Source organism: Allomuricauda sp. MMSF_3307, from assembly GCF_030733585.1.
GTDB lineage: Bacteria > Bacteroidota > Bacteroidia > Flavobacteriales > Flavobacteriaceae > Flagellimonas.
In genome coordinates, this window is the sequence record NZ_JASHIQ010000003.1 from 173,015 (window position 1) to 230,685 (window position 57,671).

44 protein-coding genes (2 of these 44 running past the window's edge) are annotated in these 57,671 nt (G+C 45.5%); 37 read left to right on the top strand and 7 right to left on the bottom strand.

Going from position 1 to position 57,671, the window contains the following annotated elements:
- A protein-coding gene (locus RBB12_RS09140) for an acyl-CoA dehydrogenase (protein ID WP_306013694.1) crosses the window boundary here: on the bottom strand, positions 1-1,794 show its 5' portion. The gene continues 465 nt to the left of window position 1, outside the view; the window shows 1,794 of its 2,259 coding nt (coding positions 1-1,794); its start codon is at positions 1,792-1,794; the stop codon falls past the left edge of the window.
- 124 nt (positions 1,795-1,918) lie between these two features.
- Between RBB12_RS09140 and ruvB the strand changes: the two genes are divergently transcribed.
- From ruvB to tsaB, 27 genes are all read left to right on the top strand, one after another.
- Entirely contained in the window at positions 1,919-2,941 is a 1,023-nt protein-coding gene (ruvB, locus tag RBB12_RS09145) for a Holliday junction branch migration DNA helicase RuvB (RefSeq protein ID WP_179383683.1), read from the top strand.
- 140 nt (positions 2,942-3,081) lie between these two features.
- Positions 3,082-4,152, top strand: a complete 1,071-nt coding sequence (locus tag RBB12_RS09150) for a c-type cytochrome (protein ID WP_306013693.1) — start codon at positions 3,082-3,084, stop codon at positions 4,150-4,152.
- Positions 4,153-4,193: 41 nt separating this feature from the next.
- Positions 4,194-5,114 carry a tRNA epoxyqueuosine(34) reductase QueG gene (queG, locus tag RBB12_RS09155; RefSeq protein ID WP_306013692.1) on the top strand — a complete coding sequence of 307 codons (921 nt, stop codon included), beginning with the start codon at positions 4,194-4,196 and terminating at the stop codon, positions 5,112-5,114.
- 126 nt (positions 5,115-5,240) lie between these two features.
- On the top strand, positions 5,241-6,566 hold the full coding sequence (locus RBB12_RS09160; RefSeq protein ID WP_409557902.1) for an MFS transporter: 1,326 nt from the start codon (positions 5,241-5,243) through the stop codon (positions 6,564-6,566).
- A 125-nt stretch (positions 6,567-6,691) separates the two neighbouring features.
- Positions 6,692-8,989, top strand: a complete 2,298-nt coding sequence (locus RBB12_RS09165) for an NADP-dependent malic enzyme (protein ID WP_306013816.1) — start codon at positions 6,692-6,694, stop codon at positions 8,987-8,989.
- Between the two features lie 21 nt (positions 8,990-9,010).
- On the top strand, positions 9,011-9,592 hold the full coding sequence (gene ruvA, locus RBB12_RS09170) for a Holliday junction branch migration protein RuvA (protein WP_293284255.1): 582 nt from the start codon (positions 9,011-9,013) through the stop codon (positions 9,590-9,592).
- A 5-nt stretch (positions 9,593-9,597) separates the two neighbouring features.
- Positions 9,598-16,701 (top strand): cell surface protein SprA, encoded by a 7,104-nt coding sequence (gene sprA / locus RBB12_RS09175; protein ID WP_306013691.1) that lies wholly within the window; start codon positions 9,598-9,600, stop codon positions 16,699-16,701.
- A 103-nt stretch (positions 16,702-16,804) separates the two neighbouring features.
- Positions 16,805-17,185, top strand: coding sequence for a glycine cleavage system protein GcvH (gene gcvH / locus RBB12_RS09180; protein WP_127142292.1), 381 nt, complete (start codon positions 16,805-16,807; stop codon positions 17,183-17,185).
- Complete coding sequence (locus RBB12_RS09185; protein ID WP_306013690.1) at positions 17,178-17,585, top strand: VanZ family protein; 408 nt, start codon at positions 17,178-17,180, stop codon at positions 17,583-17,585. Before gcvH ends, RBB12_RS09185 begins: the two co-directional genes overlap by 8 nt.
- A gap of 63 nt (positions 17,586-17,648) precedes the next feature.
- On the top strand, positions 17,649-18,353 hold the full coding sequence (locus tag RBB12_RS09190) for an energy transducer TonB (RefSeq protein ID WP_127142294.1): 705 nt from the start codon (positions 17,649-17,651) through the stop codon (positions 18,351-18,353).
- Positions 18,354-18,509: 156 nt separating this feature from the next.
- On the top strand, positions 18,510-19,412 hold the full coding sequence (gene cyoE, locus RBB12_RS09195; protein WP_293284260.1) for a heme o synthase: 903 nt from the start codon (positions 18,510-18,512) through the stop codon (positions 19,410-19,412).
- 2 nt (positions 19,413-19,414) lie between these two features.
- On the top strand, positions 19,415-19,996 hold the full coding sequence (locus tag RBB12_RS09200) for a heme-copper oxidase subunit III (RefSeq protein ID WP_306013689.1): 582 nt from the start codon (positions 19,415-19,417) through the stop codon (positions 19,994-19,996).
- 92 nt (positions 19,997-20,088) lie between these two features.
- Positions 20,089-21,066 (top strand): cytochrome c oxidase subunit 3, encoded by a 978-nt coding sequence (locus tag RBB12_RS09205; protein ID WP_306013687.1) that lies wholly within the window; start codon positions 20,089-20,091, stop codon positions 21,064-21,066.
- Positions 21,067-21,081: 15 nt separating this feature from the next.
- Positions 21,082-21,465, top strand: coding sequence for a cytochrome C oxidase subunit IV family protein (locus RBB12_RS09210; protein WP_179383691.1), 384 nt, complete (start codon positions 21,082-21,084; stop codon positions 21,463-21,465).
- A gap of 70 nt (positions 21,466-21,535) precedes the next feature.
- A complete protein-coding gene (locus RBB12_RS09215; protein ID WP_306013686.1) occupies positions 21,536-22,168 on the top strand; it encodes a hypothetical protein in 633 nt (210 codons plus the stop codon).
- Positions 22,149-22,892, top strand: coding sequence for an SCO family protein (locus tag RBB12_RS09220; protein ID WP_306013685.1), 744 nt, complete (start codon positions 22,149-22,151; stop codon positions 22,890-22,892). Before RBB12_RS09215 ends, RBB12_RS09220 begins: the two co-directional genes overlap by 20 nt.
- Positions 22,889-23,425 (top strand): DUF420 domain-containing protein, encoded by a 537-nt coding sequence (locus RBB12_RS09225; protein WP_306013684.1) that lies wholly within the window; start codon positions 22,889-22,891, stop codon positions 23,423-23,425. The genes RBB12_RS09220 and RBB12_RS09225 overlap by 4 nt, the downstream gene beginning before the upstream one ends.
- A 6-nt stretch (positions 23,426-23,431) precedes the next feature.
- Positions 23,432-23,644, top strand: a complete 213-nt coding sequence (locus RBB12_RS09230) for a hypothetical protein (RefSeq protein WP_306013683.1) — start codon at positions 23,432-23,434, stop codon at positions 23,642-23,644.
- Between the two features lie 103 nt (positions 23,645-23,747).
- On the top strand, positions 23,748-24,992 hold the full coding sequence (locus RBB12_RS09235) for an ABC transporter permease (RefSeq protein ID WP_293284270.1): 1,245 nt from the start codon (positions 23,748-23,750) through the stop codon (positions 24,990-24,992).
- Positions 24,993-25,002: 10 nt separating this feature from the next.
- Positions 25,003-26,259, top strand: coding sequence for an ABC transporter permease (locus RBB12_RS09240; protein ID WP_306013682.1), 1,257 nt, complete (start codon positions 25,003-25,005; stop codon positions 26,257-26,259).
- A gap of 33 nt (positions 26,260-26,292) precedes the next feature.
- Entirely contained in the window at positions 26,293-27,393 is a 1,101-nt protein-coding gene (locus RBB12_RS09245; RefSeq protein ID WP_306013681.1) for an efflux RND transporter periplasmic adaptor subunit, read from the top strand.
- A gap of 109 nt (positions 27,394-27,502) precedes the next feature.
- Positions 27,503-28,204, top strand: coding sequence for an ABC transporter ATP-binding protein (locus RBB12_RS09250; protein WP_179383699.1), 702 nt, complete (start codon positions 27,503-27,505; stop codon positions 28,202-28,204).
- Complete coding sequence (locus tag RBB12_RS09255; protein WP_306013680.1) at positions 28,197-29,426, top strand: ABC transporter permease; 1,230 nt, start codon at positions 28,197-28,199, stop codon at positions 29,424-29,426. The genes RBB12_RS09250 and RBB12_RS09255 overlap by 8 nt, the downstream gene beginning before the upstream one ends.
- A 59-nt stretch (positions 29,427-29,485) precedes the next feature.
- Complete coding sequence (locus RBB12_RS09260; RefSeq protein WP_257023949.1) at positions 29,486-30,685, top strand: ABC transporter permease; 1,200 nt, start codon at positions 29,486-29,488, stop codon at positions 30,683-30,685.
- A 39-nt stretch (positions 30,686-30,724) separates the two neighbouring features.
- On the top strand, positions 30,725-31,843 hold the full coding sequence (locus RBB12_RS09265; protein WP_179383702.1) for an efflux RND transporter periplasmic adaptor subunit: 1,119 nt from the start codon (positions 30,725-30,727) through the stop codon (positions 31,841-31,843).
- A 40-nt stretch (positions 31,844-31,883) separates the two neighbouring features.
- A complete protein-coding gene (locus tag RBB12_RS09270) occupies positions 31,884-33,224 on the top strand; it encodes a TolC family protein (RefSeq protein WP_306013815.1) in 1,341 nt (446 codons plus the stop codon).
- Between the two features lie 16 nt (positions 33,225-33,240).
- Entirely contained in the window at positions 33,241-33,918 is a 678-nt protein-coding gene (gene tsaB / locus RBB12_RS09275) for a tRNA (adenosine(37)-N6)-threonylcarbamoyltransferase complex dimerization subunit type 1 TsaB (protein ID WP_306013678.1), read from the top strand.
- On the opposite strand, the gene RBB12_RS09280 is transcribed toward tsaB, so the two are convergent.
- The 4 genes from RBB12_RS09280 to RBB12_RS09295 all read right to left on the bottom strand — a co-directional run bounded on the left by RBB12_RS09280 (position 33,915) and on the right by RBB12_RS09295 (position 38,165).
- Entirely contained in the window at positions 33,915-34,742 is an 828-nt protein-coding gene (locus RBB12_RS09280; RefSeq protein ID WP_306013677.1) for a mechanosensitive ion channel family protein, read from the bottom strand. The two genes, tsaB and RBB12_RS09280, sit on opposite strands and share 4 nt — an antisense overlap.
- A gap of 88 nt (positions 34,743-34,830) precedes the next feature.
- On the bottom strand, positions 34,831-36,930 hold the full coding sequence (locus RBB12_RS09285) for a thioredoxin domain-containing protein (RefSeq protein ID WP_306013676.1): 2,100 nt from the start codon (positions 36,928-36,930) through the stop codon (positions 34,831-34,833).
- 66 nt (positions 36,931-36,996) lie between these two features.
- Entirely contained in the window at positions 36,997-37,197 is a 201-nt protein-coding gene (locus RBB12_RS09290; protein ID WP_207029564.1) for a dodecin family protein, read from the bottom strand.
- A 71-nt stretch (positions 37,198-37,268) separates the two neighbouring features.
- Positions 37,269-38,165: a NifU family protein gene (locus tag RBB12_RS09295; RefSeq protein ID WP_306013675.1), complete on the bottom strand. Its 897-nt coding sequence runs from the start codon at positions 38,163-38,165 to the stop codon at positions 37,269-37,271.
- 124 nt (positions 38,166-38,289) lie between these two features.
- Here RBB12_RS09295 and RBB12_RS09300 point away from each other — a divergent pair, with 124 nt between their 5' ends.
- A complete protein-coding gene (locus RBB12_RS09300) occupies positions 38,290-39,285 on the top strand; it encodes a type IX secretion system membrane protein PorP/SprF (protein ID WP_179383707.1) in 996 nt (331 codons plus the stop codon).
- Positions 39,286-39,378: 93 nt separating this feature from the next.
- Here the strand turns inward: RBB12_RS09300 and RBB12_RS09305 are convergent, their stop codons facing one another.
- Positions 39,379-40,551, bottom strand: a complete 1,173-nt coding sequence (locus RBB12_RS09305; protein WP_306013674.1) for a vWA domain-containing protein — start codon at positions 40,549-40,551, stop codon at positions 39,379-39,381.
- Between the two features lie 197 nt (positions 40,552-40,748).
- Here RBB12_RS09305 and RBB12_RS09310 point away from each other — a divergent pair, with 197 nt between their 5' ends.
- The 7 genes from RBB12_RS09310 (at position 40,749) to RBB12_RS09340 (ending at position 53,786) form a co-directional block, all read left to right on the top strand.
- Complete coding sequence (locus tag RBB12_RS09310) at positions 40,749-42,965, top strand: histidine kinase (protein WP_306013672.1); 2,217 nt, start codon at positions 40,749-40,751, stop codon at positions 42,963-42,965.
- The gene (locus RBB12_RS09315) at positions 42,965-43,696 is read left to right on the top strand and encodes a LytR/AlgR family response regulator transcription factor (RefSeq protein WP_306013814.1); all 732 of its coding nucleotides are present in this window, start codon (positions 42,965-42,967) and stop codon (positions 43,694-43,696) included. Before RBB12_RS09310 ends, RBB12_RS09315 begins: the two co-directional genes overlap by 1 nt.
- 82 nt (positions 43,697-43,778) lie before the next feature.
- On the top strand, positions 43,779-44,294 hold the full coding sequence (locus RBB12_RS09320) for a gamma carbonic anhydrase family protein (protein WP_179383710.1): 516 nt from the start codon (positions 43,779-43,781) through the stop codon (positions 44,292-44,294).
- A 100-nt stretch (positions 44,295-44,394) separates the two neighbouring features.
- Positions 44,395-45,279 carry an ACP S-malonyltransferase gene (fabD, locus tag RBB12_RS09325; protein WP_306013671.1) on the top strand — a complete coding sequence of 295 codons (885 nt, stop codon included), beginning with the start codon at positions 44,395-44,397 and terminating at the stop codon, positions 45,277-45,279.
- A 144-nt stretch (positions 45,280-45,423) separates the two neighbouring features.
- Complete coding sequence (locus RBB12_RS09330) at positions 45,424-50,847, top strand: gliding motility-associated C-terminal domain-containing protein (RefSeq protein WP_306013670.1); 5,424 nt, start codon at positions 45,424-45,426, stop codon at positions 50,845-50,847.
- 1 nt (position 50,848) lies between these two features.
- Entirely contained in the window at positions 50,849-51,838 is a 990-nt protein-coding gene (locus tag RBB12_RS09335) for a type IX secretion system membrane protein PorP/SprF (RefSeq protein ID WP_293284296.1), read from the top strand.
- Position 51,839: 1 nt separating this feature from the next.
- Positions 51,840-53,786, top strand: coding sequence for an OmpA family protein (locus tag RBB12_RS09340; RefSeq protein WP_306013669.1), 1,947 nt, complete (start codon positions 51,840-51,842; stop codon positions 53,784-53,786).
- A 6-nt stretch (positions 53,787-53,792) separates the two neighbouring features.
- Here RBB12_RS09340 and RBB12_RS09345 read toward each other — a convergent pair whose 3' ends face one another.
- Positions 53,793-55,037, bottom strand: a complete 1,245-nt coding sequence (locus tag RBB12_RS09345) for an NRAMP family divalent metal transporter (protein ID WP_306013668.1) — start codon at positions 55,035-55,037, stop codon at positions 53,793-53,795.
- Between the two features lie 237 nt (positions 55,038-55,274).
- Between RBB12_RS09345 and RBB12_RS09350 the strand changes: the two genes are divergently transcribed.
- Both RBB12_RS09350 and RBB12_RS09355 read left to right on the top strand, forming a co-directional pair.
- Positions 55,275-56,999: a GMC oxidoreductase gene (locus tag RBB12_RS09350; RefSeq protein ID WP_293290142.1), complete on the top strand. Its 1,725-nt coding sequence runs from the start codon at positions 55,275-55,277 to the stop codon at positions 56,997-56,999.
- Positions 57,000-57,003: 4 nt separating this feature from the next.
- Positions 57,004-57,671: the 5' portion of a gluconate 2-dehydrogenase subunit 3 family protein gene (locus RBB12_RS09355; protein ID WP_306013667.1), read on the top strand. Its footprint extends 43 nt past the window's final position; only the first 668 of its 711 coding nucleotides appear in the window; the start codon lies at positions 57,004-57,006; the stop codon falls past the right edge of the window.

Genomic DNA, 57,671 nt, shown 5'->3' on the forward strand with positions numbered 1-57,671 from the left:
TTTATTGGAATAGAGCGGGTTGATGGCCGTTAACTTATCCGAAAGCTGGGTCTGTAACAGTTTAAGTACCGAAGCAAATCCTGCACTGTTGAATTCAGCACGAAAATCGGATAATATGCCTTTGGCAGCCAACTGAAGCAATACGGTGTTGTCCCCTTCAAAAGTGGTGAAGATATCCACATCCCCTTTTAAGTCCGCAATCCGATTTTCCAAAAGGTAGCCTTTTCCTCCGCAGGCTTCGCGACATTCCTGAATGGTTTCATTGGCAAACCAAGTGATAATGGACTTTAATCCTGCCACTTGTGTCTCGATGACCCGTTTGTCGGGTTGCGACTCATCACTGTAGCGCTCCATCATTTCATCCAAGGTAAAGTGGTACACATAGGCAGCAGCAATGGCAGGCGTGAGTCTGATCTGATGGGTGGGATAATCCATGATCAAATCTTCCTGCACTTTGACATTATCGTTGAACTGTCTGCGGTTCAATGCATGTTTTACGGCAATGGCAAGCGCCATTTTGCTACCTCCTAGGGCACCGCGAGCCACACAGATGCGTCCGCCGACCAAAGTGCCCAACATGGTAAAAAATCGTTTGTTCGGGTTCTTGATGGATGAAAAGTAGGAACCATCTTCCTGTATCTCCCCGTACTTGTCCAGCAGGTTTTTCCTTGGGACCTTCACATTGTTGAACCATATTTTCCCATTGTCCACCCCGTTCAAGCCCAGTTTGTAGCCGTTGTCCTCAATGGTCACACCTTCAAGCAACTCGTGTTTTTCATTTCGTAGCGGCACCAAGATGGCATGGACACCTTCATTTTTTCCATTGACGATCAATTGGGCAAAAACCGTGGCTATTTTGGAATGCAGTGCGTTGCCGATATATTCCTTGTTATCATTTTTGCCCGGGGTTTGTATGATGATGCTATCCGATTCTTTTTCGTAGGTGGCCGTAGTTTTAATGCCCCTTACATTGGAACCGTGACCGGTTTCTGTCATGGCGAAGCACCCCAAAAGTTTGGTGCTGCCCGCATCCGTCAAATAGTGGTCGTGGTGCTTCTTAGTTCCCAGTTTCTGGATACTTCCGCCAAACAACCCAAATTGCACACCGAACTTAACGGCCAAACTCCCATCCACAAACATCAAGTGCTCAAAAATGGCGGCATAGGCTGGCATGTTACCTGTTCCGCCGTAGGCATTGCGGTAGGCCATGGCCCCGTAGCCAGCTTCGCCCAATAACTGGACTTGGTGCAACACCCTTTTTCTGAAGTCGTCCTTATCCCTTATGATTTGCCACGTAAAATCAGGTTGGTCCAAAAAACGCCTAAATTCATCCACAACATCCGCATGGGTCCCTTTTAAAATACCATCCAACATATCGGGCTTGTACTCATCAGAAGTTTTTTCGTGCACCACCTCCACATCAAAAAGATGGTTGTAATGGTTGGGTTGTATCCCTAAATGAACCTCAATGTGCTTTAGTTGCTCGTTGATGTCCTTTGTGCCCACCAAACGTTGGCATAGTGAAGTCAGCGGGTAGGTGTCACTTTCAATAAGTTTTACTTCCGAATGGTCAATGGTAAGCTTCCAATGCTTAATTTCATTGTCCTTCGGTGGCTTATCTTTGATCAACCACTTTTTCAACTGTTGCTTTTCCTTAGCGCTAATGGAAGCATCGCGCTCAATGGCATTCTGGACCACGGATACTTCTGAAGCCGAAAGCAGGTCGTCCGACCAAATGACATAAAAAAATGGGATGTATTGCAGAATTCCTTTGGAATAGGTAGTAGTCAACATAGTTGTAGTTTGATAGATTTGTGCTTTTTCTAAGATAAGCCATAGAAACAAAAGAACCCACTGCCAGTGTATTTTTATCAGGATCGTTTCGGGTCGCTTTGTTTTCAATTATATTTGTTGAAGCATGAACGAGAATCTAGATCCATCCGCAGAAAACTTTTCGCCAGAAGAGCTCGATATTGAAAGAGCATTGCGTCCCGTCAGTTTTGATGATTTTACGGGACAGGCACAGGTATTGGAAAACCTAAAGGTTTTTGTGCAAGCGGCCAACTTAAGAGGAGAGGCTTTGGACCATACCCTATTTCATGGTCCCCCAGGGTTGGGAAAAACGACCTTGGCCCATATTTTGGCCAACGAGCTGGGCGTAAACATCAAAGTGACCTCGGGTCCGGTACTGGATAAACCAGGGGATTTGGCTGGATTGTTGACCAATCTGGATGAGCGTGATGTGCTTTTTATTGATGAAATCCACAGATTAAGTCCCATTGTGGAGGAGTACCTGTACTCGGCCATGGAGGATTATAAGATTGATATCATGATCGAAACGGGCCCAAATGCTCGTTCTGTGCAAATCAACCTCAGTCCTTTTACCTTGATCGGGGCGACGACCCGTTCGGGCTTGCTTACCGCACCGATGCGTGCCCGTTTTGGGATTCAGAGCCGTTTGGAATATTACAATACCGAACTGTTGTCTACCATCGTGGAGCGCAGTGCTGAAATATTAAAAGTGCCCATCACCACCGATGCGGCCATTGAAATTGCAGGCCGTAGCCGGGGAACCCCCAGAATATGTAACGCCCTTTTGCGAAGGGTGCGCGACTTTGCACAAATTAAAGGGAACGGCAATATTGACCTCGAAATATCGCAGTTTGGTCTCAAAGCGCTCAACGTGGATGCCCATGGTCTGGATGAAATGGACAACAAGATACTTACCACCATCATTGATAAATTCAAAGGCGGCCCCGTAGGAATCACCACATTGGCCACAGCAGTATCCGAAAGTGCCGAGACCTTGGAAGAGGTGTACGAACCTTTTTTGATTCAACAAGGGTTTATCATGCGTACGCCAAGGGGCAGGGAGGTCACCGAGCTTGCCTACAAACACTTGGGTAAGATGAAAGGTGGAACCCAAGGCGGATTGTTTTGACTTATCGCTTAACTTTTTTAAATCTTTTCGTAATTTTCTAGCTTGTTCGGTTTTACGGAGCGGTGCATTGGCATTCTCCAAAAGTCGTACAGTTCCCAAACCTTAGTCTGCATGCCTGCCAACATGATTTGGAACAAACCATGCGAAACGCCTCACATCCGGACCCGATGCATTCAGGTGCATTCAAGAGCACTACCAAGCAAATAAAGAAGTTGTGTTGGCAACTTGGCATTGGTATGTTTTTAATGCTAGGATTGGGATTTTCGATCGTGCTCCTTGGATTCGGGGGAATACTTGAAAGCAATAGATATGTAAAACATCCCGACGATGTCTATTACTTGGACTATAATGTTTACAATCTTTCCAATTCCGACAAAAATCAAAAAATCAAGGAAGGCTTTGAAATATTCAGGAATACCTCGTCCCATATTGGCCCCAAGCAGCTAGATTCCACCCAAAGATTTGCTGGGAACAATCTGGCATGTGCAAGTTGCCACTTAAATGGAGGTACAAAACCCTACGCCGCACCCTTGATAGGAGTGGTAAAAAGATTTCCACAATATCGAGGGCGCGAAAACACTATGGGAACCATCGAAGAACGCATCAATGGATGTTTGGAACGTAGCATGAACGGAAGGGTAATGCCCGAGGATAGTGATAAAATGACATCATTATTGGCCTATCTGGAATGGTTAGGCAGGGCGGTTCCAATCGATGGAAACATAAAGGGGCAAGGATTTTTAGCCATCGAAATACCCAATAGGGCGGTGGACTTGGACCATGGTGAAACTGTTTTTCAATACCATTGTGTGGAATGTCACGGTCTGGACGGGCAAGGACAGACCCAGGAGGATGGCAGTTATCTTTATCCTCCTTTATGGGGCAATGATTCGTACAACAACGGGGCGGGAATGACGAGAGTGATCACTGCGGCACAATTCATCAAAAGCAATATGCCCTACGGAACCACTTTTGACAATCCTGTACTTACTGATGAAGAGGCATATGATGTTGCCGGATATATCAATCAAAAATTGCGGCCAACAAAACCCAATCGGGAAGTGGATTTTCCTGATTTGACCAAAAAACCTGTTTCTACTCCCTATGGTCCCTATACCGATAGCTTTAGTGAAGAACAACATCAGTTAGGGCCGTTCCAACCCATCATGGACTTTTACAAGGAGGAATATAACATTGTCAAAACCAAATAATTTTGGTTCGGGCAGCGTAAAACTATTCCTATCTTCGTGGTGTGAGTATCCAAAAACATACCCAACTCATCAAAGCTGAGGCCAAGCGTCTCGGATTTTTGTCGTGCGGTATTTCCAAAGCAGGATTTTTGGAGGAGGAAGCCCCCCGTTTGGAAAAATGGCTCAACCAAAACATGCATGGCGAAATGCAGTATATGGAAAACCATTTTGATAAACGATTGGACCCCACCAAATTGGTCGAAGGTTCCAAATCCGTGATTTCCCTTTTGCTGAACTACTTTCCATCTGAACAGCAAAATCCGGATTCCTATAAGATTTCCAAGTATGCCTACGGAATGGATTATCACTATGTGATAAAGGATAAATTGAAAAGCCTTCTTCATTTCATTCAAGAAGAAATAGGAGAGGTGCACGGAAGGGCCTTTGTGGATTCGGCCCCGGTTTTGGACAAGGCATGGGCGGCAAAAAGCGGCCTGGGGTGGATCGGGAAAAACAGTAATCTCCTTACCCAGCAGGTAGGCTCCTTTTATTTTGTGGCCGAACTCATCGTAGATCTGGAATTGGAATACGATGCTCCCGTTACCGACCATTGCGGAACCTGCACGGCCTGTATCGATGCTTGCCCTACCGAAGCCATTGTGCAGCCGTATGTGGTGGATGGCAGCAAGTGTATCTCCTACCTGACCATTGAGCTCAAAAATGAAATTCCTTCCGAATTTGAGGGCAAATTGGACGACTGGATGTTCGGTTGCGATGTGTGCCAGGATGTGTGCCCTTGGAACCGTTTTTCCCAATCGCACCGTGAACCTTTGTTTGACCCCAATCCCGAATTGTTGTCCTTCACCAAAAAGGATTGGGAGGAAATTACGGAAGATGTTTTTAAAAAGGTGTTCCAGAAATCTGCAGTAAAGCGAACGAAGCTTTCTGGGCTTCGGCGAAACATCGACTTTCTCAAAGAATAACATTTTACGCCCAATCAAATTCAAAAACTAGGCTTTCTGAAAGATAAAAAATGCTATATTGAGCAATATTTTTGAAGGATTCACATTTTTTCAAAGGTGATATTGCAGACCAACTAAAGGGATAGTATGATCAAAATCAAGAAGCCCAAACTCAGTTTTTGGCAAATTTTCAATATGAATGTTGGGTTCCTTGGAATCCAGTACAGTTTCGGATTACAGCAAAGTGCCATCAACCCTATCTTTCTTTTTTTGGGTGCCAAAGAGGAATTGTTGCCCATTTTAAATATAGCCGGTCCAGTAACGGGTTTGATTGTACAGCCCATTATTGGTGCTATCTCGGATAAAACTTGGTCGCCAAAATGGGGAAGACGGAAACCGTTTTTCCTTATAGGTGCGATTATGGGCAGTTTATGTCTGTTCTTGTTTCCATTGAGTCCGGCCCTGTGGTTCGCCGTAGGATTATTATGGATTTTGGATGTGGGGAACAATATGGCCATGGAACCCTATCGAGCTTTTGTCGGTGATAAATTGCCGGAATCACAGTTCAGTATCGGATATCAAATGCAGAGCCTTTTTGTGGGTGCTGGTATTCTATTGGCCAATGCGTCCATCTTTTTGTTCCAAGATTGGTTTGGAGGCGGTCAAGAAGTGGAAGGTGCGGTGCCCAAATGGCTGTACTACTCATTCTTTATTGGTTCCTTCCTTTCCATAGCCACCATTTTATGGTCGGTCGCAAAAACACCGGAAATACCCCCTACCAATGAGGAGTTGGCAGATATCAACAAGCATAAGGCCCTGCCATTTGCAGAAAGATTTAAGGTGCCTTTTGTGGAAATAGCCCATGCAGTGAAGGATATGCCCAAGTTTATGTGGAAGCTCTCTGCTGTGTACCTGTTCCAATGGTACGCGTTATTTGTCTACTGGCAGTTTATTACTCCCTTGTTCAGGGTTTCCTTGGGATATGATACCTCGGAAGCAGCAGCACAGGCCGCCAAAATGAGTACCACCTATAACGTGGTCACCGCGGTGGTCGCATTGGTGTTGGTGCCATTGACGATGCGTTTTGGGGGCAAGAAAATTTACGCACTTAGTTTGTTTGGAACTGCAATCGCTCTTTTTGCCATACCCTACATCCAAGATCCGGTATATGTACTGTTCCCCATGGTGCTCTTCGGAATCGGTTGGGCGGCCATGATGGGCATACCGTACAGTATGGTCTCCAAAATTGTTCCACAAGAACGAAGGGGCGTTTATATGGGCATCTTAAATATGATGATCGTAATACCTATGGGGATACAGACCCTCTCTTTTGGGCCTATTTTTAAAAACTTGTTGGGAGCCAATTCGGTGAACGCCATGTTGTTCGCAGGAACCTGTTTTGTGATTGCCTCGGTTCTTGCCATGCGCCTCAACGTGAAAAAGGCGAAGGAAGAGTATCCGTTGGATGCTTGATTCGATGGATTGGTTTGACTTGGAACCAATTTCATAAATTTTTAGGGCCAGACTAAAATTGATATTGGGGATGTTCCTTTAAAACCATGGAATACCCTAACTTTACCTATTCATTTTTTGAATATATGAGCAAGGAAAAGCAAAGACGCGAAGCATTACTGTACCACGCAAAGCCACAACCCGGAAAAATAAAGATTGTACCCACCAAGCCCTATTCCACCCAGCGGGATTTGGCACTGGCCTATTCTCCAGGAGTGGCGGAGCCTTGTTTGGAAATTGAGAAGAACAAGGACGATGTTTACAAGTATACCGCCAAAGGAAACATTGTAGCGGTCATCTCCAACGGAACTGCGGTTTTGGGACTTGGCAACATAGGTCCAGAAGCATCTAAGCCAGTGATGGAGGGGAAAAGTTTGCTTTTCAAGATTTTCGCGGATATTGATGGTATCGACATCGAGTTGGACACCACCGATGTGGAGCAATTTATTCAAACTGTAAAGACCATTGCCCCCACCTTTGGTGGAATCAACCTAGAGGACATCAAGGCACCGGAGGCTTTTGAAATCGAACGCCGTTTGAAGGAGGAGTTGGATATTCCCGTAATGCACGATGACCAACATGGAACCGCAATTATTTCGGCGGCAGCCTTGCTGAATGCATTGGAAATAGCCGATAAAAAAATGGAGGACGTCAAGATTGTGGTGAGCGGTGCAGGAGCAGCAGCTGTTTCGTGTACCCGTTTGTACAAATCCTTCGGAGCTCGAGCGGAAAATATTGTGATGTTGGACAGCAAGGGCGTCATTCGAAAGGATAGGGAAAATCTTTCCTCGGAAAAAGAAGAATTTGCCACAGACCGAAAAATAGACACCTTGGAGGAGGCCATGAAGGATTCGGATGTGTTCATCGGGCTTTCCATTGCAGATATTGTCACTCCAGAAATGCTGAACTCCATGGCGGAGAACCCAATCGTTTTTGCCATGGCCAACCCGAACCCGGAAATCGAATACAACTTGGCGATGGATACCCGAGAGGATATCATTATGGCCACAGGGCGCTCCGATCATCCCAACCAAGTAAATAATGTTTTGGGCTTCCCCTTCATTTTTAGGGGAGCACTCGACGTGCGGGCGACCAAAATCAACGAAGAAATGAAGATGGCAGCGGTACGTGCCTTGGCCGATTTGACCCGAGAACCGGTGCCGGAACAGGTGAATATTGCGTATGACACCACCCGATTGACTTTTGGGAGAGACTATATCATTCCAAAGCCCTTTGACCCAAGGTTGATTACCCACGTGCCTCCTGCGGTGGCAAGGGCTGCCATGGAAAGCGGGGTGGCCCGACTTCCCATTCAGGATTGGGACCGATACGAAGAAGAATTGTACCAAAGATCGGGCAACGACAATAAGGTGGTCCGACTGCTCCACAACAGGGCCAAAGTCAATCCGAAACGTATAGTTTTTGCCGAAGCAGAGCTCTTGGATGTGATGAAGGCCGCACAGATCGTGCACGACGAGGGTATTGCGACCCCGATTCTATTGGGGCACAAGCCTACCATTGAAAAACTCAAGGACGAATTGGAGTTTGATGCCGAAGTTCCGATCATTGACCCACGTTCCGACGAATTCAGTGAAATGCGCACTAAGTACGCGTTAAAATTGTGGGAGCTCCGTAAACGAAAGGGGGAGACCAAATACAGCGCTAGGGTGAACATGGGTAAGCGCAACTATTTTGGCGCCATGATGCTCAAGGAAGGTGATGCTGACGGTATGATTTCCGGTTATTCCCGATCATATCCCAAGGTGCTGCGACCCGTTTTTGAAGTGCTGGGGAGGGCCAAGAATGTAAAAAATGCCAGTACGGTAAATATTATGATTACCGATAGGGGACCCCTGTTTTTGGCAGACACCTCCATCAACATAGACCCGAATGCAGAGGAGTTGGCCGAGATTGCCCAGATGACGGCCAATGTGGCCCAGACCTTTGGCTTTAATCCCGTAATGGCCCTGCTTTCCTACGCCAATTTTGGCTCATCGAGCCATCCCAACGCGCAAAAGGTGAAAGAAGCCGTTAGAATCCTGCATGAGCGAAATCCAGATTTAGTGGTCGATGGTGAAATCCAGACCGATTTCGCCCTTGATCCGGAGATGAGCAGCAAGAACTTTCCGTTCTCCAAAATATCCGGCAAAAAGGTCAATACCTTGGTATTTCCCAACTTGGAGTCTGCCAACATCACCTACAAGTTGTTGAAAGGCCTCAACAATGCCGATTCCATTGGTCCGATTATGGTGGGTTTGACCCGTGCAGCGCATATTTTGCAATTGGGTGCCAGTGTGGACGAAATGGTGAACATGGCTGCAGTTGCGGTAATAGATGCCCAAGAACGAGAAAAAAGAAGGAAAGCAAAAATGCAAGGAGAATAACCATAACCAAATAAACCGCCCATGATTACCCACTTAAGAGGGAAGCTCGTAGAGAAGAATCCAACATATGCCATTGTGGAATGCAATGGAGTGGGGTATTTTTTGCATATTTCGTTGCATACCTTCTCCCTGCTCAAGGATGAGGAAAGCATATTTATCTATACCGATTTACTGGTAAAGGAAGACTCGCATACCTTGTTCGGTTTTGCCGAAAGGGCAGAGCGCGATGTGTTCCGTTTATTGATCTCCGTTTCAGGTGTCGGAGCAAGTACGGCACGTACCATGTTGTCTTCCCTGTCCCCATCCGAAGTAAGGGATGCCATAGCCAATGGCGATGTGCCCACAATCCAGTCCATAAAAGGGATTGGAGCCAAAACGGCCCAGCGTGTCATCTTAGACCTTAAGGACAAGATTTTGAAGGTGTACGACATGGGCGAAGTTTCACAACAATCAAACAATACAAATAAAGAAGAAGCGTTATCTGCATTAGAGGTTCTAGGTTTTACCAGAAAGCAATCCGAAAAGGTGGTCGACAAGGTAGTTTCCCAAGATGCCTCGCTAAGCGTAGAGAACATTATTAAACTGGCGCTGAAAAATTTGTAACTAGTTTGAAAAAAGGGGCAAAACCAATACTTAAACCAACACGTTTTAAGTACATTTTCTTTGTTGTTTGTTTGCTGTCCATTTCCACTTTGCTGGGACAGGAAACCAATGAACAAGCTCAGGATTCCACAAAAACTGGAGTTGAGCTTGGCCGCCTTATTTTGGAGAATCCGGACAGCATCGTTGCCAAGTATACCTACGACCCCAAGACCAATACCTATGTGTACACGGAAAGTGTTGGCGATTTCAATGTAAATTACCCCGTAATCCTTACGCCAGAACAGTACTACGATTTGGTGGAAAAGGAGCAAATGAAAGCCTATTTTAAGCAAAAGGCCGATGCCTATTCAGGTAAAAAGGCGGGAAGTGATGAAGCACGTAAAAACTTGCTGCCCAATTTCTATGTCAACAATAACTTTTTTGAGACCATTTTTGGAGGAAACACCATTGAGGTGATTCCCCAAGGGTCCGTTGCCATGGACCTTGGAATTTTATGGCAAAAAAATGACAACCCGGCGCTTTCGCCCAGAAACAGGACCAACCTTTCTTTTGATTTTGATCAGCGCATCAGTCTGAGTTTGCTCGGTAAAGTAGGGGAGCGGCTTCAGGTGACCGCCAATTATGACACGGAGGCTACATTCGATTTTCAGAACTTGGTAAAACTGGATTACACACCGACCGAGGACGATATCCTACGCAAAATTGAAGTCGGTAACGTAAACATGCCGCTCAACAGTTCCCTGATCACTGGGGCTCAGAGTCTTTTTGGGGTTAAAACACAACTTCAATTTGGAAAAACTACGGTTACGGCCGTCTTTTCCGAACAGCGTTCCCAAAACAATACCGTGGTAGCACAGGGTGGTGGCACGGTCAACGAATTTGCCCTGACCGCTTTGGATTATGACGAGGACCGTCACTTTTTCTTGGCGCACTATTTTCGAGATAACTACGATAGGGCCTTGGAATTCTATCCCTTTATCCAGACCCAGGTGCAGATTACCCGCTTGGAGGTTTGGGTAACCAACCGAAACCAGCAGACACAGAATGTTAGAAATGTAGTGGCCATCCAAGATTTGGGAGAGGCTCTTTCCGATAATACCCGTATCGGTATCAACAACGGAGACCCAGCAGGCTTTTTTAATGGTTCGGCGGTAGCAACAGGGCTTCCACAGAATGCGGCCAACGCATATGATCCCAATCAAATCGGGAGCGGTGCCCTAACACCTGCCATACGGGATATCGCCACCGCAGCATCTGGTTTCAATGTTCCCGGGTACAGTGTAAACGAAGGATTTGATTATGCCATTCTGGAAAATGCCCGAAAACTGGAACCCGGACGGGATTATGAGTTCGATTCCCAATTGGGATATATCTCGCTTAGCCAAAGTTTGAGCAACGATGAGGTGTTGGGTGTAGCCTTTCAATACACCTTTGGTGGGCAGGTATTCCAAGTGGGGGAATTTGCCAATGGTGGGGTGGACGCCACCACCGTGCCGCCCAATTCCAATTTGATAGAAAACAATGCATTGGTATTGAAGTTGCTCAAAAGTAACATTACCAATGTTCAGGATCCCATTTGGGATTTGATGATGAAAAATATCTATTCCACGGGAGCCTATCAATTGAGCCAGGAAGATTTTAAACTCAATATCCTGTACTCCGATCCAACGCCAAGAAACTACATCACCCCTGTTGATGCCAACGCAGGTTGGCCATCCGGATTGGAAGACCAAATTTTGCTCAACGTTTTCAATTTGGACCGTTTGAACATTTACAACGATGTGCAGGCCGGCGGGGACGGATTTTTCGATTATGTGGAAGGTATTACCGTAGATTCCCAATCGGGACGGATTATTTTTACCAAGGTGGAACCGTTCGGGGAATACCTTTTTGAACGTTTGGGTGGTGGGGTCTACGATGTGGAAGAAGATCAAGGGTACAATCCGAACCAACGAAAATATGTGTTCCGTAATATGTATGCCAAGACCAAGGCGGCATCGTTACAGGATGCGGAAAAAAACCGATTTCAGATCAAGGGTCGGTACACCTCACAATCCAACAACGGAATTCCCATCGGGGCGTTCAACGTGCCGCAGGGTTCCGTTACGGTTACGGCGGGTGGGCGCCAACTGCAGGAAGGTATCGACTACACCGTGAACTATCAGGCAGGAACGGTTCAGCTTTTGGACCCTAGTTTGGAGGCTTCCAATACACCCATCAATATTTCGGTGGAGAACAACGCAGTGTTTGGTCAGCAGACCCGACGTTTTGCCGGGGTAAATGTGGAGCACAAGTTCAACGAGAACTTTGTTTTGGGCGGAACCCTTCTCAATTTGAACGAACGCCCGTTGACACAAAAATCAAACTATGGCATTGAGCCAGTCAACAATACCATTTTTGGGCTGAATGGTAATTTTAGTACGGAAATACCATTTCTGACCCGATTGGCCAATAAATTACCGAACATTGATACTGATGTGCCCTCCAATTTATCATTGAGGGGCGAAGTGGCTTTCTTGAGACCCAATTCACCAAAGAATGCCGATTTTAGAGGTGAGACCACCACGTATTTGGATGATTTTGAAGGAGCCCAAGCACTGATTGATATCCGTTCTTCCTTGGGATGGAGCTTGGCGAGCCCACCAGTGGAATTTATTAATGATAGAACTGGAATAGATGTAGGTTTTGAAAGGGCAAAAATGGCCTGGTACACCATCGACCCTATTTTTTACACGAACCAACGCCCCACCGGAATGTCCGATAACGATATTTCCTCAAATGCTACGCGTCGCGTATTTATTGATGAGGTCTTTACCGAGACAGATATTGCCCAAGGGCAGACCCAGGTGCAGAGTACTTTGGATATTGTATACTACCCTAATCAAAAAGGACCATACAACGCCAACCCAAGTTTTGAAACCGAAACCCCTGATGCAAAATGGGGTGGAATCATGCGGCCTTTGAGCAGTACCAATTTTGAGCAATCCAACGTGGAATTTGTCCAGTTTTGGGTATTGGATCCCTACATAGACGGGGAAACTACCGATGCCAACGTGGGTGAACTGGTGCTGAATTTGGGTAATATATCGGAGGACATCCTAAGGGACGGAAGGAAACAATACGAAAACGGTTTGCCCGCGAGCACGAACAATGAGATCCCTAGGGAAACCATATGGGGTCAAGTGCCCTCTACCCAATCCTTGGTGTATGCTTTTGATGCCGATGAGACCAACAGGGCCGCCCAAGATCTTGGTCTGGATGGGTTTGACGACGCTGCCGAGGCCACCATCTACAATGGCCCAGCAGAAGATCCTGCCTTGGATAACTATCGCTACTATTTGAATAGGGAAGGTAGCATCTTGGAGCGGTATTTGGATTTCAACAATACGGAAGGAAACTCGCCCGTTGCCGTAACCAATACCAATCGAGGTTCCACCACCTTGCCCGATGTGGAGGATATTGACCGCGATTTGACCATGAATACCGTAAACAGTTATTACGAGTATCGCATCCAGATAAAACCCAATACCACGGTTGATGATAAGTACGTGACCGATATCCGCGAAGGTTTGACCCCAACATTGCCCAATGGGACACAATTGAACCGCAGGTGGATCCAGTACAAAATCCCGCTGAGCGACTTCACCGATGCCGTAGGCGGAATCTCCGATTTTAGGTCCATCAGCTTCATGCGGATGTATCTTACCGGCTTTTCTGATGATGTAGTGCTGCGATTTGCGACCTTGGATTTGGTTCGAGGTGATTGGAGGACATTCACCCGATCTTTGCAACCCGATGTGGACAACGATCCTTCCGATGATGCAACGGTAACCGATGTGAACACGGTGAATATTGAGGAGAACTTTGGCAGGCAGCCCATACCCTACGTATTGCCTCCAGGTGTTATCCGGGAACAATTGAACAACAACAATACCATCATCCGACAGAACGAGCAATCTCTTTCCTTTGTGGTGGAGAATTTGGAGTCCCAGGATTCCCGTGGGGTGTTCAAAAATGTGAACATTGATGTCCGCCAATACGAGCGCTTAAAAATGTTCATGCACGCCGAAAAAATATTCAATACCGATTATTCCGATAGCGATACGCCTTTGGTCGGTTTCTTACGAATAGGTACCGATTTCACGGAAAACTTTTATCAGATAGAGCTTCCGCTTCAGTTTACGCCCTTTGGTTCCACATCGGCCGAGGAAATTTGGCCCGATGTCAATGAGATAGATGTCGCCCTCAGCGATTTGAACAAGGTGAAGTCAAAGGGGATATCCGATCAAACTTTGGATGACATCAATTATTATGAAATTGTGGATGGCGAAGCCGTTCTGGTTGATGAATTTGCGCCCCGTACCTTGGGAAGAATCAGGATCGGGATTCGAGGTAATCCGTCATTGGGAAGTATCCGGGGCATGATGGTAGGTGTCAAGAACATTGACGACCTTCCGGCCCGTGGCGAGGTCTGGTTTAACGAATTGCGTTTGGCCGGTCTTCAGAACAGCGGAGGTTGGGCCGCAACCGCTGCCTTGGACGCCAATATGGCTGATTTTGCCAACGTCACCGCAACTGGAAGTCGAAGCACTTCAGGTTTTGGCTCCATCGACCAAACCCCGATTGAACGTGCCTTGGAGGACGCCATTTCGTATGACGTAGTGACCAATGTAAACGTGGGCCAATTATTCCCCAAAAAGTGGAACCTGCAATTGCCCTTCAACTACGGGATTTCAGAAACCTTGATCACTCCGGAATTTGACCCGGTATACGACGATTTACGTTTGGATGACAGAATTGCGGCAGCCGCAACCGCCGAAGAGGCCGAAACCATCAAAGAGCAGGCGGAAGATTATACCAAGCGGACCAGCATCAACCTTATCGGGGTAAGAAAAAATAGGGGAGAGGAAGCCGAGGAGAATTTCTTCGATGTGGAGAACTTCACCTTTAATTATTCCTACAACGAGACCGACCATCGAGATTTTGAGGTGGCCGAACTTAGGGACCAAAACGTGACCACCGGGTTTGTGTACAACCATAACTTTAAACCCGCACCTGTGGCGCCCTTTGCCAAAAAGGACTCTGTGCTCACTGGCAAGTATTGGCAATGGCTCAAGGATTTGAACTTTAACGCCCTGCCCACAAGTTTGTCCGTAAACGCCAATTACAACCGTTCCTTTAATCAACAGCGATACAGGGATGTATTGGAGCCAGGGGTTGAAGCGTTGGAACTGCCCTTGTTGCAACAGCGTAATTATCTCTTCAATTGGCAATATGCCCTTAACTACAGTTTGACGAAATCCTTGCGGTTGAATTTAACCGCGTCCAACAATAACATCGTCCGGAACTATTTTAATGTGGATGACGACCCTGATTCTGGAATCGACCAAACCCTAAATCTTTGGGATGGATTTTTTGATGTAGGTGAACCCAACAGGCACGCCCAGCAGATGCAATTGAATTACGAACTACCCTTTAGCAAAATACCGTTCCTCAATTTCATCAACGCACAATATACCTACACCAGTAATTTTGACTGGCAGCGTGGTGGTGATGCGTTGCGTGAAGTGGCCAACGAGGACATCAATGTGGTGCAAAATGCAAGTACCCATAGCCTCACGGCCAATATGAGCATGCAGCGACTATACGATTTCTTGGGACTTAAAAAGCGAGACGGGAAGGTAACCGCTACGCAAGCTGCAGTGCGAAGGGACAAAGCAGGAAATCCCGCCAACGGTGAGGATGACAATGCTCCCAAAAAGACCAGTAAAAGCTTCAATACCTTGGTGGATGTGCTGACTATGGTAAAGCGGGTCAATGTGAATTACAGTGAAAACCGCGGAACCGTATTGCCCGGATACACCCAATCCATCGGATTTATTGGTACCACGAGGCCTACCTTGGGCTTTGTTTTCGGAAGTCAGGCCGATGTTCGGTTCGAGGCCGCGCGTAATGGATGGTTGACGGATTACCCCGAATATAGCCGCCAGTTTATGCAAAACACCAACAAGCAGCTCAATATTACGGCAACCGCACAGCCCACACAGGATTTGACCATCGATTTGAATGCGGATAGAAACTTTATGAGCTCCTTGCAGGAAAGTTACAGCCCTGGGGAATGGGCCAATGGACAAGATGGTCTGATCAACGAAATGGGCAACTTCAGTATTTCAACGGTCATGATCGGTACCGTATTCCGAAAGAGCGATGAGTTTGACTCTGAAACCTTTGAGCAATTCAAACAAAATAGAATAACCATAGCGAACCGATTGGTATCGGATAGGGGCGAAACACCTGGAACCTTGGATGAGGATGGTTTCCCCGAACGCTACGGCAAAACACAGCAGGATGTATTATTGCCTGCATTCTTTGCAGCCTATACGGGTCAGGACGTGAACCGGGTAAATATGGATGCCTTTCGTGAAATCCCGATTCCCAACTGGAATGTAAAGTACACCGGTTTGATGAAAAACCGTTGGTTCAAGAAGAAATTCAAGCGTTTTTCCTTGAGCCATGGGTATCGGGCCGCCTACAGTGTAAACTCCTTCCAGACCAATTTGGAACGACAGAATACCACGTTTGACCCTGAAAATGGGGACTTGCTTCCAAAGACGCTCATCAACAATGTGGTGCTGACCGATGAGTTCAGTCCTTTGATTCGAGTGGATTTTGAAATGCAGAATTCCTTTAGCTTTTTGGGAGAGATTCGCACCAGCCGAACCTTGTCCCTAAGTTTCGACAATAATCTTCTAACGGAAATCAACGGTGACGAATACACCGTGGGATTAGGGTATCGTTTCAAGGATGTGAAATTCGTGACCAATATTGGAGGTGAAAAGACAAGGCTCAAAGGCGACCTTAACTTGAAGGCGGACGTTTCGCTTCGCGATAACATTACCATCATCCGCAATTTGGATATCGATAACAACCAGATTACTTCCGGACAACGGTTGATGTCCGTAAAGTTCACCGCGGATTACGCCTTGAGCAAAAGTTTGAATGCCCTTTTCTTTTACGATCATGCTTTCTCGGAATTTGCCGTTTCCACCGCATTTCCGCAGACCACGATCAATGCAGGCTTTACCCTGCGGTACAACTTTGGCAACTAATTACCGGTAGAATCCATTTTTCTCGTATTTTGTCCACATGTTTGCTTGAAAAGCTTTCGGCAATCAGTTACATTTGCCCATCTACTAATTCAAAAATAGAGTAATGAACATACCATCAGAATTAAAGTACACCAAGGACCATGAGTGGGTCAAGATAGATGGAGATACCGCTACCGTAGGAATCACGGATTTTGCCCAAAGCGAATTGGGTGACATTGTTTATGTGGAAGTGGAGACTTTGGACGAAACCTTGGACAAAGAGGAAGTGTTTGGAACTGTGGAAGCTGTTAAAACTGTTTCCGATTTGTTTTTGCCCCTAAGTGGTGAAATCGTGGAGTTCAATGAGTCCTTGGAAGACGAACCAGAAAAGGTAAATACCGACCCTTATGGTGATGGATGGATGATCAAAATTAAAATAAGTGACCCTTCGGAGGTCGATGGTCTGATGAGTGCCGACGACTACAAGGAATTGATCGGTGCGTAAAACAATTGGATATACCTTATTATTTATAAGCTGGGTAGTGGTCATCACCATGCTCAGCTTATTTTCTTTCCCAGCCATGGACTTGGACCCTGGGAGTTTTAATGTTCCCTATGCCGATAAAATCACCCACTTTATATTCTACTTGGTGTTCGCCTTTGTAGGCTGCATGAGTGTAAGGGAAAGAACCATGGGAAACCTTGGTCTGGTCAAAACCATTAGGATTGTTTTGGTTTTGGCCATTATATATGGTATACTTATTGAGATCTTACAGTACACACTGACCACAGATCGTATGGCCGAGTTGGGCGATGTTTTTGCAAATACATTGGGAGCATTTGCAGGAATAGGACTAATTCGGTGGGTTTTTTCCAAGAAAAACCCGTTAAAATGGAAATTTTAATTGTTTATTTAACCAATTAATAATTAAATTAGCAAACACTAAATTTAGAAAAGGAGAAAAAGGATGGAACCAAAAAAGAACCCGAAAGCAGACGTAGGAAGAAACAGTACCCTGTACTTTGTTATAGGATTGGCTGCTGTTTTGGCATTGGTCTACGGAGCCATGGAGTGGAAAAAGTACGACAAGGCCAATAACTACGACATTTCGATGAATGTTGAAGATCAATTGGACGAAGAAGTGCCGATGACAGAGCAGATAAAGACTCCACCGCCACCACCGCCACCTGCTGCCCCCGAAGTTATCGAGGTTGTAGAGGATGAAGAAGAAGTGGAAGAGACCGTAATCGAGTCTACCGAAACAAGCCAAGAAGAAGAGGTTATAGAAATCGAAGAGGTTGAAGTGGAAGAAGTGGAAGAAGACATTTCCGTACCCTTCGCCGTAATTGAGGATGTGCCTGTTTTTCCAGGTTGTGAGAACGCCAAGGATAAAAAAGCATGTTTCCAAGAAATGATGCAGAACCACATTCGTAAGAACTTCCGCTACCCAGAAATCGCCCAAGAAATGGGAGTCCAAGGTAGGGTTAGTGTTATTTTTGTGATTCAAAAAGATGGAAGCATAGGTAACATTAGAATGCGTGGTCCAGATAAAAACTTGGAAGCCGAGGCAAGAAGAATCATTGAAAAATTGCCAAAGATGACCCCTGGAAAACAAAGAGGTCGTCCGGTTAAGGTACCATTCAGTATTCCAATTACCTTTAAGTTGCAATAAAACTTTATAAATTCCTGTTGAGACAGGAATGGAAAAAGCCCGAACAGTTTGCTGTTCGGGCTTTTTTTGTTCAATTGCTATAAGAATCATAAAACGTGAGCTTTGGTTGCAAAAGATAGGCTCTGGCGTTATCTTTGCCAGCCAATATAGTTGTGGATGAAGTCTGCCGTAGGTTCCGTAAAAAATAACACACTTTCCTTACTATTTTCCGATTTTAAGGAGATTACCAAGGCCAAGTTGGCCGTTAGCGTGGTGTTCTCTTCCATTGCAGGATATCTCTTGGGGGCCTATCAGATTGATTTGTTGTCTCTCTTATTGCTGATGTTCGGAGGATATTGCATGGTAGGTGCATCCAACGCCTATAACCAAATTATAGAGCGGGATTTGGATGCCCTTATGAAACGCACCCGAAATAGGCCCATACCCTCTGGCCGAATGTCGGTACGGACCGCGTTGGTGGTTGCCATTTTAATGACGGTTCTCGGCGTGCTGTCCCTTTTGGCACTTAGTCCCAAGACGGCCATGTTCGGTGCCATATCGCTCTTCTTGTATACCAGTGTGTACACGCCCTTAAAAACGAAATCGCCTCTTGCGGTTTTTGTGGGAGCCTTCCCCGGGGCTATACCCTTTATGTTGGGATGGGTGGCCGCCACGGACGATTTTGGCATAGAGCCCGGTACCTTGTTCATGATTCAATTTTTTTGGCAGTTTCCCCATTTCTGGGCATTGGGCTGGATGTTGGATGAGGACTACAAGCAAGCTGGATTTAAAATGTTGCCCACAGGGAACAAGGATAAAGGAACCGCATTGCAAATCATTCTATATACCATTTGGATGATCGTGATTTCCATTATCCCCGTTTTCGGATTCACAGGAAGATTGCATCTCTCCATACCTGCAGCCGTCATTGTGTTGCTATCTGGTTTGGTAATGTTGTTCTTCGCTTTCAAACTGTATGAAAACCGGGACAATGCCTCGGCAAGAAAGTTGATGTTGGCCAGTGTCACCTACATATCATTGATTCAAGTTGTATACGTAATTGATAAGTTTATAAGTTAATAATGGATTTAACCCAAGGAACAGCAAAGGAAAAGAACAGAAGGGCAAAGAAAATGATGCTCTGGTTCGGTATTGTGAGTTTGATCATGGGCTTCGCTGGTTGGACCAGTGCCTATATTGTCAGCAGCAAACGGGAGGATTGGGTAAGCGATTTGGATTTGCCAAGCGCCTTCTACATTAGTACGGCAATCATAGTTTTGAGCAGCATTACCTACTTGTTGGCGAAAAAAGCAGTTGCAAAGGACAATCAAAAAATGGGAGCGCTCTTTTTGGTTGCCACATTTGTGTTGGGCATTGCATTTATATCCCTACAGTTTGTCGGGTTTTCCCAGATGCTGGAAAATGGATATTATTTTACGGGTCCAACGAGCAATATTAAGATGTCCTACGTATTTTTGTTGGCAGCAGTGCATATTGCCCACGTAGTGGCAGGTCTCATATCACTTTCGGTGGTATTGGTGCAGCAACTCAGAAATAAGTATACCCCGGAAAATATGTTGGGATTGGAGCTTGGCGCCACCTTCTGGCATTTTTTGGATTTTATTTGGGTATATCTAATTCTATTTATGTATTTCGTGAAATAAAACTTGTTTGGAGCAGTTTTCACTCAAGTTTGTCTTTTACAATACATCAAAAAATGTAAATTTGTGAAAGTTTTAATAAAACGACCTTTTTTATGGATGCAACGGTAAGTACCGGTACAGAAGGCAGCGTTTGGGGAGGCGGAAATCAGCCCCTCGGTGCTAGCTATGGAAAAATGATGATGTGGTTCTTTATCATGTCGGATGCCTTGACCTTTTCTGGGTTTTTGGTAGCGTATGGTTTCTCTAGATTTAAGTTCATTGAACAGTGGCCCATAGCCGATGAAGTGTTCACCCACTTTCCGTTCTTGCATGGTGTAGAAGCACCCATGTACTACGTAGCCTTTATGACCTTTATTCTGATTATGTCTTCCGTAACCATGGTATTGGCCGTGGATGCAGGGCACAAGATGAAGCAAAAAAGTGTCATTCTGTATATGTTCCTGACCATCATTGGTGGTGCCATCTTCGTTGGTTCACAGGCTTGGGAATGGGCAACGTTTATCAAAGGGGATTACGGAGCGGTCGAGACCAACTCAGGAAGAATCCTTCAGTTTGTAAATGCCGAAACCGGTAAGAGAGCGGCTTTGGCGGATTTTGCAAAAACCTTACCAGAGGAAAGGGTAAAACATGAGGCCAGCGAGGGAATTTGGTATCAATCAGAGGGATATAGAACGTCCTACTCCTTAAACGAAGTTGTGGAAGGATTCAAGGCAACCCCCAATATTCTGATCCGCACCGAAATATTGAACGAAGAAGGCGAAAAAACAGTTTTGGATAGAAAACAATCCTTGGCGAAAATATTGGAAGCCAATCAAGTGGTGGAAGGTGCCAATTTGATCCATAACGAATACGGACACCGACTGTTTGCCGATTTCTTTTTCTTTATCACCGGATTCCACGGCTTCCACGTATTCTCAGGGGTTGTGATCAACATCATCATCTTTTTTAATGTGATTTTGGGAACCTACGAACGCAGAGGTCACTATGAGATGGTGGAAAAGGTTGGACTGTACTGGCACTTTGTGGATTTGGTATGGGTATTCGTATTTACATTCTTTTACTTGGTATAAAAACATTGATTATAAATGGCACACGAACATAAACTTGAGATTTTTAGAGGACTGGTAAAATTTAAGTCGAACACCCAAAAGATTTGGGGCGTACTTATCTTCCTTTCCATTGTGACCGCCATTGAGGTGGCATTGGGTATTGTTAAGCCAGCGTTTTTAACGGACAACTACTTCCTTGGGATGAAGTTGCTCAACTGGATTTTCATTATCCTCACTTTAGTGAAGGCCTATTACATCGCATGGGACTTTATGCACCTAAGGGACGAAAAAACTTCATTGAGAAGGGTAATTGTTTGGGTCCCTGTTTTCCTAATCTGTTATTTGATATTCATTTTGCTTTTCGAAGCGGATTATATCCATAACGTTTTTACAGAAGGATTCGTGACTTGGGACTTCTAAACAAGTATTTAACAAATTTAAAAGACGGTTTTCCAACCGTCTTTTTTTATTTTTGTAGGGCTGAAATACTATGAAAAAGAAAATAGTTTTAGGGATACTTTTTATACTCCCCGTGGTGGTTTATCTCTTTTTTGCTTCCGGAGTGAATAACTTTGGCCGCCTGCCCATTCTTACCGAAAATGTGATGGATGTTTCCCAAATGGACCCGACGCATCAAATGAAAGGCAGGATAACGGTTCTTGGTTTTTTTGGTACGGACATCGGAGCCATGCAAGGGAACGCCTTTAACCTGAACCAAAAAATTTACAAAAGATTTGGGGAGTTCATCGATTTTCAAATGGTTATGGTGGTGCCAAAAGGCAAACAGGAGCAAGTGGAAGAATTGAAGGCGGAATTGGGCAAACTCTCCAATGTGGATAAATGGTACTTCGCCTACGGTACAGAAGCGGAGATCAAGAGTCTTTTTAGCTCCTTGGACAGCAATATTGAATTGGACAACCAGTTGTCCACCCCCTATGTATTTATTATCGACAAAGACCTAAAGCTAAGGGGTAGAACGGATGATGAGGATGAAGGGACCAAATATGGGTTCGACACCTCGTCCGTTGCGGAACTGAATAACAAAATGGTCGACGATGTCAAGATTATCTTGGCAGAATATCGTTTGGCCTTAAAAAAGAACAATGCCGACAGGATCAAATAGTAAGAAGAAGTATACGTATATCTGGGTATCCGCCATCATATTGATTTTCGGGACCTTTGCGGTGTACGAAATCACAAAGCGGGTAAAAGGTGGTACAGTGGTCGAGAACGACCGTATGAGCGGTATTTCCAGGAACAAGGAAGTAGGTTTTGTGGTCAACCAAGGGGAAAAACGCAAGGTGCCCGATTTTGAGTTCTATAATCAAGATAGTGTCCTGATCAGTAATAAGGATTATCTGGGAAAAGTGTACGTAGTCGAGTTTTTCTTTACCACTTGCCCTACGATTTGCCCCATTATGACCAAAAACTTGGTAGAATTGCAGGAAACCTTCAAGGACAGTGAAGATTTTGGCGTAGCCTCATTTACCATCAACCCAAGATATGACACGCCCACCGTACTGACCGCGTATGCCAACAAATACGGAATCACGGATAAGGACTGGCATTTGATGACTGGTGATAAGGACAAAATATACGAATTGGCCCAGCAAGGATTCTACATTTTTGCAAACGAGGACCAAGAGGCCCCAGGAGGCTTTGAGCACTCTGGGATGTTCGCATTGGTTGACAAAAATGGGTATATTCGTTCGCGGGAAGATGAATTTGGTAACCCATTGATCTACTATCGTGGAACCATAACCGAGGAGCAAGGAGTCAACTCTGATGGAGAGACCCAGCAGATAAGCATTTTGAAAGAGGACATTAAAAAACTATTGGCAGAATGACCGATGAACTTACCCTAAAGGAAAAACGGTTCAACAAATGGATTACCGTTATCTCCATTGCAATCCCCCTGGTGGTTGCCCTATTGTTCGGATATAAAATTCCCGATGCAGAACCCTTGTCATTTCTTCCGCCGATCTACGCGGGCATAAATGGACTTACCGCCATTCTTTTAATTGTAGCGGTCATAGCCATAAAAAATGGTAAGAAAGGGACGCATCAAAAATTAATGACCACTTGCATAGTGCTTTCAGCCTTGTTTTTGGTAATGTACGTAGCCTATCACATGACATCGGAATCGACCGTTTTTGGTGGTGAGGGCCCGATCAAATACATCTACTATTTTATATTGATGACCCACATTGTGCTATCCATTGCCGTAATACCGTTGGTGCTCATCACCTATTCCAAAGTGTATTTGGATGATTTTGAAAGCCATAGGCAATGGGCAAAGTTTACATTTCCTATTTGGCTCTATGTGGCGGTAACCGGGGTTTTGGTCTATCTGATGATTTCACCTTATTATCCCTATTGATTTGTTATGAAAACACGATTCTTCCTTATCATTATCCTTCTATTGGCACTCCCTACGGTAGCGGATGCCCAGTGCGCTATGTGTCGCGCAGTGGTGGAAAGTGAGGCCGATGGCAGAACGGCCGAAGGTATCAACAATGGTATCGTGTATTTGATGGCTGTGCCCTACGTGCTGGTAGCCGGACTTTTCTATTTCATTTACCGAAAAATGCGGGCCTAACCCGCTCTATTCCCATAAATTTCGACCCGAACTGTAACATTTTGCGACTTTGATTGTCTTATAGATATACGCTTAGGCGTTCATCAATCAAAATCACTGACCTATGTTCGACTTGGAGCGGTGGCAAGAAATATTTGACACCATACGAAAGAACAAACTCCGTACCTTTTTGACCGGTCTCTCCGTAGCCTCCGGTATCTTTATTTTGGTCATTCTTCTGGGATTTGGGCAAGGCATGCGCAATGGTATCGAAAACGAATTCAAACAAGATGCCTCTACCAGCGTGTGGGTATGGCCTGGAGTGACTTCAAAGGAATACAAAGGACTCAATCCCGGAAGACGCATTCAGCTGGTCAACGAAAATTACGATAAGGCCAGTGCCATGTTCAACGATGATATTGAGTACAGCTCTGGAAGGATATTTGTTCGGGGCGTCAGCGTGAACTACGGAAAGGAAGCCTTGATTTATGGCGTCCAAGGTGTAGGGTCCGACTTTCAATTTATTGATAATGCCCAAATGGCCGAGGGAAGGTTTATTAATTACCAAGATGAAATTTCCAATGGAAAAGTGGCCGTCATCGGGAACAAAATAAAGAAAGATGTTTTTGGCAACGTCGAAACGCCCATCGGGGAGTTTATCGATATCTCTGGCATTCCTTTTAAAATTGTTGGCGTCTTTAAAGAAATGCGCGAGCGGGAAGAAGAAAATATATTCATACCCATTTCTACGGCGCAACGCACTTTTAATGGTGGCAACAGAATCAACAATATGTCCTTTACCTTGCCTCCGGTAGATAATTTTGATGCTGCGGTGGCCCAAGCAGTAAATTTTAAGGATGATTTGAAACAATACCTACAGCAGACCCATACGGTGGCTCCAGACGATACAGGTGCCATTGAGGTATGGAGCGCCATGGAAGAGGCCAAACGTTACTACGGCCTTACCAATAACATAAAACTGTTTTTCTGGTTCGTGGGCGTATGCACCATTATCGCTGGGGTGGTTGGGGTAAGCAATATTATGATGATCGTAGTGAAGGAGCGTACCCGCGAGATAGGAATTCGAAAAGCCTTGGGTGCCAAGCCATGGTCAATCATTGCCATGATTCTGCATGAGGCTATTTTTGTGACCGCAATTTCGGGCTTTGGTGGACTAATCTTCAGCATGGCATTGTTGGAACTTGTAGGTCCCCATATTGAAGTGGACTACATCATGAACCCTTCTGTAAATTTCAATGTGGCCTTTTCTACCGTAATTGTGCTCATCGTGGCTGGAACCTTGGCCGGTTTTGTGCCCGCGTACCGCGCTGCAAAAGTTAAAGTAATCGAATCCTTGAGGGACGAATAACCTAATCGATATGTTCAATAAAGATAGATGGCGTGAAATTATAGAGGTGCTCACCACCAATGTGTGGCGTACCATTTTTACGGCCTTTGGTGTTTGCTGGGGCATCTTTATCCTTATCGTACTGTTGGCGGCCGGCAAGGGTTTGGAAAATGGTATCAAACAGGATTTTGGGAACATTGCCACCAACACCATGTTTATGTGGACCCGTGCCACCACCAAGGGCCACGAGGGCTTGCCCAAGGGGCGACGTTTTGAGTTTAAGATAGGCGATGTGCAGGCATTGCGGGACAATGTGCCCAACCTTAGGTTTATCTCCCCACGGAATCAATTAGGTGGGTTTGGCGGCAACAATAATGTGGTGCGCGGCACCCGAACTGGAGCTTTCAATGTGTATGGCGATTATCCGGAAATTATCAATCAGGATCCCATGACAGTTACCTCGGGCCGGTTCTTGAATTATAACGACATCAAGGAAAAAAGAAAAGTGGCCATTATAGGTCAGGGGGTAAAGAACGACCTCTATGATAAGGACGAGGAGGCATTGGGCACCTACATCAAGATACAGGGAGTCAACTTTATGGTCATCGGTACTTATAAAAAGAACACCAGTGATGGGGGCGAAGAGGGGCAAAAGGAGATTTTCGTGCCTTTTACCTCTTTTTCTCAGGCATTCAACCGCGGAGAGGATGTAGGTTGGATGGCGATTACGGCGAACGATGGTAGCTCCATCTCCCAACTAAAGGATAAGATTGTGGATGTTATGAAAAAACGCCACAAAGTCCATCCGGAAGATACCCGAGCCGTAGGCTACTTTGATCTGTACGAACAATACAATCGTGTGGAGAGCCTCTTCGGGGCATTAAAAGGAGTCGCCTACATTGTGGGGATTATGGTGCTGCTGTCCGGAATTATTGGGGTAAGCAATATAATGCTCATCGTGGTAAAGGAGCGTACCAAGGAAATTGGTATCCGAAGGGCTTTGGGGGAACAGCCATGGTCCATTAAAAAGCAAATTTTGATGGAGTCCATTTTCCTGACCCTGATCTCGGGGATGGTAGGGATTATTTTTGGCTCGTTGGTCATTTTCGTAATCAACTCACTATTGGATAGCGTAGGGCCCGTGGATATGTTCATGAATCCAAGTGTAAGCGTGGGCGTGGTAACGGGTGCTCTCACCATCTTGATGGTGTCCGGGCTTCTGGCCGGGTTCATTCCTGCACAGAGCGCCATAAAGGTGCGGCCTATTGAAGCATTGCGAACAGAATAAAAAGTAAGAATCAATCAATTAACAATACGTAAAATGAAAAAATCGGTAACCATTGTCATCTTGTTGCTCATCGTAATAGTGTTCGGTGGCTCCATGTACTATCTCTATCAGAAAAATGCGGAAGACCCTGTGGTGTACGAAACCGAAACACCGTCCAAACAGACCATTGTGAAAAAGGCCGTGGCCACGGGAAGCATCCTTCCTTTGGAAGAGGTATTGATCAAACCTAATATTTCGGGTGTGATCGAGGAAATCTATGTGGAAGGTGGCGATTACGTCAAATCTGGTGATCTGTTGGCAAAAATCAAGGTAGTGCCCAATCTTTCTGCACTCAATGATGCCAAGAACGCCATTAACGAGGCCAAAATAAATTTGGACGATCAAAAACGGAACTACGAGCGCCAATCCAATCTATTTGGCAAGGGCGTTATCCCAAAAGCGGACCTGGAAAGGGCAGAAGTGTCCTACGACCAGGCCAAACAAGCCTATGCAGCGGCCAATCAACGATTTGATATTGTAAAGACGGGTACCACCAGCGGTTTGAGCAATTCCGCCAATACCTTGATACGTGCCACGGTAAGCGGGATGGTTTTGGAAGTGCCCGTGGAAGTGGGCAATCAAGTCATCGAAAGCAATACCTTTAATGAGGGTACCACGATTGCAGCCATAGCCGATGTTGACAAAATGATCTTCGAAGGAAAGGTAGACGAATCGGAGGTGGGGAAAATCAAAGAAGACCTTCCCTTGGAAATTACGGTAGGTGCCATTGAAAACCGAGTGTTCAATGCCGTGCTCGACTACATTGCTCCAAAAGGCAAGGAGGAAAATGGGGCCATTCAGTTTGAGATCAAAGGAACCCTCAGAAAGAATGATACCGTTTTTATTCGCGCTGGACTAAGTGCAAACGCTTCCATTATTTTAGCAAGGGCCGACAGTGTCTTGGCCGTAAAGGAGGCCTTGGTGCAATTTGATGATGAGACCAAAAAACCGTATGTTGAGGTGGAAACAGCCGACCAGCAATTTGAAAGGAAAGAGGTGGAGCTTGGCGTGAGCGATGGCATATTCGTAGAGGTCAAGTCAGGTTTGGGAGCCAGTGACAAGGTCAAGGTATGGAACGCATTGGCCAAGGAATAGGCTTTAAAAACCACCCTTTCGAAAAAAAAAGTAAAAAATCTTGTAACATTTTAACAACTTTAATGTCTTACTTGCAGAGGTAAACGTAAGATAGCTAACATCATCAATCATGATAGAAATCAAAGATCTTCATAAATCCTATAAAATGGGAAGCAATTCCCTTCATGTTTTAAAGGGAATCAATTTTAAAGTAGAGGAAGGCGAACTTGTGGCCATTATGGGATCTTCGGGATCGGGTAAATCCACTTTGTTGAACATTTTGGGAATGTTGGACGGAGCCGACTCAGGGGAGTACACCTTGGATGGCGTGCCCATCAAAAATTTGAGCGAGACCAAGGCAGCCCAATACCGAAACAAATTCTTGGGATTCATATTCCAGTCGTTTAATCTAATCAACTATAAGAGCGCTTTGGAGAACGTTGCCCTTCCGTTGTATTACCAAAAGGTACCTAGAAGAGAACGACAAGAAAAAGCTATGCAATATTTGGAGCGCGTAGGACTAAAACCATGGGCAGGACATTTGCCCAGTGAGCTTTCCGGAGGTCAAAAACAAAGGGTGGCCATTGCCCGTGCCATGGCTGCTGAACCCAAAGTCCTTTTGGCGGATGAGCCCACCGGTGCTTTGGACAGTAAAACGTCTTACGAAGTAATGGACCTTATCCAAAAAATTAACGACGACGGAAACACCATTTTGGTGGTAACCCACGAAGAAGACATTGCCCACATGTGCAAACGTATTGTGCACCTAAAGGATGGGGTAATTGTGGAAGATAAAAAAGTAGAACAAGTAAGAGCGGAACAGTATGTTTGATCGCGACGTTTGGCAGGAAATTTTCAACACGCTGAAGACCAATAAGCTGAGAACCTTTTTGACGGGTTTTTCAGTGGGGTGGGCCATCTTTATTCTGGTGATGCTGTTGGCCTCGGTAAATGGGATGCAGAATGGTTTTGTAGGGCAGTTCAATGATGATGCCACCAACTCCATCTTTGTTCGCCCTGGAACCACATCCAAGGCATATGGCGGTTTTGAAGCCGGCAGACGTATCCAGCTCAAGAACGATGATTTGGAGTACATCAAACAGAGTTTCCCGAACGATATAGAATACATCAGTGCGAGGTACTATGCCAATGCGACGGCAAGGTATAAAGCCGAAACAGGGTCCTACTCCGTACAGGCAGTTCATCCCGATCACCAAGCCATAGAAAAAACCTTGGTAATGGCAGGTAGGTATATCAATGAGGCCGATATTGTGAATAAGGCCAAGGTGGCTGTTATCGGAAGAAAAGTAGCTGAAGACCTCTTTAAGGACGAAGACCCTCTGGGGAAATTTGTGGAGTTCAATGGATTGCCGTTCAGGGTGATTGGAATCTTTACGGATGATGGGGACGACAACGCCGAGAGAATGATTTATGCGCCCGTAAGTACGTACCAACGGATTTACAGTAACACCAACGACATCAATGCCATTGCCCTAACGTACAATCCTAATTACGACCTTTCGGAAGCCTTGGAGTTTTCGGAAAGATTGGAAATCCTAATGAAACGCAGGTATAAGATTTCACCCGAAGACCAAGCTGGACTCTATGTTTGGAACTATGCCGAGGCTTTTGACAATATCAGCAGTTTTACCGCGGTGCTCAAAGCTATTGGTATTGGTGTCGGATTTTTGATCTTGGTTGCTGGAATCGTAGGTATCGGTAACATTATGGTATTTACCATCAAGGAACGAACCAAGGAAATCGGGGTGCGAAAAGCATTGGGTGCCAGACCGCGCCAAATTATCAATTTGGTGTTGTTGGAATCTGTTTTCATCACAGCCATCTCTGGTTTTGTGGGATTGGCTTTTGCGTGGATGATTCTGGCTGCGGTAGGACCTGCAATCCAGACACCAGCCTTCAGCAATCCTTCCGTAAGCCTTTCCGTGGTGGTCACTGCGACCATCATATTGATCATTGCAGGAGTATTGGCTGGCTTGTTGCCGGCTATGAAGGCCGCAAACGTTAAACCCATTGTTGCACTAAGTGATAAATAGTTATGTGGTTATTTGATAAAGACTTGTGGATAGAAATTTTTCATACCCTGGGCAAGAACATGTTCAGGACCTTTTTGACCATGTTGGGGGTTATCTTCGCTATGATCATCTTGGTGCTGTTGTTGGGTTCTGCCAACGGGATGAGCAACGGGTTCAACAAACTTTTTGCCGGTACAGCTTCAAATAGCTTGTTTGTTTGGGGTCAATCCACCTCCGAACCCTATAAGGGCTTTGAGCGTGGAAGAAGAATCCGATACAAGTTGGAGGATGCGGATATCCTGAAAAGACAGATTCCTGAAATCGAAGTCCTTGCCCCACGTATTGAGTTGGCTAGCCATAGAGGTACCGTAAGCGTATACAGAAATGGACAGACAAGTGGTTCCTCGGTATATGGCGATTATCCTGAAATTGATAACATTACCAAAAAGAAGTTGGTGGAAGGCCGGTTTTTGAACCAGACTGATATTGAAGATTCCAAAAAAGTCTGTGTCATTGGGGAAGAAACCTATAAGCTCCTTTTTGAAAAAGGCGAAAAAGCGATTGGCGAGGAAATCCGTATCAATGGGGTATATTTTAGCGTAGTGGGAATCTATAAACCCAACAACAATATTAATATTGATGGTGAGAACGCGGTGTTCATCCCGTTCAGCACTTTTCAAAAGGCCTTTAATTCAGGCGATCGTATGGGATGGATGGCCATTGCCGTTGAAGAGAATACACCTGTGCCGTTCGTGGAGGCCCAAATCAAAAGCATTTTAAAGGCCAAGTACGATATACACCCGGATGACGAACGTGCCATAGGCAGCTTCGATATGTCCGAAATATTTAACAATATTACCGGGTTTACCATGGTGCTCAAAGGATTCTCCTTTTTTGTAGGGATCTTTACCCTACTCGCGGGTGTCATCGCCATCAGTAATATCCTTTTGATCACGGTAAAGGAACGTACCCAGGAAATAGGTGTGCGTAGGGCACTTGGGGCAACCCCAGTCATTGTGAAGCGTCAGATTGTGGTAGAGGCCATCGTGTTGACCGCATTTGCTGGCTTGGTCGGTTTTGCCATCGCAGTAGGGGTATTGTCGGCGTTGGACGCCATGTTTGGCAGCGGGGATGATTTCCCGTTCGTGAAACCCATGATCAGTGTGCCGCAGTTCATCGTATCATTTATTTTAATGGTAGGTCTGAGCGTGCTCATTGGCCTATTGCCTGCCAACCGTGCAGTAAAAATTAAACCCATAGACGCATTAAGGGAAGAATAATCATCAATACAATTAAATAACGAAATCAAATAAGCAAGAATGAACAAGTATGTAAAGTACGGATTAATAGGGGTAGTGGTCATAGGTATTTTGGCCGCTGTAGTCTACTTTTTAAAGCAGAACAGTACTCCTGTAGAGCTGTATAAAACCGAAACAGCAGAAAAGAAGGATATTGTAAATAAAGTCATCGTAACCGGTAAAGTGATTCCCGAGGACGAGATCAACATCAAACCCCAAATTTCCGGAATCATTGATAAAATAATGTTGGAAGAAGGTGCCCAAGTAAAATCGGGCGACCTGATTGCCGTGATCAAGGTGGTTCCCAACGAACAATCCTTGAACCAAGCTGCCGGAAGGGTGCGTAATGCCGAGTTGGCACTAAACAATGCCAAATTGGAATATGACCGGAACAAGACTCTTTTTGACAAGGGTGTTATTTCCAATCAAGATTACAACAACTTAAAGCTTACTTACGAGCAAGCCCTGCAGGAGTTGAAAAATGCACAGGCCGATTATCAAATTATTAGAAAAGGTTCTGCGGGAGGTTCGGCCAGTGCAAACACCAATATTAGGGCTACCGTATCTGGAACTATTTTGGAGATTCCTGTAAAAGAAGGGGATCAAGTAATCCAAAGTAACAACTTTAACGAAGGTACTACCATTGCCACCATAGCCGATATGTCCAAAATGATCTTTGAAGGAGAGGTGGACGAAGCCGAAGTAGGCAAGTTGAGCGTGGGCATGCCTTTGGAAATCAGTTTGGGAGCCTTGGAAGAGCAAAAGTTCGACGCCAAGTTAAAGTTCATAGCCCCAAAAGGTGTTGAGGAAGAAGGTGCCGTTCAATTTAAGATAGAAGGTGATCTTGATGTAACGCCTAGTGATAGTACCTCATACGTACGTGCCGGATATAGTGCCAATGCTTCCATTGTATTGGAAGAGCGGAAGGACGTACTGTCCATAAAAGAAGCATTGCTCCAATTCGATAAGGAAACCGAGAAACCTTATGTGGAAGTACAGGTGGCCGAGAACGAGTTTGAACGCAGGGATTTGGAATTGGGTGTAAGCGACGGTATCGATGTAGAAATTGTATCGGGTATTACCGAGGATGACAAAATCAAGGTTTGGAACAAGTTGGAGAAGCGATCTGACGAAGAATAAGACAGGCCAACCAATATTAATGAGCAAAATCAAAAAACGAATGAAATCAAAAATTTCAATACTACTATTTTTTTGTGCCGTTTTTTCCATAAGCGCACAGGTCAAGAAATGGACATTGGAAGAATGTGTCACCTATGCTGTTGAGAACAACCTCACCATTGAGCAGTTTGAGCTGGACTTGGAAAATGCGAAAATCGACAAATCCGATGCATTGGGAAATTTATTGCCCGATTTAAATGCCAATACCAACATTTCTGGAAATACGGGTCTTATTCTTGATCCTACAACCAACCAGTTGGTAACGGGGACCATTCTTTCCTCATCGGCCAATATAACTTCATCTGTCACACTTTTTGACGGTTTGCGAAACATCAACCGTTTAAATCGTGCCAAGTTGAATGCGATATCCAATCAATATCGTTTGGACGACCTTAAGGACGATATTCGATTGAACGTAGCAAACGCCTATTTACAGGTTATTAGCAATAAGGAGGCCCTTAAAGTTTCGGAAGCACAACTTAAGGTTACCGAGCAGGATATGAATCGAACCAAGGAGTTGGTGGAATCTGGAGTGGTGCCGAGGGGAGATTTGTTGGAAATCGAAGCAACCGCAGCGAGCCAAGAACAGCAAGTAATCAATAATGAGGCATTGGTGACCATCTCCAGGATCAATTTGGCACAACTACTACAGATTACCGACTATGACAACTTCGATGTGGCCGATGAATCTTTTGAAGTTCCACCTTCCGATATTTTGTCCAATTCCCCAAAATCCATCTTTGCAAAAGCCCTTGAATTCAGAAATGACATCAAATTGGCGGAGGCAAACATTGAGGTTGCGGAGAAGGATGTGCAAATCGCCAAAGGGGCTTACTATCCAACAGTTGGTGCATTCTTTAACTACAATACAAGGTATTCCGATCAAAACAGGGATCCTCTAACAGGGGAGTTTATTGGCTTTATCGATCAGTTATGGATCAACGATGGTATTTCGTATGGTGCACAGTTGAACGTACCCATTTTTAATGGATGGAGCACACGGAACAATGTAAAGCGTGCTAAAATCGATTTGGACCGAGCCCAACTGCAAATGGAATCCACAAAATTGGAACTGGAAACCGCCATCAATCAGGCGTATGTGGATGTAAGGACGTTTTCAAAAGCCTATGAGGCGGCCCAAAAGACTCTTGAGGCCCGTGAAGTGGCGTATCAATATTCCAAGGACCGTTTCGATGTTGGACTATTGAACGCTTTTGACTTTGGTCAGGCACAAGCCCGATTGGACGATGCACGCGCCAATGTGATCCGTACCAAGTATGATTATATCTTCCGTTTGAAGATATTGGAGTTCTACTTTGGTATGCCAATCTCATTAAACTAGTATCTTTGTGGCCGCTATGGCCATACTACTACATTTAGAAACAGCGACCACCAATTGCTCCGTTGGCATTTCCAAGGATGATCAAATTGTTGTCCTAAAAGAGAACAACGCGGTGAACTATTCACATTCAGAGCAATTGCACGTATTCATAAAAGAAGCCTTGAAAGAGGCTTCTTTGTCATTTACGGACCTTGATGGAATAGCGGTAAGCAAAGGACCGGGTTCCTATACCGGATTGCGCATTGGAGTATCCGCGGCCAAAGGCCTTTGTTTTTCTTTGGATGTTCCCCTGATTTCGACCCCGACCTTGCAAAACATGGCCCGCCAAGTAGACCTGCATCCGGGTGAATTGGTGATTCCTGTGCTGGATGCCAGACGAATGGAAGTGTATTCCTGTGTGTATGACCATCGTTACCAAGAAGTGCGGGAAACCCGTGCAGAGATTATCGATGAAGCTTCATTCGCTGATTATGTCGGCGAAAACAAGGTGCATATCGTGGGAAGTGGGGCTGAAAAATGTAGGGGTGTCTTGCAACACCCCAATTTTATCTTTAATCCTGATGTGGTACCATCTGCAAAGGAGATGGCCACTATTGCTTTTGAGAAGTTCAAGTCGCAACAATTTGAGGATGTGGCCTATTTTGAGCCATACTATCTCAAGGACTTTGTACTCCAGCAAAAGAAGAAAAGTTAATCCTCCATGGCTTTGTGCATCACCCGTTGCGGGAATGGAATTTCGATTCCTGCTGCATCAAAGCGCAGTTTCGTTTGTTCGATCACATCAAAATGTGCTGGCCAGAATACATCGTTGTTGGCCCAAAAACGTAGCGTTAGGTTTACTGAACTATCGGCCAATGCACCCACGTAAACTTCTGGTGCTGGCTCGGTATTGATGTTCGGGTTGTCCGCACAGATTTTCAATAATATTTCCTTGGCTTCCTTGATGTTGGACCCGTAGCCAATACCCACGTCAATTTTGTCCCTGCGCGTATTTTCCATATTGTAGTTCACAATGTTTCCGTTGGAAAGCTGTCCGTTTGGAATGATGGCAATCTGGTTGCCGAAGGTGCTCAATTTGGTATTGAAAATGGAAATTTCCTTTACCGATCCGTCCACACCTTGGGCAGAAATCCAATCACCTACTTTAAATGGTTTAAAGATGAGTATGAGCACTCCTCCCGCAAAATTGGCCAAAGAGCCTTGAAGGGCCAAACCAATAGCCAAACCTGCCGCACCAACGATAGCGACCAAGGATGAGGTTTTAACGCCCAGTTGGGTAATGACCAAGACAAAGAGCAATGCCTTTAGAACAATGCTGATAAAGCTTTGTAAGAAAGACTCCAAGGTTTCATCGTAATCCTTTTTCGCGAAAAAGCGGCGGACCATCCGATTGAAAAATTTGATGACCCAAAGACCAATAAAAAAGGTGATGATGGCCGTAATGAGGCTCGGTAAAATGCTTATGGCCCATTCCATGGCCTGATCGATGTAATCTTGGTAATTTTCTAGTTCTTCCATAATGGTTTTTGTTTAAATGGCAACGTAATTAATATTCAAGTGAAATAAAAGAAAAGGTTTTTAAACAATTGTTAATGTTAAGCCCCTTTTATAATTGCTCCAAAGCCTCACCTGCACTATCTACGGGGAGTTTACAGGCCCCTTCGATACAGACATAAATGAGTGTTTTACCAGGTACTTCCCTGTTTTTCAACAATTCCAGATTCCCTTGGCTTTGGCTGCCCACCAAAATACTCTGGGGCAAGTAGGCTTGGGCAAGTTCCCTTCCCATGGTCCTGTAGTCTTCACCAATTACTGCAATTTCGTAGAAATTATGATTCTGGAACAGCACCAAATGCAACCAATTCGAAAAGCTTTGGGCCCTGCGGTCAAAGTCCTTTTGAACGTTTTTCAGCATTTGTTCGGACAAGCTGCCGTAGCCTTCATCAGGGTAGAGTTTGTGAAGTTTGAACAGATTGATGGCCATCATGGAGTTGGACGAGGATATCACATTGTCGTCCACTTCGATGGTCCTTCGGATAAGGGATTGGTCTTCGTCAGAAGTATAAAAGAACATGCCCGAAGCTTTGTCAAAAAAGTGTTCCTTGGTATTGTCGAGCAATCGTTTGGCCAATCCGAGCCACTGTTCGTCAAAAGTGACCTCGTACAAGGCCACATAGGCGTCGATTACCGTTGCGTAATCATCCAAAAAGGCGTTGATGCTACTTTTTCCTTCTTTATGATTTCTGTAAAGCGAATTATCTTTTTTAACCATTTCCCGTTGAATGAAAGCTGCATTTTTAAGGGCAAGGTCCAAATAGGCCTCGTCGCCTAAATAGCGATAAGCATCCACAAGTCCCTTCAACATCAATCCGTTCCATGAGGTCAGGATTTTATCGTCTAGGCGGGGTTTTGAGCGTTTTTCCCTCTCCTTTTTTAAAACAGTCAGACTCTCATTGATGGTTTTCTTTAATTCGGGTACTTTAATGCTGAATTGCTCCGCAATTTCAAGCTCACTTTTGTCCCGTATCAATACATAGTTGTTGTCTTCCCAATGCCCGTAGGAATTGATGTTGAAATATGCCTTAAAGAGGTCATAATTCTTGCCCAAAAGTTTGGTGAGTTCAGCTTCGGTCCAAACATAAAACGCGCCTTCCTCCAGATTACCATTTTCATCCAGGCTGTCTGCGTCCAAGGAAGAATAAAATCCACCGCTGTTGTCCAAAAGCTCTCCTTGCACAAATTCCAAAGTCCCTTCCACCACATCTTTGTACAAAGGGTTTTGGGTGGCGGCGTAGGCTTTCGCATAAAGGCTTACGAGTTGGCCGTTGTCGTACAGCATTTTTTCAAAATGGGGTACGTGCCACTTCACATCCACGGCGTATCGGGAAAACCCACCGCCCACATGGTCATAAATCCCGCCATAGGCCATACGGGTCAGGGTGGTGTCCACAAACTCCATAATTTCCGGTTTTTGCGCAGAGGTGGCGTAGTGCAATAAAAAGTCCCAATTATTGGGCATCATAAATTTGGGTGCCTGCTTGTGCCCGCCCAAGAATGTATCGAAATACTGGGTCCAATTGTTCACCGCAGTGTCCAGTTGTTCCAGTGAATACCGTTCACTATCCGTATCCGTTTCCACCAGGTTAATCGCATTTAGCCCATTGGCAAGGTCGGATGCATATCCTATTACTCTTGGTTTGTCCGTTTTGTAAAGCTCTACCAATTGTTCCAAGGATTTTATCCAATTTTCCTTGGGTACATAGGTAGCGCCCCAAAAAGGCCTTCCATCGGGAAGCGCAACAATATTGAGCGGCCACCCACCCTGACCGGATATCATTTGAATGGCATCCATATAAATCTGGTCAACATCTGGGCGTTCTTCGCGATCTATTTTTATATTGATGAAATTTTCGTTCATCACCTTGGCGACTTCTTCATCCTCAAAGCATTCCTCTTCCATCACATGGCACCAGTGGCATGCTGCATAACCGATACTGATCAACAAGGGTTTGTCCTCTTTTTGGGCTCTTTTTAGAACGTCCGGATGCCATGCTTCCCAGTTAACGGGATTATGTGCATGTTGCAGCAAATACGGACTTGTCTCGTGGATGAGGGCATTGGTATGTTTGTAGCTCACTTCTTCTGTTTTTTGTTTGCAGCTCAGTACTGCGATTCCCATAAGTAGGAAGAAAAGTACTTTTTTCATTATTAGGGCATTTTAACACATAAAAAAATGCGCCACTTTGGACGCATTACCAATCCTTTAAAGGAATTATTGTACTTCAAAGGTAATCTTAACGTTTACCCTGTAGTCGTCAATCTTTCCATCCTTTACTGTAGCACTTTGCTCATTAATGTAAATGGAGCGAATATTTTTGACTGATTTTGAGGCTTGCTCCAGAGCTTTGTTGGTTGCGTCCTCCCAACTTTTGTTGGAATTTGCCAATACTTCGATAACTTTTAAAACTGCCATGGTCAATATAATTTTTAGATTTCCTTTAAGATAGGAAAAATTGAACGGATTACAGGAGTGTTAACTGGAAATTACCCGTTTAGGGCAACGACTTCCTTGATTTTTTCGCCCATCATGTTCTTTAGCATGGTTTCGATACCGTTTTTAAGGGTGAAGGTGGAAGATGGACAACCACTGCACGCCCCCTGAAGGATAACGCTGACCGTTCCACTTTGCTCCTCATAGGATTGGAAAAGGATGTTTCCGCCATCGCTGGCCACGGCAGGCTTTACATATTCTTCCAAAATATCGATGATCTGCTGTGAGGTATCATCATACTGGGTCTGGGTGTTCTTTTGTTCCACCGTTTCCCTACTTTTTTGGATGGCTTCGGCTGTCACCACTTCCTTACCATCCGCCAAGTAATCACGGATGAACTCACGCAACTGCATATTGATTTCTTCCCAATCGGCCACTTCATATTTGGTAATGGAGACATAGTTTTCGTCCATAAATACCTCCTTCACAAAGGGTAGATGGAAAAGCTCTTTGGCCAACGGAGAGTCCTTGGCCTCATCAATATTTTTGAATTCGTAGGTTGAGGGAACAATACGCCTGTTGGAAACGAATTTCATCACCGCCGGGTTTGGCGTAACTTCGGCATATACCGTGATGGGTTGTTTTTTCTTTACATCCACCTCATTTACAATGGGTTCACCTGCATTAAGGTACTCCACCAGCTGTTGGGCCACTTCGTCCTTAACATCGTCCCACTCCACAATATCAAAACGTTCCAAAGCCACAAAATTGCTGGCTATGTAAACGGTTTTGACGAATGGTAGATAGAAAAGTTGCTGTGCCAAAGGCGAGTCTTTGGCCTCATCGATGTTCTTATATTCGTAGTTGCCCTTCACCAAAAAATGGTTGGCTTCCATTTTGATGATCTTGGGGTTGTTGGTAGGGACAACCGTAATATTGTACTCTTTCATCTGTTATCTTTTATGCAAAAATACCAATAGTTGGAATGCGCAGCAAAATATTATAATAATGTACGGTGCTTTCCGTTATCTTATTGTTTTATTGTATTCAATAACCATTAGCCCCAGTCGTCACATGAGACGTATCTTAACCTCAATTATAATCATCCTTTGTTTTGGGTCTACCATAAAGGCACAGGAGGGAATTCCGGTATATTTCGACTATTTATCGGACAATTATTATCTGGTGTATCCTTCTATGGCCGGTATTGCCGAGGGTACCAAGATTCGTCTTACGGCAAGGAAGCAATGGTTCAATGTTGATGAGGCACCGAGCTTACAAACGTTAAACATCAATTCGAGGGTAGGGGAGCGCAGTGGTATTGGGGGCATTCTATTTAATGATTCCAACGGTTACCACTCCCAAACGGGGTTCAAGGCCACCTATGCGCATCATTTGCAGCTCGGAGGTGATTTTCGTACGCTCAACCAGTTGTCTTTTGGTTTGAGTGCTGGCGTGATACTCAGCAGTCTGGACGAGACCGAGTTTAGATCCGTAATCCCCGACCCAGTGGTGACCGGGGTGAAGAATACGGCCAGTTACTTTAACATGGACCTTGGCGTTTCCTATAATTTATTTGAGTTTTACGCCCACGCCGCAATTTTGAACGTTTTGGGCAGTGGACGCGATTTATATACCTTGGCCGAGTTCGACAATTTGCGACGCTATCTGTTCTCCGTGGGATATGTTTTTGGAAACACGACCCGAATAGAACCTTCCATATTGTTTCAGATGACTGAATTCACCCGCGAAAAAACGGTGGATTTCAATGCCAAGGTGTACCGGGATGTGAGTTTTGGTACTGTATGGGCAGGGCTATCGTACCGTCGCAGTTTTGATGGTGCCCAATTCCAGACCAACGGCACGTTCGGAGAACAGCGCTTACAGTTGTTCACACCGATTATCGGTGTCAATGTGAACCGATTTATGTTTTCTTACAACTATTCGTACCAATCCGGTGATATCCGTTTTGATAATGGTGGGTTCCATCAAATTACCTTGGGGTACGATTTTGGACAGAGCGATCAAGGAAAACGTTACGATTGCTACTGCCCTGCAGCCAATAATTAGAAAGTTATCGTAAAAAATCAGTAAAAGCACAGCCGAGAACTGCATAGGCACTCGACTGCGCTTGATTTGATGATTTTGATATGGGAGCTGCTCCTAATTTTCCCACCTGTAATTTTTCTTGGAAGCTTGGGCCTTAATGGCAGATAGCATGGCATTTTCCAATTCTCCCGTCTCTTCTTTTTGATGTTCGGCGATATACGCTTCGCGTTTGGCATTGAGTTCCTGGATTTGTTTTTGGATGTCCTCCCGTTCCGCTTTCTTTTGATCGATGTAGGCCTTGATCTCCTTTTCGGATTTTCCTTGAAGCTCTGCTGGAAGCTCCTCATCCTCCAGTTCCGAAATAACGGTCGCATCCGCTTCGGCAGCATCTACCAAGTCCCATTGTGAGTTTTTGTACAATCGGGAACTCTTGCTCACCGCGCGTTTTACCACTACGACTTCTTCCAAGGCGGCGGCATTGGCATCCTGCACGGATTGAAGCTCTTTTTTCTGCCTGCCCATGGCTCCGTAGGAAACATAGGTGTTGTTCAGTTTAGAGTTCAATCGGATAATCACATCATCGTATGGTGTTGCGATATGCACCACTTGGCGATTATGGTCTATGGCCATGTATTCCCCACCGGTAAGAGTGGCTCCTTGTTTCCACATGGTGGAAATCCCCTGTTCGTAGTTGCCACAAAAAATGGTGTTGACGATGACATCCTTTTCCTTGGCATTGGCTGCCGCATCCTCAAAGTTGAGTTTCCCTTGGGTAAAGGGCTCATTGCCTGCAATAAAGATCATTTTAAGGTCATCGGCATTTTTGCCCCAATCCAATTGCTTTAGCGACGTATGGATAACTTGACCGCAATATTCTTCCCCGCCGTTTGTGGTCAGTGAGAAGAGCTTTTCGGAGATTTCGTCCAAATCTTTGCTAAACCCTAGAACCTGCCTAATGTAGCCTTCTTGGGAAGAAAGATTGTCGTTGCCATACTCATACAATGCAATTTGTAACGATGGCCGGAGATCATTGCCGCATTTGGCATGGGTGAATTCGTTCACAATGTCCCATAGTTGGGCCTTTGCTTGGTTGATGAGTCCGTCCATACTGTTACTGGTATCCAGCAAAAGTGCGATTTTAACGTATTGTTCCTTGGGTTGTGCTTCCTCATACCTGGTGGTCAAGGTAGTGGTTTCTTGGGTATGTGCCTTTAGGTTGCAACCATAAGTTGTTCCTGTTAAGAGTACCAAAAAGGCTGAGCTTACAATCTGTTTAATATGTTTCATGATGCAATAATTTTAATGTTGGGGTAAATGTATCCGTAACATTTTCCAAATAAAATCGGGAATGAGCGAAGGTTCCCTTTAATTGAGGGAACGGGACCAGTGGTTTCGTAAGTAGGTAGAATTCGGCTCTTTTTGGATCAAAATCTGAAGTAACACATTTTTTAAAGTGCTTGGGAAGCAGTATGTTTACCTTAGTTATGTTTCGAAGAATTTACATATCCATCTTGGTATTGATGACAGCCCTTTCGGCTTGGTCACAGGCGAACAATACCCAAGGTCAGCTGCTCATTAAAGGTACTGTAAAGGGAATGGAAAATCGTGTTCCCATCCAAGGGGTTCAGGTTTCTACGGACAAGGGAGCTTACACCACGACCAATGGTTTAGGGGAATTTAGCATCAGGGCCTCTGTGGGGGATATGCTTATTGTCGAAGGTTCCGAACTTGAAACGGTACGCTATAGAATCAAATCTGGCGAAGACGTAGATATATTGGTCGAAGGATATGGTGGGGCCGTGGGACAAGCCCGTCAAAAATGGGAAACAGTCAGTTCTCGAACCAACCTTGCGGACCATCAACGTTTTCTGGATTCTGCAGAAGCCTACAAGAAAACCGATTTGGAAAAAAGCATCGATTTTATTGCCCGTTCCATGGAGCCTCTGGGAAGCATGGGAAACAGAAAGGAATTTTCTTCGTCCCTTCGGACATTGGGCGAGATTTATATGTTTCACGAACAATATGATCTGGCCATTACCAACTTTAAAGATGCCTTGGAGGCCCAGGAATCCAACCGAACCAAAATATTGTTGGGCAAAGCCTATGTGCTCAATGGCAATTTTGAAAGTGCGGTTTCCATTTTGGAACCTTTGGTGGAGACGAAAAACATGGTGCCTTATCAGAGGATAGAACTTTTTGAGACCTTAGGCGATGCTCAAATGGAATTGGGAAATCTAAAATTGGCACAGGAGTATTATCGACAAGGACTGCTCATTGCCGAAAAAAATCAGATTTCTCCAAAGGAGATTGACCTTAATTCCAAATTGGCGGATGCCTTTGCGGTGGAAGATAGGACCTTGGAAGCCGAAGGCTTTTATCAAAATTCATTGGACCTGTCCAAGAAGATGGCACCGGAACGATTTGTGCAAGAAAGCGAAAAAGTGGCCGATTTCTATAATCAAAAAAGTCGGTATGCCGACGAAATCCAAATCCGAAAACGTAATCTGGACGAGCTCAAACAAATGCCAAGGTCCAGTGTGGCCTCTGCTGGTCAGGCCATCAGTACTAGGGATACCATTACTTCGCAGCGCATCAACTACAAAATTGCCAATGCTTACATCGCTCAGGATAAATTGGACGAGGCCATTCCCTATCTGGAGAAAAGTATTGTGGAAGCTGACAGGGACGATGATTTGGTCGTGCAAAAAGATGCCACACGAAAACTGTCCGAGGTATATAAATATAAGGGCGATTACACCAAGGCGCTGGAGTCCTATCAAGATTATGTGGCGGTGGTGGATAGCCTCTACGTGCGCAAGGAACAGGAAATATCGAGGGCGGCCCGTTTCAATCGGGAGATAGCCAATACCCAGAACCGTATTAGCAGTTTGGAACAGGAGCGGGAACTCAGCCAGAGCAAATACAGTCTCGCCGTAACCGAGCAACAGTTGTACGAGGAGACCAGCAAGCGACAAAAGTGGATCATTTATTCCTTGATCTTTGGTATCGCCTTAATGGCGCTTACGGCATTTTTATATTACCGAAGCAATCGGCAGCAAAAACTGGCGAACAATCTGTTGGCACTCAAATCGCTCCGGACACAGATGAATCCCCATTTTATTTTCAATGCGCTGAATTCGGTCAATACGTACATTGCCAAAAGCGATGAGCGCAGTGCCAATCGCTTTTTAAGCGAATTCTCCGTGTTGATGCGCAGCGTGCTAGAAAATTCCGAAGAGGATTTTATTCCCTTGTCCAAGGAATTGGAATTGTTGTGTTTGTACGTGAAGTTGGAGCACTCCAGATTTGCCGATAAGTTCGATTATGACATTGAAGTGGATAAGGAAGTGGATGTGGATGCTTTTCAGATTCCGCCGATGTTGTTGCAACCCTACATCGAGAATGCCATTTGGCATGGATTACGCTATAAGGAAGAAAAAGGGTCCCTTACAATAAAGGTGAAACAGGTCACCTCGGATATGCTCGAAATCTGTATCGAGGATGATGGTATCGGTAGAAAAAAATCCGCCGAACTAAAGACCAGCAATCAAAAAAAGCAGAATTCAAAGGGAATGGGGAACATCAAAAAAAGAATCCAGATTTTGAACGATATGTACAAAAACCGTGTTGAGGTTTCCATTTCCGACCTGCACAAGGACCAAACAGGAACGCGGGTTTCCCTAAAACTCAAAAAACAATGATGGAACTAAAAGCGGTAATTGTGGAAGATGAGGCCAATAGCAGGGAAATCCTTCGGAGCTATTTGGCCAAGTATTGCGAAAATGTGACCCTGCTAGGTGAAGGAGCTACCATTGAAGAAGGTTTGGCCCAAATCAAAAAACACCGGCCCGATTTGGTGTTTTTGGATGTGGAAATGCCTTTTGGCAATGCCTTTGACCTGTTGGACCAGCTTCCCGAACGTAGCTTTGAAACGGTTTTTGTGACTGCCTACAACCAATATGCCATGGATGCCCTGAACCACCATGCGGCCTATTATTTGATGAAACCCATCAATATTGATGAGTTGGTCAAGGCGGTTGACTATGTAAGGGCCATCAAGGAAAAAGAGAATGCGCTGGAAGGACAGGTGCTGCAAGCAAAGCCTGTTCGTGCAGAAGGAAAGATAACCTTGCCGCAACAAGATGGTTTTCAGGTACTGGAAGTATCCGACATCTATTTTTGTAAGGCCGACGACAACTACACCGAAATCTATCTGGAAAAGAAGAAAATTGTAGTGAGCAAGACCTTGAAGTATTTTGAGGATGCCCTACAATCCTATTCCTTTGCCCGTATCCATAAATCCTATTTGGTGAATGTTTCCGAGGTAGTCAAATACAAGAAGGGAAAAGGCGGGAGTGTAGTCCTGAGCAATGGCAAGGAACTTTCGGTATCGGCATCCAAAAAGGCCGATTTATTATCGTATTTTCAATAAATTGTCACATCGAGCCTGCCTTTGTCGGCAGACAGGCGCAGTCGAGATGCGTTTCTTTGTTAAAGAGTAAAATTTACAATCAATGATTATCAAACCCGTGAGGGGAAAATCCCCACAGATAGGAAAAGACTGTTTTATTGCCGAAAACGCCGTCATTGTAGGCGAGGTGAGTATGGGCGACCAATGCAGTGTTTGGTTCAACGCCGTGGTGCGTGGTGATGTCCACTTTATCAAAATGGGAAACAAGGTCAATGTGCAGGATGGTGCGGTAATCCATTGTACTTACGAGAAATCCCCGACCACCATCGGGAACAATGTTTCCATAGGCCACAATGCCATTGTGCATGGCTGCACTATAAAAGATAATGTTCTGGTGGGCATGGGAAGCATTATTATGGACGATTGTGTGGTGGAAAGCAATTCCATTATCGCCGCTGGGGCGGTGGTGACCCAAGGGACCCATGTGGAAGCGGGAAGTATTTATGCCGGGATGCCCGCAAGGAAACTAAAGGATATCAGCCCAGAACTATCCAAAGGCGAAATAGATAGGATTGCCAATAATTATGTGAAATATTCCAGTTGGTTCAAGGAAGATTGATGGTCAACTTGAATTTGGGAGGGAACAAACCATGGTCTCTTCCCAAAGAAGCATCAAAGAATATTCCCTATTTTTGTCCCACTCAAAAAACTAGATAACTATGAACGCATATATTTTTCCAGGACAGGGAGCACAATTTGTAGGAATGGGCTTAGACCTCTACGAAAATCACTCCCAAGCACAGGAATTGTTTGAAAGGGCCAATGAAATCTTGGGCTTTTCCATTACCGATATCATGTTTGAAGGCACCGATGAAGACCTGAAACAGACCAAGGTAACGCAGCCCGCTATTTTTTTGCACTCTGTGATTTTGAGCAAGGTATTGGGTGATTCCTTTCAACCTGACATGGTGGCCGGACACTCTTTGGGCGAATTTTCCGCATTGGTGGCCAATGGCACCTTGAATTTCGAAGACGGCCTTAAACTGGTATCCCAACGTGCCCTTGCTATGCAAAAGGCCTGTGAAATTCAGCCTAGTACCATGGCTGCGGTTTTGGGATTGGACGACGAGATAGTGGAGAAGATATGTGCCGAAGTAGAAGGCATCGTGGTTCCTGCCAACTATAACTGTCCCGGGCAATTGGTAATTTCCGGTGAGGTGGATGCGGTAAACGTAGCATGCGAGAAAATGAAGGAAGCCGGAGCACGTAGAGCCCTGTTATTGCCTGTGGGCGGAGCGTTCCACTCGCCATTGATGGAGCCGGCACGGGAAGAATTGGCAGCTGCCATTGAATCCACGGAATTTAAGACGCCAAGCTGTCCCATTTATCAAAATGTGACGACCACCGCTGTGTCGGATGCCGAGGAAATCAAAAAGAATTTGATCCTGCAATTAACGGCCCCCGTGAAGTGGACGCAAAGCGTACAACAAATGGTAAACGACGGTGCTACTTCCTTTGTGGAGGTCGGGCCGGGCAAGGTTTTGCAAGGTTTGGTGAAAAAAATCCATAGGGACGCCGAAACCAGTTCTGCAACTGTTTCCTGAAATTGGAAAACACTTCATCCGAATAAATTGAGATTTAAACTAATAGGCGAGGCTTGTTCCTCGCCTTTTTTGTAATATTGATTCACCCAAACTACCAACTACACGCAGGCAAGAAGAACATAACTGAAACGCACGCAATACATAATGCAATCTCTGCTTAAAAAAACCTCATTGCCACCATGCACCACTATGGGTCTTGGTCGCTTAATATTTTTCTTTTTCTTACTACTCGGTACTGGTTTCGGATTTGGACAGGTGACCGTTGAGTTTTCACAAGCCACGGGTTCGGATGTTGAGAACACAGGAGGAAATCTTCCTCAAGTAATCGTTTCTGGAAATATCATAGCTCCTGCATCCGTTGATGTAGAAGATACCGGGTTGGGTAGTGCCACTTCTCCTGGAGATTATAGTTTTGCTGGACCAGAAACCATTATTATTCCAGCTGGAAATTACCCTGCTCCTGTATCTTTCCCTATCACATCCTTGTCCATTACGGGTGATGGAGCTATAGAGCCAGATGAAACTATTGTTCTAGCCTTGGTCAACGCCTCGGCTAACGTTGTGCCTGGAACGAATTCTACCACCACATACACCATACTGAACGATGATTTAGCGAACATCAATATCGACAGTCCAGCTTCGGAGGCAGAGGGAGATTTAGGTCCAAGTCAGATTGATTTTACGGTGAGCATCGACCAGTCGGACCCCGACAATCCCATTACGGTCGATTACACCATAAGCGGTGGGAACGAGAATACTGATACAGGAACTCTCACATTTTTGGCAGGCACAGCGACCTTGTCCCAGACGGTAAGCGTCACCACTACGGGCGACACGGTCGTGGAATCGGACGAGGCGGTGAGCGTGACTTTGAGCAATGCGAGCGGCAATGCGGTCCTAGCCACGGCAGTAGGCACGAGTTCGTTCACAGATGACGATCAGGCCAGCATCAGCATCGACAGCCCCGCTTCACAAGCGGAAGGGGATTCGGGACCGAGCCAGATAGACTTTACGGTGAGCATCGACCAATCGGACCCCGACAACAACATTACGGTAAATTACACGATCAGCGGTGGCAACGAGGACACCGATATAGGAACGCTCACATTTTTGGCAGGCACAGCGACCTTGTCCCAGACGGTAAGCGTCACCACTACGGGCGACACTGTCATGGAGGCCGACGAGGCGGTGAGCGTGACTTTGAGCAATGCGAGCGTCAATGCGGTCATAGCCACGGCATTGGGCACAAGTTCCTTCACGGACGACGACCAGGCGAGCATCAGTATCAACAGCCCTGCCCCGCAAGCGGAAGGGGATTCTGGCCCGAGCCAGATAGACTTTACGGTGAGCATCGACCAATCGGACCCCGACAACAATATTACGGTCGATTACACGATAAGCGGTGGCAACGAAGACACCGATACCGGAACACTCACATTTTTGGCAGGCACGGTGGACCTGTCTCAGACGGTAAACGTCACCACTACGGGCGACACGGTCGTGGAAGCCGACGAGGCGGTAAGCGTGACTTTGAGCAATGCAAGTGCCAATGCAGTCATAGCCACTGCTGTTGGGAATAGTTCTTTTACGGACGACGATACCGCTTCGCTAATCGTTGTCGAAACAGACGGAAACACCATAATGTCAGAAGACGCAACAACGGATACTTTTACCGTCGCTTTGGGAGCTCAACCGGCAAGTGATGTAGTGGTAAATATCGTTTCTAGCGATTTGGGCGAGGGTACTGTCAATACAAACCAGTTGACTTTTACCAATGCGAATTGGAATACCCCGCAGACCGTTACGGTTACGGGAGTGGATGATAATCTTATTGATGGCAATCAACCGTTTACTGTCACTATTAGCGTGGTTGATGCACCAAGTGATGATGATTTTGATGGGTTGTCACAAGTTGTAAATGCACAAAACACGGACAACGATATAGCAGGCATTACTATAACAGAAACTGATGGGAATACTACTACATCAGAGGATGGCACAACGGATACCTTCGATGTGGTGTTGGATGCCCAACCTGCAACGGATGTTGTTTTGGATATCACATCTAACAATGTTGCTGAAGGCACGGTTTCACCAATAACCTTGACATTTACCACAGGGAATTGGGATAGCCCTCAAGAAGTTACCGTTACTGGGGTAGATGATGCCATAATTGACGGGGACCAGCCTTTTGATGTGAATGTAACCGTGAATGATGGTGCTAGCGACGATGACTTTGACGGGCTTTTGGAAACCGTTCCGGTTACCAACAACGACAACGATTCTGCGAGCTTTACCATTGTGGAGACCGACGGGACTACTAACACCTCGGAAGATGGGGCAACGGATACGTTTTCCGTGGTTTTGGATGTACAGCCAACATCCAATGTAGTTTTTGATATTGTGTCCGGGGACACTGGCGAGGCTACCGTTTCCCCTTCACTTTTAACGTTTACCCCGGCCAATTGGGATACCCCACAAATTATAACGGTGACTGGGGAGGATGATTTTATTATAGATGATGCTCAAACTTTCGATATTGACATTACCGTAAATAATGGCGCCAGTGATAACGCTTTTGACAATTTGACCGATACAGTCTCGGTAACAAACTCGGATGATGATGTGGCCGGATTTACCATTGTGGAATCTGATGGGGATACATCCACTTCTGAAGATGGTAGCACGGACACCTTTACCGTGGTGCTTAATCGTAGAACCTTGATCAGTAATGTGGTTTTTAATATTACATCCAGTGATGTTACGGAGGGTACGGTTTCACCATCTACCTTAACATTTACCACAGCGAATTGGGATACACCACAGACCGTAACGGTAACAGGTGTGGACGACGCCATTGTAGACGGTATTCAAGCTTATGATGTCGATGTGAGCGTAGCTTTGGGAAGTGCAATTTCATATTTGGGTGTTCCCGATCAAACCGTTTCTGTAGAGAATATTGATGATGATAGCGCAGCAGTAACCATCTCCAATGCAAATGGCAACGAGGATGATGGACCCATAACTGTTTCGGCCACCTTAAACAATGAAGTTACGGGCGGATTTACGGTAGACGTATTGTCATCCGATGGAACAGCCACGACAGCAAACTCCGATTACACAATCCTTAATGAAACCTTGACGTTTGCTGGTACAGCTGGAGAAATTCAGACATTTGAAGTAACACCAACCCCAGATACGCTCATTGAAGATAACGAAACGCTTCAGGTCTCTATGGCCAATTTGGGAAGTACGGCTTTGACCGTCGATATTTCGGACACTGCTACGGTAACCATCAATAATGATGATGCTTGTGCCGCCGGCTCATCAGTACCCATCCTCAATGATTCCGGTACTGAATTCTGTGTCGATTTATTTAGCGATTTTAGCAAAGATCTGGATGATTATGTGGATGGAACTGGACCAGCTGGAACCCAGTTGGTTTGGAGCACCAATCCCGATTCCGGTCAAACTGGGGATTATTTGGGGTCCAGTGTCATAACGGGTACACAAGTGGTCAATCAGGATACCTACTATGGTTTTTATTACGATAGTTTGAATGATTGTGCCAGTCCAAATACAGTTACTGTAACATTGTCCGTAAACGAAGCCCCAAATGCGGGCACCACCACGGGAGGAAACGTATGTAACACCACGGAAAGCGGTGGAAGTACGCTCATTGATTTGGATAATCGTATTACAGGACAGGATTCTGGATCATGGGCGTTGACCAGTTCACAAACAGGGTCTTCCATCACCATTAATCCAGATAATACTATAAATTTTGATGGTCAACCTTTGGGTAGCTATGTATTTACCTATACCACAAATACCGCAGTAGCTCCTTGCGTAAATGATACCGTCGAGTTGACAATCACGGTGATCGATTGCTCCCTTCCCTGCAATGCAGGAGATACGGCACCCGTGTTCAACGGAAGTGATACCACCATCGAATTCTGTGATGATGTCAATACCGACTTGGATACCTATGTTAGTGGTACGGCCCCGGCAGGTACGGAGCTCACGTGGAGTACTAGCGATGTTCCTTCGGAAACAGCTGCCCATTTGCTCAGCAGCACGGTGGTGGAGCCTGGAACATATTACGGTTTTTATTATGATGAACCCAACGATTGCGGCAGTCCGGTACTGGCCATTACCTTGGTCCGCAACTTTACCCCGACCATCGATACCACCTCTGGAGATACCAGTTGTGGTTCGGCGGAGTTGACGTTGTCGGCAACAGCTTCCGTTGCTGATGCCAGCACCATTACCTATACGTGGTATGATGCCCCGACTGGCGGCAATATTGTAGGAACCAGTGCTACCTATACCACCAATACATTACTTGAAACCACCTCTTTTTATGTGACCGCAAGGGCCAATGGCTGTGAATCGGAGCGTGTGGAAGTGGTGGCTACCATAACCGAATCACCCAATGCAGGAACGCCTACAAATACAACTGCGTGTAATGTAGCCGGAAATGGAGGGCCGAATGTGATTGATTTGGACAACACCTTGACTGGAGCCGACCCGGGAACATGGGCTTTGGTTACCGACCCATCCAACGGTACGCTCAGTATTGGGTCCGAAAACAATGTCGATTTTACAGGGCTACCCGTAGGTAACTATGTTTTTGAATACACAACAACTGCTGAAGCTCCCTGCACGCCTACTTCGGTACAAGTGACCATTTCGGTGAGCGATTGTACCGTGGATACCGATGGCGATGGACTCACGGATGGTGAAGAAACGGAGCTCGGTACCGACCCTAATGATCCAGATACTGATGGTGATGGCCTTACCGATGGAGAGGAAGTTTTGATAGTGGATGACCCGAGCACCGAGGCCGTTCCAGAAAACGCCACCGATCCTTTGGATGCTTGTGATCCTTTCTTGACACCCGAGTGTAACCCAGTGGATATCGATTTGGCCATTACAAAGGAGATCAATAGAAATGAAGTATTGCTGAATTCTGAAGTAATCTTTACCATTACCCTTCAGAATACGACGATGGACAGGGTATTGGATATTGTAGTAAACGATATTTTGGTTGCCGGATTCGAATACCGTTCCAGTACACCTTCCAAAGGAAGTTATGACGAGAATACGGGCGAATGGACGATTGACGAATTAACCGCAGAGGAGGAGGTTACGCTCGAAATCATAGTTGTTGCCGTGGAAGCCGGAAACTTGGAGAACACAGCCATATTGGCATCTTCGTTCCCTAATGACGGTGTCCCCGATAATAATTCGAGTACTGTATCGGTAACGGTGAACCGAAGTCAATGCGAGGACCCGGGAACCATATGTAATATTTTTTCACCCAATGGTGATGGGGTAAACGATACCTTGACCTTGGTGCGTCATCAAGATTATGCAAACAATAGCTTCGAAGTGTTCGATCGCTACGGCAACAGTGTGTTCCAAATGGATGGTTACGATAGTTCGTGGGACGGAACAGGCAAGAACGGAGATTTGCCCAAAGGGACCTATTTCTATATCCTGGACCTTAATGGTGATGGTACCGATGTGGTAAAAGGATGGATTCAAATTGTAAGAGACAACTAAAATGCCAGATACAACAGCTTTGTCAAAATATATCATAGCTTTTGTGGCCTTTTGCATGGCCTTGGGTCAAACCTTTGCCCAAAAGGAACCACAGTATACCCAATACATGTACAATATTGGGAGTTTTAACCCTGCCTATGTGGGTACCGTGGAAAGTCCAGAGATTATTGGACTCTATCGAGCGCAATGGGTGGATATTCCCGGAGCACCGACCACCATTCGGGGAGGCGCCAATATTCCTTTCAGCAACGAGAAGATGGGATTGGGCATCAATATCGTAAATGATCAGCTAGGACCTTCGACCCAGACTTTTTTTGATATTGCCTATTCCTATCAGATTCAATTGTCCGACGAGACCAAACTTTCATTTGGGCTGAACGCTGGAGGTTCCTCGCTCAACATAGACTATTCCAAAGGAACTTTTGAAAATCCTTCCGATGGGTCCATACTTGGGGGCACTTTCAATAGTTTTTACCCAACGGTCGGTGCTGGACTTTTTATGTACCATGAAGAGGATTGGTATCTTGGGGTGTCTGTGCCCAACTTTTTGACCAATGCCCTTTACAATAACGAAGTGGCGACCATCGTAGAGGACAATATGCAGGTGAATGCCATTGGCGGCTATGTGTTCGAATTGGGTGAGCAGACGAAGTTTAAACCTGCATTTTTGGTAAATTACCTCCAGGGTTCCCCGGTTACGGTAAACCTATCGGCCAATTTCCAATTTATCGATGCATTGACCATAGGTGCATCCTACCGAATTGATAACGCGGTGAGCGGCCTGGCCGGTTTCCAGATTTCCAACGGTATGTTTATCGGATATGCCTACGACTATAATACCAACAGCTTGGGCGAATTCAGTGGAGGTTCCCACGAGGCCATCCTAAAATTTTATATTGGAAGGGGCGGTTTTGGCTCCGGAAACAATAAATCAAAAAACAAGAACTCAAAAAATAAAGGAAAACAGATTGATTCCCCTAGATTCTTCTAACATGAACGCGGCAAAAAACATACGACTGACACTTTGGGCCTTTGTACTGGGCATGCTTTTCAGCTTCGGTCAAAAAAAGAAGTCCCAGGGCGATGTTTTCTTTTTTCAGTACGAGTACCAAAAGGCAGTAGCGGCCTACGAAAAGCAGTTATCCGAAGGAACGTTGACCGAACAGCAGTTTCTCAATCTTGCCGATGCCTATTTTGAAACGAACAATTATAGGAAGGCTGCAAACGCCTACCAGTCCATTTATGAAAAGGACTCGGTGATGGATGCCCATCATTACAACAAAATGCTGCAAAGCCTTTCCAAAACTCCCGAAGCCGATGGAACCAAGGATTTTTTAAGCCAGATTTCCTCGTCTTTCCCCAAAGAGCTGATGGAGAACATGGAGTTCAACAATCAACTGCTGCAAAATGGTTCCAACGAAGACCAATTGGACTACGAAATCTTCAATCTGGACGGTAATAGCCCCCAGACTGACTTTGCGCCAAGTTTCTTTTCGAACAAACTGTTGTTTTCCAGCGGTAGACAGGTCAACAAAAAGTTGCGCTACGAACCCGGCAACGAGGGATATTTCAATATTTATGAATCCGAGATACAGCCAACGGGTCAAATCACTGGGGTTCAATCTTTTCAGGCGCTGAAAGAAACCGACTATCACGAGGCCACACCGTCCTTCTCAGCGGAGCTGAACAGTGTCTTCTACGTGCTGTCCAACACCCAAGATGGCGAACTGGCTTTTGATGCCAACGGGAAAAATGCCTTGGCCATCGCCAAGCAGAACATAGGAGGTTCCTACCAATTGCTGCTGAAGGACCTGAGCACTTCGTTTTACTATCCATTTTATGATGATGCCAGTGGCCGACTCTTCTTTTCGGCGGATTTTGAAGATGGTTACGGAGGTACCGATATTTATTTTGTGTATACGAACAATGGACAGGTGATGTCGGCACCCATCAATTTGGGACCGCGCATCAACTCTTCCGGCAACGAGATTGCACCCTATATTTTTGAGAACAGCTTTTATTTTGCCTCCGATGTTTTTTACGGACTAGGGGGGATGGACATCTACAAATCCAATATCGAGGGCGAAGGTTTTGGTATCCCCATCAATTTGGGAGAGCCCATCAATTCGGAGTTTGATGACTTTGGCATGATCATTCGGAACGAAGGGGAAGGGCTCTTGGGCTATTTTGCATCCAATCGTCCGGGAGGGAAAGGAAAGGATGATATTTATGGCTTTAAGGTGGACGAGAAGCCGGGATTGAAGACCATAACGTTTAAAGGTACCGTGGTAAGTTCCAGCAAAGAAGGTCAAGTGGTTCCCAACGCATCGGTCAGTCTTTGGGATATGAACGGGGAAATGTTGGCGGCAACCACCTCGGATGCAGAAGGGCAATATCGGTTGGAAATTCCTTATGAAAGCGAGCTGGTTGTTGATGCATCAAGGGAACGCTATTCACGTTTTATCAAAAAATTCGGGGAAGAGGAGCTTGATGCTTTGGCCAATAATAATTTTGATGTTCCCCTTGCTTTTTATAATGATTTGGTGGAAGAACGGGAAGGCCAAAAAGTGGTAAAACTGGACAATTTCTACTTTAACACCAGCTCCACACAGTTGACGGATGAAATCAAAAGCGAGCTTAATAAAGTGGTGGAATTTGTGGAAGCCTTTCCAGAGGCCCAGCTCCGGATTGAAACCTATACGGATAGTCGTGGCGGAAGCAGTACCAATTTTAGACTGACCCAGGCACGCTCGGATAACATCAAAAAATATCTGGTGGAACAGGGAGTTCCCGCATCGACTATTCTCTATTCGATAGGCTACGGAGAGGATAACATTTTGAACAATTGCACCAATGGTGTGTTCTGTTTGGAATCCCTGCACAAAAAGAACCAACGTTCCCTTATCGTGGTCCTTAACGATAATGTGTTGTTCGATTAGGCAAGCTTACATCAAAAGCATCCAGCAATAGTACAGCGCAAAAAGGGATAGGAAAATCATACCGCAATAGGTAAGTACGCGCAGTCCCAATTTGGGTTTGTGTGCAACAGGCATATCTTTTCCGGTCACGGTTTTTAGGTTCATCCAACCGAGCAATGGCGCAAATACGAAGGATACAAAAGTGGCCAAGGCTACCAATTGGCCCATATTGGCACTGAACAGGCTAATAACGATCCAGTTGATCCACGCCATCACAAGGACCATCAGGGCAAACGCGTGTTTGGCATTATAGATATTTTTTTGGGGATATAATTTTTGGAGCACGTCCAAGCTAACTCTGGAAATGGCATCATGCGCCGTCATACAGGTGCTGAACATGGTCGCAAAGGCAGCAACGGCAATAAAGAAGTAGGCCCAATTCCCAATGTGGGTGGTAAACAGATTCACCAACTGATCGGCAAACACCACGGAGTTATTGCTCAATTCCGTACCCGTACCATATAGGGTCATCCAACCAATGATCATAAAAAACACGGCCAAAACAGCGGTCAGGATATAACCTACGTTAAATTCTTGAAGGGCAAGTTTGAGCGATGGCTTTCGTTTCATCGTTTTTAGGTTCTCCATGCCCCATAAGCTTACCCAGCCCGAAGCTTCCACGGCTGTGGGCATCCATCCCACAAGCCCTATCAAAAAGAGAATACCCACTTCGTTGAATATTTCTGGCCGTTGATAGGATTCGCTATTCGGTACCGGGCCCTTTTGCAAAACTAGGATGGTGGTGACCAGCAAGGCAATAAAGAGAATAGTAATGACCGCTTTGAGGGAATTTTCCAGAAAACGGTATTTCCCAATGATCAAAATCAAACTGATAAAAACGAACAGTCCCAACGAAATGGCCCCAGCACCCACTGAGGTTACATCGAATAGGTTCATGAATAGCCCAGCAGTAACTACATAAAGTGCTGCCAAAATGGTAAAGGTGGAAATCAAGGTGACAAAGGCATAAATCCATAAATAGGTTTTGCCCAGATTGGCATAGCCCTCGATCAAACTTTTTTCCGTAACCGTGGTATACCGAATGCCAAACTCAAAAAAAGGGTATTTGAGCAAATTAGCGAGGATGATGGGAATGATCATGACCCATCCGTATTGTGCGCCGGCTTTTGTAGACAATACCAAGTGGGAAGTACCTATGGCCATACTGGCGAACAGTAGACCAGGTCCAAGTGCTTTTAGCAATGCCTTCATGCAGTTTGTTGGTTAATTTTTCAAAGCTGGAAGATATGTTTTTTTTACGAAAGTGTTCTGTTGTTTAATCAATTGCCACAAAGGGAACCGACCGGAAAATTCGAAAAAAGCCTGCTGTTTTATGTAGAGAAAAAGTATCTTTAAAACGAACTAGAAGAAACCTGAATCAGATGGTCTCATTTCCTTTTTGGGCAATCATTTGATTTACAGAAAATTAACTAAACCAAACAAAAACCAATGCAGATAATTGAGAATTCAACGGTCTACGATGCCATTATTGTGGGGTCGGGTGCTGGTGGAGGAATGTCGGCCAAGGTACTCTCCGAGGCCGGTCTGAAAGTAGCTGTCGTTGAGGCAGGTCCGTTTTATGATCCTGCCATGCCCGAACATCAAACCCAATTGAAGTGGCCTTACGAAAGTCCTCGTCGGGGAAAAAGCACCCGTTTCCGTCCCTTTGGCGATTTTGATGCCGCCTACGGTGGCTGGGACATTGAGGGCGAGCCTTACACGCAAAAGGATGGAACTAAATTTGAATGGTTCCGTTCGCGTATGCTCGGGGGCAGGACCAACCACTGGGGAAGGATCTCCCTGCGCTTTGGTCCCCAGGATTTCAAACACAAGGATGTAGACGGGCATGGAGACAATTGGCCCATCAGCTATGAGGACGTAAAGCCGTATTACGATAAAGTAGATAAGTTGATTGGGGTATTCGGCACCAACGAAGGGCTTCCCAACGACCCGGATGGCTTCTTTTTGCCACCCCCAAAACCAAGGTTGCACGAGCTGTTCTACATCAAAGGGGCCAGAAAGAGCAATATCCCGGTGTACCCCTCTCGAATGTCCATGCTCACCAAGAAAATCAATAACGAACGCGGGGTATGCTTCTACTGCGGACAGTGTAACCGTGCTTGCCAAGTATATGCCGACTTTTCTGCGGGAACTTGTCTCATCTTCCCGGCCCAGAAAAATGGTGGTCAAATTGATTTATTTGTAAACTGCATGGTGCGGGAAGTGACCACCAACGAAGAGGGCAAGGCCACGGGTGTGTCCTACATCAACAAAGAAGATAGAAAAGAATATAAACTCAAAGGAAAAGTGGTTGTATTGGGAGCGTCGGCCTGTAGTTCGGCCCGTATCCTTTTGAACTCCAAGAGCAAGCAGCACCCCAACGGACTGGGCAATAGCAGCGATATCGTGGGCAAGTACCTGCACGACTCTACGGGAGCGGATAGGGCAGCCTTTATTCCAGACCTGATGAACCGCAAAGTGTCCTACAACGAAGATGGGGTAGGTGGTATGCACGTGTACTCTCCATGGTGGGGCGATAATTCCAAACTGGACTTCCCAAGAGGCTACCATATCGAGGTATGGGGCGGTATGGGCATGCCCAGTTATGGTTTTGGCTTTAATGTAAACGAGTTCAATAAGTTCTTCGGGACCAAAGTGGGCGGTTACGGCGATGTGCTGCGAAGTGATGCCAAAAAGTACTACGGGGCCGTTGTGGGGATGGCAGGTCGTGGTGAATCCATTGCCCGTAAAGAGAATTACTGCGAAATCGACCCTACCACAGTGGACGAGTTTGGTATCCCGGTGCTTCGCTTTCATTACAAATGGAGTCAGTACGAGATCAACCAAGCCAAACACATGCAGGACACCTTTGAGGAAATCTTAATCAATATGGGAGGCGAACCTCTGGGCAAGAAGCCCGGAAAGGATACCAACTATGGCCTGCACAACCCGGGGAACATCATCCACGAGGTGGGAACGACCAGGATGGGGGACGATCCCAAAACTTCGGTGACGAACAAATACCAACAGCTGCACGATGTGGACAACGTCTTTATCGTAGATGCAGGACCTTTTGTGTCGCAGGCAGACAAGAACTGTACCTGGACGATACTGGCACTTTCGATGCGTGCCTCGGAGTACATTGTGGAACAACTCAAACAACAAAATATCTAACGGAATGGACAGAAGAAAGAGTTTAAAATCGATTGTATTGGGTTCTGTTGCCGGAGGATTGGCACTTCACGGATGCAAACCTTCCACGGAGGGCACAGAATTGGTAGAGGCACCGAAGATTACCTACCCGGGAAGGGTGCCGCAGGAGACCGAATTGATCCATGAATTGCAGGACGAGCAATTTTTGAATCCGCACGAGATGGAAACGCTCACGATCCTTTGTGATTTGATACTGCCACCCTCGGATGAGTTTAAAGGTGCATCGGATGCGGATGTGGTGAGCTTTATCGAGTTTATGAGCAAGGACGAGGAGACCCTGCAGCCCGACTTGAGGGGCGGGATTATGTGGTTGGACCATAAGAGCAACACCGAATATGGAACGGAGTTCAAAAGTGCTTCGGAAGCACAGCAAAAGGAGATTTTAGATGGAATCGCTTACTACGACCCTGAAATTCCCAGTAATGAGCGGCCTTTTGAGGTAAACTTCTTCTCCTTGGTGCGCAACTTGACCATGACAGGCTTTTATACGAGCAAAATTGGGATAGAGGAAATCGGATACAGAGGTAATCAGCCCAATGTGTGGGACGGTGTTCCCCAGGATGTTTTGGACCAGCATGGGGTATCATATGATGAGGAATGGTTGGCCAAGTGTGTGGACCAAAGCAAGCGCGG

What these genes read in the sequence shown, in the direction of transcription:
- ruvB (WP_179383683.1), top strand. Translation starts at nt 1,919, where the DNA reads ATGAACGAGAATCTAGATCCATCCGCAGAAAACTTTTCGCCAGAAGAG.
- RBB12_RS09150 (WP_306013693.1), top strand. Translation starts at nt 3,082, where the DNA reads ATGCGAAACGCCTCACATCCGGACCCGATGCATTCAGGTGCATTCAAG.
- RBB12_RS09160 (WP_409557902.1), top strand. Translation starts at nt 5,241, where the DNA reads ATGATCAAAATCAAGAAGCCCAAACTCAGTTTTTGGCAAATTTTCAAT.
- RBB12_RS09165 (WP_306013816.1), top strand. Translation starts at nt 6,692, where the DNA reads ATGAGCAAGGAAAAGCAAAGACGCGAAGCATTACTGTACCACGCAAAG.
- ruvA (WP_293284255.1), top strand. Translation starts at nt 9,011, where the DNA reads ATGATTACCCACTTAAGAGGGAAGCTCGTAGAGAAGAATCCAACATAT.
- gcvH (WP_127142292.1), top strand. Translation starts at nt 16,805, where the DNA reads ATGAACATACCATCAGAATTAAAGTACACCAAGGACCATGAGTGGGTC.
- RBB12_RS09190 (WP_127142294.1), top strand. Translation starts at nt 17,649, where the DNA reads ATGGAACCAAAAAAGAACCCGAAAGCAGACGTAGGAAGAAACAGTACC.
- cyoE (WP_293284260.1), top strand. Translation starts at nt 18,510, where the DNA reads ATGAAGTCTGCCGTAGGTTCCGTAAAAAATAACACACTTTCCTTACTA.
- RBB12_RS09200 (WP_306013689.1), top strand. Translation starts at nt 19,415, where the DNA reads ATGGATTTAACCCAAGGAACAGCAAAGGAAAAGAACAGAAGGGCAAAG.
- RBB12_RS09205 (WP_306013687.1), top strand. Translation starts at nt 20,089, where the DNA reads ATGGATGCAACGGTAAGTACCGGTACAGAAGGCAGCGTTTGGGGAGGC.
- RBB12_RS09210 (WP_179383691.1), top strand. Translation starts at nt 21,082, where the DNA reads ATGGCACACGAACATAAACTTGAGATTTTTAGAGGACTGGTAAAATTT.
- RBB12_RS09215 (WP_306013686.1), top strand. Translation starts at nt 21,536, where the DNA reads ATGAAAAAGAAAATAGTTTTAGGGATACTTTTTATACTCCCCGTGGTG.
- RBB12_RS09220 (WP_306013685.1), top strand. Translation starts at nt 22,149, where the DNA reads ATGCCGACAGGATCAAATAGTAAGAAGAAGTATACGTATATCTGGGTA.
- RBB12_RS09225 (WP_306013684.1), top strand. Translation starts at nt 22,889, where the DNA reads ATGACCGATGAACTTACCCTAAAGGAAAAACGGTTCAACAAATGGATT.
- RBB12_RS09230 (WP_306013683.1), top strand. Translation starts at nt 23,432, where the DNA reads ATGAAAACACGATTCTTCCTTATCATTATCCTTCTATTGGCACTCCCT.
- RBB12_RS09235 (WP_293284270.1), top strand. Translation starts at nt 23,748, where the DNA reads ATGTTCGACTTGGAGCGGTGGCAAGAAATATTTGACACCATACGAAAG.
- RBB12_RS09240 (WP_306013682.1), top strand. Translation starts at nt 25,003, where the DNA reads ATGTTCAATAAAGATAGATGGCGTGAAATTATAGAGGTGCTCACCACC.
- RBB12_RS09245 (WP_306013681.1), top strand. Translation starts at nt 26,293, where the DNA reads ATGAAAAAATCGGTAACCATTGTCATCTTGTTGCTCATCGTAATAGTG.
- RBB12_RS09250 (WP_179383699.1), top strand. Translation starts at nt 27,503, where the DNA reads ATGATAGAAATCAAAGATCTTCATAAATCCTATAAAATGGGAAGCAAT.
- RBB12_RS09255 (WP_306013680.1), top strand. Translation starts at nt 28,197, where the DNA reads ATGTTTGATCGCGACGTTTGGCAGGAAATTTTCAACACGCTGAAGACC.
- RBB12_RS09260 (WP_257023949.1), top strand. Translation starts at nt 29,486, where the DNA reads ATGTTCAGGACCTTTTTGACCATGTTGGGGGTTATCTTCGCTATGATC.
- RBB12_RS09265 (WP_179383702.1), top strand. Translation starts at nt 30,725, where the DNA reads ATGAACAAGTATGTAAAGTACGGATTAATAGGGGTAGTGGTCATAGGT.
- RBB12_RS09270 (WP_306013815.1), top strand. Translation starts at nt 31,884, where the DNA reads ATGAAATCAAAAATTTCAATACTACTATTTTTTTGTGCCGTTTTTTCC.
- tsaB (WP_306013678.1), top strand. Translation starts at nt 33,241, where the DNA reads ATGGCCATACTACTACATTTAGAAACAGCGACCACCAATTGCTCCGTT.
- RBB12_RS09280 (WP_306013677.1), bottom strand. Translation starts at nt 34,742, where the DNA reads ATGGAAGAACTAGAAAATTACCAAGATTACATCGATCAGGCCATGGAA.
- RBB12_RS09285 (WP_306013676.1), bottom strand. Translation starts at nt 36,930, where the DNA reads ATGAAAAAAGTACTTTTCTTCCTACTTATGGGAATCGCAGTACTGAGC.
- RBB12_RS09290 (WP_207029564.1), bottom strand. Translation starts at nt 37,197, where the DNA reads ATGGCAGTTTTAAAAGTTATCGAAGTATTGGCAAATTCCAACAAAAGT.
- RBB12_RS09295 (WP_306013675.1), bottom strand. Translation starts at nt 38,165, where the DNA reads ATGAAAGAGTACAATATTACGGTTGTCCCTACCAACAACCCCAAGATC.
- RBB12_RS09300 (WP_179383707.1), top strand. Translation starts at nt 38,290, where the DNA reads ATGAGACGTATCTTAACCTCAATTATAATCATCCTTTGTTTTGGGTCT.
- RBB12_RS09305 (WP_306013674.1), bottom strand. Translation starts at nt 40,551, where the DNA reads ATGAAACATATTAAACAGATTGTAAGCTCAGCCTTTTTGGTACTCTTA.
- RBB12_RS09310 (WP_306013672.1), top strand. Translation starts at nt 40,749, where the DNA reads ATGTTTCGAAGAATTTACATATCCATCTTGGTATTGATGACAGCCCTT.
- RBB12_RS09315 (WP_306013814.1), top strand. Translation starts at nt 42,965, where the DNA reads ATGGAACTAAAAGCGGTAATTGTGGAAGATGAGGCCAATAGCAGGGAA.
- RBB12_RS09320 (WP_179383710.1), top strand. Translation starts at nt 43,779, where the DNA reads ATGATTATCAAACCCGTGAGGGGAAAATCCCCACAGATAGGAAAAGAC.
- fabD (WP_306013671.1), top strand. Translation starts at nt 44,395, where the DNA reads ATGAACGCATATATTTTTCCAGGACAGGGAGCACAATTTGTAGGAATG.
- RBB12_RS09330 (WP_306013670.1), top strand. Translation starts at nt 45,424, where the DNA reads ATGCAATCTCTGCTTAAAAAAACCTCATTGCCACCATGCACCACTATG.
- RBB12_RS09335 (WP_293284296.1), top strand. Translation starts at nt 50,849, where the DNA reads ATGCCAGATACAACAGCTTTGTCAAAATATATCATAGCTTTTGTGGCC.
- RBB12_RS09340 (WP_306013669.1), top strand. Translation starts at nt 51,840, where the DNA reads ATGAACGCGGCAAAAAACATACGACTGACACTTTGGGCCTTTGTACTG.
- RBB12_RS09345 (WP_306013668.1), bottom strand. Translation starts at nt 55,037, where the DNA reads ATGAAGGCATTGCTAAAAGCACTTGGACCTGGTCTACTGTTCGCCAGT.
- RBB12_RS09350 (WP_293290142.1), top strand. Translation starts at nt 55,275, where the DNA reads ATGCAGATAATTGAGAATTCAACGGTCTACGATGCCATTATTGTGGGG.